Raw genomic sequence first — 57671 nt, 5'->3', positions numbered from 1 at the left:
AACGCGGCCAGCCCGCTGACCAGCGACGCCGCCCACCCCAGCCAGAGCAGCCGTCGTACGCCGCGTCGCACGGCACCGGCCGGCCAGGCGTACGTCACGAAGAAGGCGACACCGACCAGCAGTGCCAGGGCGGCGAAACCGGTCCACCGGAGGACGCCGTACGCCGGCCCGGCACGGGACCCGGAGGATCCGGCGCCCGGGGCCCGATCCGTCGCGGCGACCGGGCTGCCGGCGGCCCCGACGCTGAACGTGAAGGCGCCGCCGACCGGGTGGCTGTCCGCGGAGGTGACCCGCCAGGCCACCGTGTAGCCGCCGTCGGGCAGGGCGGCCGGAAGCGGCACCTCCACGGTGGTGGCGTCACCGGGCGGATGGCCCGGTACGCCCACCGACACCGGTTCACCACGGCTGTCGAAGAGTCGTACGCCCTCGACCGGGATCGTCACCGGCTCGGTGAACTGCAGTCGCAGGCGCTCGGGTGGGCGCTGGTACACCTGTCCCTGGGCGGGGACGGACCGGACCAGTTCGGCGTGTGCCCGGGCGGGGGCCGGTCCGGCCAGCGCCCCCAGGGCCGTACCGGCGAGCACGGCGAGCAGCACGGCGACGGCCGCGACACGGTGGAGCCGGAGGGCGGCCACGCCTCGGTGGAGCCGGCGGGTGGCGACCTGGAATGTCCTCGGCGTGACGGGTGGGCCGGTGGGAAGGGCGGGCGGCCGGCTCGGGTGACGGGGCATCGTGCGGGTCCTCTCGGGGCGGGCGGCGCGTACCGGCCCGGCGTCGCGGGGCCGGGCCGGTACGCGGGAAGGGAGTGTGACGGTTCAGCCGGCTACGCCGTCACGTCGAGGACCGTGACCAGCCCGATCATCCCGTCCGGTCCTTCCGAGTGGGAGAAGATGTGGCAGTGGAACAGCCACTTCCCCACCTCTCTGGGCTGGAAGATGATGTCGAAGGTCTGTCCCGGTGCCACGGTCAGCGTGTCCACCGTGTAGGGCGAGGCGAGTTTGATCCCGTCCTGGGCGACCACCTGGAACGACATCCCGTGCAGGTGCATCGGGTGGACCATCTCCGGCCCGGTGCCGATCAGCCGGATGTGCACCCGCTGCCCCAGCTTCGCGGCCAGCGGCGTGGTCGAGGGGTACGACCTGCCGTTGATCGTGAAGCCGTTGGATCCGTCCCCGATGGCGAGGGTGTAGTGCTTGTCGGCGGCGATGTCGCCCAGGGTCGGGGTGACCACCAGGGCGCCGTACAGACCCTTGCCGACCTGGCCGCCGCCCATGTGTGAGTGGTACCAGTGGGTGCCGGTGGTCTTGGCGGTCCACTCGTAGACGTAGGTCTCCCCCGGCATGATGTGCGGCTGGGTGAGATCGGGTACGCCGTCCTGAGCGTTCGGCAACTCCATCCCGTGCCAGTGCACCGCGGTGTGCTCCGGCAGGTTGTTCTGCACGATGAACCGCAGCTTGTCGCCCTCGTTCACCTTCAGGGTCGGTCCGGGGACGATGCCGTTGAAGGCGTACGCCGGTCTGACCACCCCGGCCGACACCTCCAGGTTCAACGGGGCCATGCAGAGTTTGAACACCTTGACCCCGCCGACCGTCTCGTACGTCGCCAGCCGGGTGCCGTCGCCCTGCTCGGCGCCGACGGTCGGGCTCTGGCAGGGCGGTGCTCCCGGCGGCGGCCCGGTCGGGGTCGGGGTCGGGGTCGGCCCTCCGGTGGGGGTGGGCGTCGGCGTGGCGGTCGGGGTCGGCGTCGGACCGGCGGTGGTGGGCCGGGGTGTGGTCGGGGTGGGCCCGGCGGTGGTCGGCGGCGTCGACCCGGCGTTGATGGTGCCGAGCATGTACGGGTGGTTGCCGCAGAAGTAGGAGTACGAGCGGGCCGCGGTGATGGTCACCGTGAAGCTGGCGCCCGGCGGCAGGTCGGGCGAGGTGAAGTCACCCCGGATCATGTGCAGGGTGCCGTCGGTCTCCTGGTTGACGAAGGTCACGGTGTCCCCAGGGGCGACGTTGAGCACCTCCGGGGAGAAGGTGAAGTTCCGGATCGTGACCGTGTGGTTGGCGGCCATCGCGGCCTGTGGGGCGAAGATGGCCGCGCCCGCCGCGATCACCGCGAGGGCGAGCAGGGCGGATACGACGAGCCGCCGGACCGGCGGCGAGGTGGTTCTCAGCACCTGCCGGAGGACGGCGAACCGCCGTCCCGGCAAGCTCAGGTCGGACATGGGGTCTCTCCTCGTCTACGCTTCCTGGGAGCGCGCGGCATCGCGGGCCGGCCGGCACCCGTCGAAGGCGGGTCGGCTGCCCGGCGCCACACGATGTGAGCCGCCCCTGAGCGAGGGAGGGACCGTCCGCTTCACGGTCCCTCCCTCCCACTGAACCTTCTGAGGAAGGTTCACTCGTCGGGGTCGGGAGTGTCAGGAGCAGATGCCGGTGTTGATCGGGTTCAGCTGGGCACAGGTGAGCTGGTCGGCCATGGCGGCCGGGGTGTTCTGGACCCAGCCGTTGTAGACGATCGGGAACGCGAAGACGCCCTGACCGCCCATGCCGTTGTAGCCGGTGACGGTGTCGTCGGTGGCCGTGCCGGCCGCCGCGTCGAGCACCATCCGGCCGACCACGGCCGCGTCGGCGGGGTTGCCGTCGCCGTTGGGATCGCCGTCCACCACGGCCATCGCGTTGGAGAACTTGCTCGACACGTAGGCGTAGTAACCGCCGCCCCGCTTGGCTCCGAAGTTGATGCCGTGGCAGCCGGAGTCACAGGGCAGGGTTTTCACCACCTTGTCGGTCTCGGTGTCGATCACCATGACGTTGCTGGTCAGCGTGTTGGCGACCAGGACGTACTGGCCGTCGGGACTGACCGGGATCTGGATCGGCAGGCCACCGAAGGGTCCAGTGGTGGCGCCGCTGACCGGGTCGTAGGTGTCCCACAGGTCGATCGCCTTGTAGCCGACGGTGCCGCCGCTGTCGGCGCGGCAGGCCGGCCCGGCCAGCGATATGCAGGAGACGCTCTGGCCGAGGAAGTTCGCCACGTAGTACTTGGAGCTGTCCGGCATCATGCCGGTGGCGATCGGCAGTTCCTCGGTCTGCATCTTGGTGATGGCCCCGGTCGGTACGTCGACCACGGTGGAGTCGTGGTGGTTGACGTTCGGGGTGACCATCGTCTGGCCGTCCGCGCTCATCCAGTGTGCGTGTGGGTGGGCCGGGGTCTCGCCCGGTCCCTGCACCAGGATCCGCCGGTCGACCGCGGTCGCCCCGGGACTCAGTTCGACCACCGCGTTACCGCCGTTGATGGCGACGTGCAGCTGGTCGGTGTCGGCCCGGGTCATCACGTGTGACGGATCCGGGCCGACCTGGATGGTCCGGACGAGTTGCCCGGTGGTGCGGTCGAAGACGGTGAGCCGGTCGGAGAACCACTCGGTCTGGTAGATGTACCGCCCGTCCCGGTCGCTCCACATGTTGTGCGGGTTGTTCATGTTGATCTGCGGCAGCGCGACCTTCCGAGCCACTGTCCAGTTGACCACGTCGACCTTGGTCGCCGCCCCGGACTTGGACTTGCCGGCGAACTGTTCCATCTGGGTGTCGACCCAGACCTCGCCGACGCCGGGGACCGCCGGTCGCTGGGTCAGCGCCGGCAGGGTGACCCCCTCGTTGAACTTGCTCTCGTAGAAGGCGTCCAGGAGCGGCACCAGCACCGGCTGGCCGGCGGCGTCGTACATCAGGATCGGGGCCGGCGGGTACGACGGGTTCCACGCCCGCTCCTCGGTGTTGCTGTACGTCTGCCAGTTGGTCGGCGAGGTGATCCGGAAGAACTTCTGCACCAGCTGCTGCACCACGTCGGACGAGCTGGGCACCACCATGCCGCCCTTGACCGCGACGTTGAGCTGGCGGCCGAAGTCGAGACCCGGGGTCAGCGGGTCGTCGACCACCACCGCGCCGAGCATGTACGGATGGATCTTGCAGGCCCAGGCGTACAGCCCCGGTTCGGCCAGCGACGTCTCGACGTCGCCGATGAACGCACTGCCCTGGTCGAACTCCGGTGCCCCGACCGGCCAGATGAGGCTGGTGACCGAGTGCGCCGAAGCGGCGTCCGGGGCCGCCACCTTGAACTTCGCCTTCGGGACCAGGCTCAGGTCCCGGGGGGCGATCTCCTGCAGGTCCGCCAGGGTGTCCATCAGGCTGAGCCCGACCGGCAGGCTGGACAGCGGCACCGCGTCGCTGGCGCTGCTGCCGGTCAGTTGCTGCCGCAGCTGGTTGACCTGGGTCTTGGCCCGCTGCACGGTGGGGTTCAGGAAGCCCAGCACCCCACCGGCGTCGTCGATCGCGTCGTTGAGCTCGTCGAGGTTGAGCAACGTGGTGAGGTCGACCCCGAGCTGGCCGAGCAGCGGTGCGTCACCGTCGATGATCGGCAGGTTGAGCAGCTCGCCGAGGTTGCCGTTGAGCAGCGGAATGCTGTCCAGCGGCAGGTCGAGCAGCCGGGTCCGGGGCGTCACCGCGACGCCGAGCGAGTTGGTGCCGAACAGGGTCGCGCCGGTGTCGAACCAGGCGCCCTGGTTGTCGGTGAGGTCGAACATGACGGGTACGCCGACACCGACCGGGTTGGCGCGGGCCGACACCGGCACACCGAGCCCGGCGACGATCAGGACCGGCACCATCAGCCGGGCCCACCGTCGCCGGGTGGCTCTGCGGCGTGCGGCACGCACACCATCGGGTGGGGGGTGCATATCTGCTCCTCCTGGACGGGATGGGGGGACGGGGGCGTCCGGCGCGGATGCGCGGGCCGCCACCGCGGGCGCCGGTCGAACCGGCGGTGGCCGGGTCGTCCGTTCGGCCCAGCCACACCCGACAGCAGGCCAGTCAGCGGTTACACGGATTCGCCAGGAGCGCGAAAGACTCGATTAACGAAAGTCTTCAATGCCCTGCTCGCGGATGTGCACGGGACGAAACACCGCTGATCGCGAGCGGCGCGGCACCGTCCGAAATGGCCGGTAGCCGGTGGACGGTCGGCCGAGGCGGCCTGACCGATCGGCCGATCGTGGGATGGCCGGTCGACCCAGGCATCGACAGGGGTCACCGCACGGCATCCAGCAGCAAGGGTAACCCGGGATACTCACAGCCGCCCACCCGGATCCCGGCCGCCGGAGAATCCGGCACATCGCGCGCGCCCCGGCCGGGCGCCGGCACCAATGGTATCGATCATCATAATTCGATACGATCCGCGATCAGTGATTCACCCGGCGCTGACGGGCCTCCGGACAGCCGCGCCCGCCCGGCATGCCGACCGCCGACCGCTGACAGGAGGACCGCGATGACGGACAGCCGGCAGGTGACCGCCCGACCGTACCCGTTCTCCGCCCCCGACCGGCTCACCGTCGATCCCCGGTACGCCGAGTTGCGGCGGACCGAGCCGGTGATCCGGGTCCGGCTCCCGTACGGCGAGGAGGGCTGGCTCGCCACCCGCTACCACGACGTACGAACCGTGCTGGGTGACGCCCGGTTCAGCCGGGCCGCCTCGCTGGACCACGACGAGCCGCGGATCAGCCCACGACCGCTGGGCAGCGGCCTGCTCTCGATGGATCCACCGGAGCACACCCGACTGCGACGGCTCGCCGCGAAGGCGTTCACCGCCCGCCGGGTGGAGCTGCTGCGGGCCCGTGCCCAGCAGATCGCCGACGAACTGGTCGACGACATGGTCAAGGCCGGCCCTCCGGTCGACCTGGTGGAACGGTTCGCCACCCCACTGCCGATCCAGGTCATCTGCGAACTGCTCGGGGTGCCGTTCGACGACCGGCACCTCTTCCACGTCTGGTCGGGGGCAATCGTCTCGACCACCTCGATGAGCCCGGAGAAGATCGAGGAGTACCTGCAGAACCTGTACGGCTACATCGGCGGGCTGCTCGCGAAGCGCCGGGACGCACCGACCGACGACCTGCTCAGTGCCATGGTGCAGGCCCGCGACGAGAACCAGGACCGGCTCACCGAGTTCGAGGTGGTGCAGTTCGCCGCCGGCCTGCTCGCGGCCGGACACGAGACGACGGTGACCCAGATCCCGAACTTCGTCTACGTGCTGCTGGAGAACCCGGCGGAACTGGACCGGCTGCGCGCCGACCCCGCGCTGATGCCGTCCGCGGTGGAGGAGCTGCTGCGCTACGTACCGCTCGGGGTCGCCTCGGCCTTCCCCCGGTACGCGCTCGAGGATGTCGAGCTCGGCGGGGTGCTGGTCCGGGCCGGGGAGCCGGTGCTCGCGTCGCTCACCTCGGCCAACCGCGACGGCGAGGTCTTCGCCGATCCGGACCGGCTCGACCTGGGCCGGGATCCGAACCCGCACGTCGGCTTCAGCCACGGCGTGCACCACTGCGTCGGCGCGCAACTCGCCCGGATGGAACTCCAGGTGGCGCTCCGTACGCTGGTCAGCCGACTGCCCGGGTTGCGGCTCGCGGTGCCGGAGCCGGAACTGGTCTGGAAGAGCGGGCTGATCGTGCGCGGCCTGATCTCCCTGCCGGTGACCTGGTGACCGGCGCCTGGCGGGTCAGCGTCGACCCGGCACGCTGCATCGGCTCGGGCATCTGCGCCGGCACCGCCGCCGACCATTTCCGGCTGGTCGACGGTTTCGCCACCCCGGTCTCCCCGACCACACCGCCGGCCGAACCGGTACGCGACGCGGCGGAGTCCTGCCCGGTCGAGGCGATCACGGTCCGGGACGCGGCCGACGACCGGCTGATCGCGCCGGAGCCCTGACCCGGGGCCGGGAACCAGTGCTCAGGCCAGCGCCTCGGCCGGGGTCCGGATGAAGTCGAGCAGCGCCTGGTTGACCTCGTCGGCGTGGGTCCACGGGATGCCGTGCGGCGCGCCCGGCAGGGTGAGCAGCCGGCTGCCCGGCACCGCGGCGTGCATCCGCTGCCCGGTGACCGGGTACGGCAGCACCCGGTCCGCGTCCCCCTGGATGATCAGGGACGGTACGTCGAGCCGGGCCAGGTCCTGCCGGAAGTCGGTCAGCCAGGTGGTGATGGAGGCGAGCGTCCCGATCGGCGAGGCGCCGACCGCGGTGTGCCAGTTGGCCCGGACCACCTCCTCGCTGACCCGCTGGCCGAGGTTCTCGTCGAGGTTGTAGAAGTCGTGCATGAAACTGGTCTGGTAGGCCGGTCGGTCGGCGATGACCGACTGCATGAAGCCCTCGAAGACGCTCTGGTCCACGCCCTCCGGGTTGTCGTCGGTCTTCAGCAGGTACGGCGGGATCGGGGAGATGAAGATCGCGCGGCTGACCCGGACCGAGCCGTAGTTGGCGAGGTACCGGGTCACCTCGCCGGTCCCCATCGAGTGGCCGACCAGGACGACGTCGGTCAGGTCCAGCTCGTTCATCACGATGTTCAGGTCGGCGGCGAAGGTGTCGTAGTCGTAGCCGATCGTCGGCTGACCGGAGGCACCGAAACCCCGGCGGTCGTAGGCGATGGTCCGGTAGCCGGCGCCGAGCAGCGGCCCGATCTGCTTCTCCCAGGCTGCGCTGCTGAGCGGGAAACCGTGGATCAGCACCACCGGTTGCCCGGCACCATGATCCTCGTAGTACAGGTCGATGGGCGCGGAGTTCTCCACGCCGACGGTCAGATAGGGCACCCGACTCTTTCCTCTCGCGTACTCGCCTCGCTGGCCCGGCCACCCGTTGCCCAGAGGTCGTGGTGGGCGGCAGTCCGCGCGCTGACGACCGGCACCAGCCAGTTGGGTAGCAATTGCGTGGATTGCCGGACTTGCCGCGCGGTCAGCGTACCGAGCCGCAGCCGACCGCAGCGGCGGAACAGCGCTATTACCCCACAAGGCGACCGACGGCCCGCCGTACCAGCCCCGGGTGGCGGCAGCGGTGCGCGCGGCGCTGACCGACGCCCCGCCCCGGCGCCTGGTGGTGCTGGTCGGCCACAGCGACGCCGGCGTCCGGCTCCCCACGGTCCGCGCCGCGCTCGGCCGCCCGGTCACCGCCTCGGCTTTGTCGACGCGGCGCTACCGGCCCCTCCCGGCCCCACCCCGGTGGCACCCGAGACACGGTTGGCGGCAATACGGGAGCCGGCCGGTCCGGACGGGTGGCTCCCCCGCTGGACCGACCGGTACGACGAGGTCGAGATCGTCGGCCTGTTCCCCGCCACCGCCATCCTGACCCTGGCCGACGGGACCAGGCGGTCCGCGGACGACCCGGTCGCCGGCCGTCCACATCAGACGGATCCCGGGTAGCGCCACCAGGACGGCGTAGGTGTCCGTCCGGATCGGTGCATGCACCGGTGGTCGCCACGGAGTAAACCGGACGGCGGGACACTCTGCGTCAACGGGCGGGTACTATCGCCGGGCGACCGGGCGGGTCAGCACGCGACCGGCAGTGCCGCGGAGGGCAGGGTGGCCCCGGCGCACTAGGATCCGCAGACGGGAACGGCGGAAGTGGGTGGGGATGCAGCCAGTGGGTCCGTACCGGTTCATCGAAGCGATCAGTGTCTGTCAGGTCGGCAGTGTCTGGTCCGCCATCGACGGGCAGGGCAATTCTTTCACCGCCGCCGTCCTCGACGCCGCGGTGGCGACCGATCAACGCTGGCGGGACGCGTTCGCCGGGACGGCACACGCGCTGGCACAGCCGGGCGGCGGCGGATCACGCTTCGCGCACGCCGACCTCACCGCGCCGGCGCCCTGGGTCGCGTACTCCGCCGCCGACAGCGCCGGCGCGGAACAACTCTTCCTGGCCCTCGGTATGGAGTGCCGACCGCTGGGGTCGGTCACGGCCGACGACGAGGCGGCCACCATGAAAAACCCGGTCGTGGCGGCCGGACCGGTGCCGTCGTCCCCGTCGGACGGGTCCAACGGGCTGGCGGCCGGATCCGACCCGACCGGATCCGACGAGGAACTGGCCAGCCCGACGACCAAGTTGGCGCCGACCGCGAGTCCACCGAACGGCCCCTGGCAGGCCGGTCCGCCGCAGCCCGGCGTGGCCCCGGACCCGGTCTCCGCCCCGCCGCACCCGGTCTCCGTACCCCCACACCAGACCTCGGGCCCGCCGCACCAGATCTCCGTACCCCCACACCAGATCTCCGTACCCCCACACCAGACCTCGGGCCCGCCGCACCAGATCTCGGTGCCGCCCGAGCAGACCTCCGGTCCGCCGATGCCGCTGCCGGAGATGCCGGGGACCTATCCCACCAGCGGGCCCCCGTCGCCGGACCCCTCCGGGTACGACCCGCTCTACTCGCCGGTGCGGCACATCGTGCCCTCGGAGCCCGCGCCGAGCCGTCGCCGGCTCTGGATCCTGGTCGGCGCCGCCGCGGTCGTCGTCGTGCTGGCCGTCAGCGCAACGGTGTTCGCGCTCAGTCAGGGCGGCGACGACCCGGTCACCCCGACCACCAGCCCGACGGCCGAGGCGCTGCCGCCGATGCCGTCGCCGACCAACCCGCCGCTGCAACCCGGGCTCGAGCCGCCGACCGCCGGGGCGTGGCCGACCAAGTGGCCGAGCTTCACCGAGCGGGACAACGTCCGAACCCTGTCCGACCTGGAAGGGCTGGGCTTCCAGCTCAAGGTGCCGGCCGGCTGGGAGTGCAGCCTCGCCGGACGGGCTCAGGGATTCGTCAGGTACAACTGCGGCGTACCCGACGGCGCGGGGCCGAAGTACGGCGGTGAACTGGTCGTCCGGGACTGCCCGCAACCGTGTGACGAGGCACAGCAGGTCGCCATGCGGCAGGCCGAGGAGGCCTGGGGGCAACGGTGGATCCGCAGCGGCCAGCACTCGACGTACGTCGAGACGAGCTCGCTGGAGGAGAACGGTGAGCCGCGGCACGGTCTCGTGGTGGTCGCCTTCTTCCGGGGCGGTGACGACGGGGTGGTCAACCGGCAACTGGTGCTGCGCCTGACCGCGCCCCGGGACGGCGCGTTGGAGCTGCGCCGGGTGGCGACCTACCTGCGGAACACCCTGATCTTCTGAGGCCACCGCCCGGGGGTGCCGGTCATCCCCGGGCGCCCGCCTCCAGCCAGGCGGTGATCCGGGCCGCGAACTCCCGGGTCGAGAACCGCTCGGCCGACGTCCTCGTCCGCTCCGCCGTCAGCTCCGGCAGCCGCCGGACGAGCGGCCCGTAGTCGCGCGGGTCCAGGGAGTCGACGAGGAAGCCGGTCTCCCCGTCCACCACCGTTTCCAGCAGGCCGCCCCGCCGCAGACCCAGTACCGGAGTGCCGCACGCCTGCGCCTCCACCGGGATGATGCCGAAGTCCTCGTGGACCGGGAAGAGCAGCGCCCGGGCACCCCAGTAGAGCCGGCGCAGCCGGGCCCGGTCCGGCCGGACCTCGAACGTGACCGGCACCGAGGCCCGCGCCGCGGCCCGACGCAACTGACGCTCCTGTGGCCCGGAACCCGCGATGACCAACGGCAGCCCGGCGGCGTCCGCGATCGCGATGATCAGGTCGAAGTTCTTGTACGGGATCCAGCGTCCCACCCCGAGCAGGTAGTCCCGGGACTGGTGCCGGTCCGCCTCGGGCGCGGCGGCGAAGAAGTCCACGTCCACCGGCGGGTTGATCACCTCCGCGTCGCGCCGCCAGTACCGGCGGATCCGGGCCTGGACCTCCCGCGAGTTCGCCGCGTAACCGTGCACGTGCCGGCTGAGCCGTACGTCGAGGGCCTGCAGGGCCCGGCGGGGCGGGACCAGCAGGGGATGCGCACCCCGCCCGTCGAAGGACGGACTCCAGACGTACCGCGCCGGCGAGTGGACGTAGCTCAGGTAGCGGGTCGGCCCGGGTGGACCGAGCCGGACGGTGTGCGCGAAGGCATGGCTGGAGGAGACCACCACGTCGAAGCGCTCCCGACTGAGCGTCCGCCAGACCAGGGGCATCAGGGGCAGCGCCGCCGCCTTCGTCCGCCGCAACGGGGTCTTCGCCAGCCACGACTCACGCAGCCCCGGCTCGTCGGCGTCACGGTCCTTCCAGAGCACGAACCGTTCGGCGTGCGGTACCTGTGCCGCGATCTGCCGGAAGACGTTCTCCGAACCGCCGGTGGCGCCGAACCACTCGTGCACCACGGCGACGGAACGCCCGGCGAGGCAACCGGCCGGCGTGTTCCGGATCTCGGGACCGTCCACGTGCGACTCCATCCTCGGTCCTCCTCTCGTCAGGGGGTCCGCCCGGCCCCGGTGAGCTGTCGCGCCCGGGCCCAGATGCCGACCAGGAAGGTACGACGCACCCCCGGCACCACCGCCGCGTAGCCGACCCAGACCAGCAGGATCCCGAGACCGGAGGCGAGCAGCCGGAGGATCCCGGGCCCGGCCAGCAGGTATCCCGTCAGCCCGGCGAGAACCGCACCGGGCAGCAGCACGGCGATCAGCCGCGCGCTGTACCCGAGCACCCCGAGCAGCCTGGCCGAGAGCAGGAACATCAGCAGCCCGCCGACCGAGGCCGCCGCCCCCAGGGTGAACGGCCCCCAGTGCCGGAACAGCAGCAGGTTGACCCCGGCGGCGGCGGCGAACGAGACCGCGTTCACCCACGCCACCCGGACGTTCGCGCCCCGGGCGTTGAGCACCTTGACCAGCGTGTATCCGATCACCTGGGCCCAGATGCCGAGGGCGAAGCCGAGCAGCAGCGTGGCGGAGACCTCCACCGCCCGCTGGTCGAACACGCCCCGCGCGTACAGCACGGTGACGATGCCGGTGCTGTTCAGGCTGAGGACCAGTGACAGCGGCACGGTCACGAAGAGCACCGGCGGCAGCAGGCGGCGCAACCCGCCGGCCACGTCCTCCGGGGCCATCCGGGCGAACGAGGCCAGCCCGGCCAGGCCCAGCGGTGCGGCGAGCAGGGCCATGCAGGAGTCAACGACAAACCGGGCGTACTCGGTGGCCGCCACCACCTCGACGCCGAGCAGCGAACCGACGGCCCGTTCGACCGCGATCGCCCCCTGCAGGATCACCGGCACCAGCAGCAGCGGTCGCAGGCGTCGCCAGAACTCGCCGAGCGCGATCCGGTAGGCGTCGCGGGGCACCGCCGGCTCGGCCGCCGCCTCCGTCGGTTCCCCGGGACCAGGGGGCCGCAGATAGCCCCGGCGCCGGATCCAGTACGCGCCCCAGGCGAGGAGCAGCAGGTACGGGACGGTGAAACCCCAGGCGAGCAGCGACACGTGCCCGGTCAGGTACGCCGCCACCGTGGCCCCGATCAGACCGAGACTCTGCACCGACGGGCGGAGGTTGATCAGTCGTACGTCGTCGTGCGCCAGCCCCACCAGGGTGTAGAGGTTGTACTGCACGTAGGCCGGTACCGAGAGCGCGGCGATGCCGAGCATCGTGGCGGCGAGGCGTGCGGTCCCCGGATCCAGGCCGGGCGCCAGCAGCGCCACCCAGTGCTGCCGACCGAACAGGAGTCCGGCCACCAGCAGCAGTGAGAACCCGGTGAGCAGGGTCCGTACGGCCCGGTAGAGCACCAGGGCCATCGCCGGCCGCTCCTGCCGGTACCGGACGTACTGCGGCAGGAACCCGGCCGAGAGCGCGTCGGCGGTGAAGAAGTTGATCGGGACCAGGGTGGCGGTCAGCGACACCCGGTTCGCCGCCACCACCCGACCCGCACCGAAGAGCGCCGCGAGCAGGACCTCACGGACCAGGCCGAGCGCCTTGCCGGTCAGGCCGCCGAGCACCAGCCGGAGGAAGATCCTGGTCACGGTGTCCCGGACCCGCCCCGGAGCTCCGCGAGCAGGGACAGGTAGCTGCGGGCGCAGTGGTCGAGGGTCAACTCCCCGGGCAGCAGACTGGGTCGGCCACCGTCCGGGCGGGGCACGGCGGCCAGCACCTCGGCGAGCCGACCGGCGTCGCCGGGGTCGACCTCGTGCAGCACCGGGCCGAGCGCGGTCTGCCCGGCCGTACCCGGCCCGGCCGCCCCGGTCGGCACCACACAGGGCAGCCCGCTGGCCAGCGCCTCCAGGATCGCCATCGGCAGCCCGACCTCGAGGCGCGCCGTCGTCAGCAGGGCGAGGTCGGCCGCCGCGTAGTAGCGGTGCACCCCGTCCGGCGGCACCCGCCCGACAAACGTCACCAGTTCCGCCAGCCGCAGGTCGCGGACCAGGCCACGCAGCCGCGACTCGTCCGGCCCGTCACCGACGAGCAGGAACCGGAACCGCTGACCCGCACCCTGGTCGCGGAGCACCGCCGCCGCACGCAACGCCCGGTCCAGCCGTTTCTGCACGTGCAGCCGGCCGACACAGCCGACCACGGTCACCCCGTCAGCGATGCCGAGCTCGGCCCGTACCGCCCGCCGCGCCGGCAGGTCGAATCCGTGATCGGCCGGACGTACCCCGTTCGGGATCAGCGCGACCCGGCCCGGCGGAACCGACCAGCGCTGTGGGGACGCGACAAGCGACTCCGCGACCCGGGCGCCGACCGCGACGATCCGGTCGAAGTCCCGGTACCGGACCAGGTCCCGGACCAGCCAGGCGGCGTTCTTGGGCGCGGTCGCCAGCGAACGGAGGTCCCGGGCCCGCAGTTTCGACCCGATCTCCATCATGGACGTTCCGTGTGCCTGCAGGACGAACGGCGTCCACGGCTGCCGGGCCCTGGCCCGGATCACGGCGTAGCCGCCGGCGCTCACCGACAGCACCGCGGACGGCGGCGCCGGCAGCGAGGTCCAGTAGTCGCGGGAGCGGCGCCACCAGGCCGGCGAGTACCGGCCGGGCCGGGTCGCCGGCAACGGCACGACCTCCACCCCGTCGGCGGAGAAGCTACCCGACCGGTTCGGGATGTGTGTGGTGACGACCCGGACCACCGGCACGGTCCGGGCCAGTTCGGTGGCGAGGCTCCAGGCGAGGGTCTCCATCCCGCCGGTGTGGTGGAACGGGGTGGCGCGGGAGAAGATCAGTATCGACTCGATCATGTCAACGTCCCGTACAACAGTTCCAGCTTGTCGGTCTGCCGTCGCAGGTTGAACCGCTCGACGACGGTCGCCCGCCCGGCCCGGCCGAGTCGCCCGGCGAGATCCGGGTCACGGAGCAGCGCGGTCAGCCGCTCCGCGAGCCCGGCGACGTCCCGCTCGCCGACCAGGTATCCGGTCGTCCCGTCGGTCACCGCCTCACCGATGCCGCCGTGGTCGGTGCCGACCACCGGGCGGGCCGCGGCGGCCGCCTCCAGCACCACCGTCGGCAGCCCCTCCTGGTCGCCGGTGGTCGCGGTCAGACTGGGTACGCAGACCAGCCGGGACTCGCCCAGCTGACGGAGCGTCTCGGCGTGCGGTTGGGCGCCGAGGAACTCCACCGCCGCCCCCAGGCCCAACTCGCGGACGAGTTCCTCCAACGGTTCCCGCAGTGGGCCGTCCCCGACGATCACCAGATGCGCGTCGGGCACCGCCCGTCGCACCACCGCGAGGGCCCGGAGCAGGTCGGCGGTCCCCTTCTTCTCCACCAGCCGGGCCACGTGCAGGATCCGGGGTGCCGCGACCGTCCCGGCCGGCTGGATCAGCTCGACATCGACCCCGGTGGGCAGCACCACCAGCCGGTCCGCCGGATAGCCCCACTCCACGGCCCGGGCCCGGATGTGCTCGGAGACGCAGACGAACGTCGCCCCGGCGTCGAACAGCTCCGCGCGCCAGGTGACGTAGTTCACCCACGACGGTTTGCCGGAGGCGAGCAGCCGGGGCTTGGTGACCGTCACGTCGAAACCGTGCAGCGTGGTGACCAACGGCACTCCCAGGGCCCGGGCCAGCGGTACGGCGTAGACACCCTCGACCCCGAAGTGGGCGTGCAGCAGCCTGGTACCCCGCTCCCGCAGCACCCCGGCCAGCGGCCCGGGACGGCGGGTCAACGTGTACGACAACAGCGCCGCCCGGCCGAACCCCGACACGCTAACCGAGTCCGTGCCCGGCCGGCTCGGCACCTCGTCCCGGCCCACGAACAGCGGACGGAAGGTCCGCATCGCCAGCGCCTGGTTCACGATGAACGTCTCCGAGGGACGGAACTGCTGGTGACGCAGGATCCCGACGGTCGGGGTGGTGGGCACGGTCCTTCGATTCCTCCGCGACGGGCCGGACGAGACACACGAGCAGCAGTGCGACGACCGGGATCAGGTGGATGTCACCGAAGATGTCGGTGTTCTCGCCCAGACCCTGCAGCAGGATCCAGCCGAGCGCGGCGCCGGCGTAACCGAGGAACCGCTCGTCGGTCGTGTGCCGCCGTCGCAGGACGAGCCGACCGACGGCCACGAAGTACGCGACGGTCAGCCCGAGCCCGACGAGCCCGGTCACCGCCCAGGCACCGAGCAGGATGTTGTGCGGGGGCAGGATCCGCCACATGTCGTGCCGGTCGGCGTAGCCGGCGAACCCGGCGTCCCAGCCGCCGTACCCGAGCCCGAGGATCGGATGCTCCCGCATCGCCTCGCCGCCGAACCGCCAGATCTCCGCCCGTCCCACGAACGCCTCGGCGAGAGCACCGAGGAAGGCGCGGTTCAGCACCAGCAGCAGCACCAGGGCGACGCCGGCCACGGCGGCACCGACCAGCAGGTACCGGCGTACCACCGGGGTCGAACGGCGCAGGTGGTGCAGACCGTAGGCGGCCGCCGGCAGCAGCAGGACCAGCACGATGGCGGACTTCGACCCGGTGAACGGCACCGTGGCCAGGGCGGCCAGGCCGGCCAGGCGTACCCAGCGCGTGCCGGTGAGCCGGGACAGGGCGAGGGCGGCGAGACCGTTGATCCCGAGGAACATCGCCGCCACGTTCGCGTTGATGAAAAAGCCGCCCGCCTTGGCCGGGTCCAGCACGTTGTTCGGGTGGTCACCGAAGAGCGCGGCAACGGTGTTCTGTCCGGCGAAGAATCCGCCGACAGACCGCAGATAGGCGTCCTCCAGCCCGGGTGCCAGCCGGAAGAGCAGCACCAGGGCGGCCTCGGTGAGCACCAGCGGCCAGTACCACCGTTCGAGTCGGCGCAGTGCCGTACGGCCCTGACCGGAGACCAGCCCCATCAACAGCAGCATGCCGGCGAACTGGCCCAACAGGGTGATGTACTGCAGGCCGGCGCGCGGGTCGGGCGACCAGGCGAGAGCGACGACCCGGACCACCAGCAGCGCCAGGACGAGCCGGAACACACCGGTCCGGAGCAGGTCGCGGACCGTGCCGCCCCGGACGCCGAGCAACACCACCGGGGCCAGCGCAACGGTCGTCAGGGTGGCGAGCGAGATGTCCACGCTGCCCCGCGGCAACAGGTAGAACTGGGGTACGGCGAGGGCCACCGTCACCACGGCGAGCAGCGGATAGCGGTCGGGGGCGGGGGTCAGCCGGGCCAGGAGCGGGGCGAGACGTGCCGACAGTGCGCGGTCAGCCACGGTGACCCTCCCGGTGTGCCGGCGGGACCGTGCCGTCGCCGCCGGTGACGATGTCCCGCAGCACCGCGCCCCGGGACCGCCAGCCGAAGTCGCGGGCGTACCCGACCCGGGCGGCGATCTCCGGATCGGACTTCGGGGTGAGGGCACCGCGTACCCGGTCGACGAAGTCGTCGATCGAGTCGGCCACCTCGATGAAGTCCGTCGCCCCCGCCGCCCGGCGGACGTCCGGCACCGGGGTGCTGACCACGTCCAGGCCGGCGGCGAGGTACTCGTAGCACTTCAACGGGCTGACCCCGGTCGTGTAGGGGTTGAGCGCGTACGGCACCAGCCCCACCGTGCACCGGCCGGCCACCTCGGCGAGTTCGTCGACCCGGAGCACGCCCAGGTACGTCGCCCCGAGTCGGCGCAGTTCCGCCAGCTCCCGGTCGAAGCCTCCGCCACCGGCGGCGACCGGGCCGGCCAACAGCAGTTCACCCTCGCCGCGCAGGGCGACCGCCAGGGCGCGCAGCAGTGCGAAGTCCAGCTTGTGGGGTGACAGGTTGCCGGCGAACAGCGCCGCAGGCCGGCGGGCCCCGGTCGGCTGGCTGGCCGCGGCGAAGACGTCCACGTCGGCGACGTTCGGCAGCAGACGTACCTCGGGGAACCCGACCGTGGTCAGGTGGTCGACCACCGCCTGACTGGTCCCGATCGCCGGACGGGCGGTACCGGTGAGGTGCCGTTCGCCGGCTGCCACCGCGGCCCCGTCGATCCCGGGGAAGGCCGCCAACAGGTCGACGCAGTGGTAGACGGTCCGGTCGGCGTACCGCTCCAGCCCGTAGGTGACCGGGGTGAACGTCCAGAGCACCCGGGGGCGAGGGCTGTCCCGCCAGCGCGCCACCGCCCGTTCCAGCAGCACCCGGTTGACCAGTCGGGTCGGGCGGCGGTGCACCGGTACGACCAGGGGTGAGATGACGGTGGCCCGCTCCGGTACGGGTCGCTGGTCGCTGGCGACCGGTCGGTGTACCGAGTTGCGCAACCGGTGGGCCATCCTGGTCACGTCCCGACGGTCGAGTCTGATCCGACGTAGGCCGAGCGACTCGACGAAGTGGGTCTGGAAGGCGCGGGCGAACTCCCGCACCACGTAGTGCTGGTTGGTGGCGATGTGCGCGTTCCACTCGGCGGTGCCCAGCACCAGGATGGTCGGATCGGCGGACCCGGTGGGGTCGCCCGGCGCTCGTGTTGTCGTCACCCTGTCTCTTCCGGCCTTGTCAAGCGGCGTCACCGCGCCCGTCGAGGAGGACCAGGTCGACCGCGGCGCGGGCGGGGACCATGGCGACGCGGACCGCCGGCGATGCCGGTGGCTGCGACGTGGGTAATCCTGTCAGGGTGACGAGAGGTTCCACTGAGGCACCTTAGGGCAGGTGTCAAAGTCGTCGCAGCCCCCGTCGGCCCCCACCCGCCGGGTCAGGTCCGCCCTCCCCTTTCCGCGGTCCCGACCATCGGCGGACGGGCGGATGTTTGCCGCTCGGCCTGGACGTCGCCTATGTTTTCTGTCATGACGGACGACGTCGCGCTGCTGCTGCGTCGCGCCGGTTTTGGACCCACCGCCGCCGAACTGAGCGCGGCGCGACAGTCGGGATACGCCGCCACCCTCGAGCGGTTGGTCACGCCACCGGGCCCGGACGTCGGGGCGAGCAGCGCCCCGCTCCCGGACATCGGCCCGGATCCGCACGCCAACCTGCCGAATCCGACCCGCGCCCAGCACGAGCGGGCAGACCGGATGCGCAAGGCACAGGCGGAACGGATCGAGCGGTGGTGGCTGGACCGGATGGCGGTCGCGGACCACCAGGCACGGGAGAAGCTCGTCTTCTTCTGGCACGGCCACTGGGCCACGTCGGTGGACAAGGTGTGCAGCGCGCAGTTCATGCTCACCCAGCACCGCACCTTCCGGACCGCCCGCGACGTCGTCGACCTGGCCCACCGGATGGTCGAGGACCAGGCGCTCATCTACTGGTTGGACGGACAGCACAACAAGAAGGACGCGCCCAACGAGAACCTCGCCCGGGAGCTGTTCGAGTTGTTCCTGCTCGGTATCGGCAGGTACACCGAGCGCGACGTGAAGGAGGCGGGCCGGGCGCTCACCGGCTGGCGGGTGATCCTGGAACAGGAGACCCCGGTCTTCGACCGGCAACGCCACGACCCGGGCACCAAGACGATTCTCGGGGTGACCTCCCGGTTCACCGCGCACAGTCTGGTCGACCTGCTGCTGAACCATCCGGAATGCCCCCGGTTCGTCGCCTCCCGGCTCTGGTTCCGCTACGCCTCCTCGACCGAACCGGTCCCGGAGCGCACCCGGGACCGGATGGTGGAGGCGTTTCCCGATCCGATGCGGATGCTCCGCGCCCTCTTCACCGACGAAGCCTTTCCGGCCACCGCGAACGGCCTGGTCAAGCAGCCGGTGGAGTGGCTGGTCGGCGCCATGCGCCAGCTGGGACTGCGGATGAGCGGTCTGTCGGTGGAGGTGGCCACGGACCTGCTGTGGAAGATGCGGGTGCTCGGCCAGCTCCCGTTCGCACCGCCCAGTGTCGGGGGCTGGCCGGCCGGCACCGCCTGGCTGACCTCGGCCGCCGCGCAGTCCCGGATCACCCTCGCCGGCAGGCTCGCCGACCTCGTCCGGCCCACCCGGCTGACCCCGGAGGGACTGGCCCAACTGCTCTGCCTGCCCGGCTGGACGAACCGGACCTACGAGGTGCTCCGGACCGTGCAGGACCCACGCCAACTGCTGGTCCTCGGCCTGAACAGCCCGGAATACCTGGTGACCTGATGGACGCGTTGACCCGACGACGGTTCCTCCTGGCCTCCGGGGTGACCGGGGCCGCGGCCCTGGCCGCCGGCGGCGCCACCCTCGGTCTCGCCGAACTGCTCCGCAAAGGCCCCGACCCCACCGCGACCGGGCCCGACCAGAAACTCGTGCTGGTCACCCTGTACGGCGGCAACGACGGGTTGAACACCGTGATCCCGTACGCCGACAGCCGGTACCACTCGGCCCGCCCCGAGCTGGCGTACGACCCCGAGCAGGTGCTGCCGCTCGACGACCGGCTCGGACTCAATCCGAAGCTCACCGGTCTCAAGCGGCTGTGGGACGACAAGCGCCTCGCGGTCGTCCTCGGCGTCGGCTACCCCCGACCGGACCGCAGCCATTTCCGGTCGATGGACATCTGGCAGACCGCCTCACCAGCGGAACCCATCTACAGCGGCTGGGTCGGACGATGGCTGGACGGGACGAAGGCGAGCCCGGAGGCGGCGGTCAGTTTCGAGCCGGCGTTGCCGCCGCTGCTCGCCGGCGAGACCCGGGCCGGCGCGTGCGTCAGCCTCAACGGGCTCAAACTGCCGTCCGGACTGGCCCCGGAGCGGCTGGCCGCACTCGGCCGGGCGGAGCCGGGCGAGCCGGCGATGCAGGCGCGGGCCGCCGCCGCGTACACCGATCTGCTCCGGATCGACCAGCTGATGCGCGAGCCGTCCCCGGCGGGCGATCCGACCGGACCAGGCGACATCCCGCCGATGCCGGCCACCGGCACCGGCGGCTCCAGCGCGCTCGCCGCCCAGCTCACCGCGGTCGCCCGGTGCGTCGAGGCCGGCGTACCGACCCGCGTCTACTCGGTGAGCCTCGGTGGCTTCGACACCCACGCCGAGGAGCGGGCCGGTCACGAGATGCTGCTCGGCCAACTGGACCAGGCGCTGACCGGGTTCGTCGACCGGATGGCCCGGACCGGGGCGGGCCGCCAGGTGACCGTGCTGGTCTACAGCGAGTTCGGCCGACGGGTACGCGCCAACGCCTCGGACGGCACCGACCACGGCACCGCCGGACCGGTCCTGGTGCTGGGCGCCCAGGTCGCCGCCGGGCTCTACGGCGAGCAGCCGAGCCTGGCCGATCTGGACGACGGTGACCTGAAGGCCAACGTCGACTTCCGGCAGGTGTTCGGCACGGTCATCGGCTCGGTGCTGCGGGCCGACCCGGGACGCTACCTGCCCGACTTCCAGGTCACGCCGCTTCCGCTCTTCCTACCGGCGGGTTGACGGCGGCGCGCCGTGTGCGCGGGCGGGACACCGGCCGGCCCCGGCCGCGGCACCCGACGCCGGGAACGGTCAACGCCCCCGGCCGCCGAGCACCTCCCCGACGGTCCGCAGCAGCACCTTGACGTCCAGCCAGAGCGACCAGTTCTCGATGTAGTAGTTGTCGAACCGGGCCCGGTCGGAGATCGGGGTGTCGCCCCGCAGGCCGCTCACCTGGGCCAGCCCGGTCAGCCCGACCGGCACCCGGTGTCGCATCGCGTAGTCGGGGTGCTCGGCGCTGAACTTCGCCACGAAGTACGGACGTTCGGGGCGGGGGCCGACCACCGTCATGTCACCTCGCAGGATGTTCCAGAGCTGTGGCAACTCGTCCAGCGAGGTACGGCGCATGAAACGGCCGATCGGGCCGACCCGGTGGTCCTCCGCGATGGACCAGGTCGTCGCCGCCTCCTCGTCGTCCCGGGGGCGCATGGTCCGGAACTTGATGACGTGGAAGGGGCGGCCGTACTGGCCGATCCGTACCTGCCGGAACAGGATGCCGCGTCCCCCCTCCAGGAGGGTCAGCAGGGCGCAGAGCAGCACGACCGGGCTGAGCACGATCAGCGCGACCGCGGCGAGGACGATGTCGAACGCCCGCTTGAGCAGCCAACGCGGACCGGACAGGGTGGTGTGCCGGACCCGGACCACCGGAATCGCCCCGATGTGGTCGGGCAGCCCGCCCGGGGAGTGGGAGCCCCACAGCCGCTGGACGGCCCAGAGGTCACACCGCGCGCTGGCCGGACGTCGCAGCAGCTCCATCAGCGCGGACTCGGCGCAGTCGGGCTCGGCGATGATCAGCACGTCCGACTCGGTGGTCAGGATCCGTTCCTCGAGGTCGTCGAGGGTGCCGATGAGTGGGATGGCGCCGGGCCCCGATCGGGGGGTGGCGTCGACACAGCCGACGAACCGCAGCCCGTAGCGGGGGTTACGGCGCAGCAGCCGGGCCAGTTCGGCGGCGACCGGACCACCGCCGATGATGATGGCGTTGTGTTCCACCCAGCGGCGTCGGCGGGCCGTGACGACCAGGGTGCGGGTGACCGCACGGCCGACGATCACCAGGCCGGCGGAGAGCGCGACCCCGCGCATGAAACCGGCCATGTACTCCACCGAGTTGTGCCGCAGCGCGGCGATGATCGCCACGATGGCGGCCGACGCGAGCAGCCGTCCACAGAGGTTCGGCAGTTCGTCGAGGATGCTCATGTGCCGGCGGCCGCGATAGAGCCCACCGGTGGCGAAGATGGTGACGGTGAACACCGCGGTGAACAGGGTCCCCCGCCAGTAGCGGTCGGAGAGTACGAGCGGTGCCAGCAGGGCGGCGAAATCCACCGGTGCGGTCAGCATCCAGGCACGCAGCCGGCGGGTCCGGGTGGAGGCGACGGAACCGGCGTACGGCAGCACCGCCGTGGTGTCGAGGCCCGGACGGGGTGGGGGATCCGGGACTCGACCGTCGCCGTCCTGGCGGGGGCGTGGGATCTCCGGCGTGGGGCCGGGCGGTGTCCTCGTCTCCGGCGGGCCGTCCGCGCCGGTCGGGACGCCAGGGTCGGCGACGGGCCACTCCCCTGGCGCGCCCTGCTGCGTCGTCGCCCTGCTCACCATTGCAAGGACCTCCCCCATGGCATCGGCACGACCCGTGGCGCGGCGGGTGACCGTCAGCAGGATACGACCACGCGCGCCGCGCTGTCAGAGTCGTATCCCACGGTCCTCTACCACTCGGCGCGATGGCGGGACCGACGTTTTCCGCCATCGCGCCGAATGTCCATACGTCGATGGATGTACGGGTCGAGGCTAACCACCGCCCGCCACCACGCCGGGTGACGACCTTCGACCGGTGGCTGGCCGGACGGCCCGACGGCTACTTGGCGGCGCCGAGGATCTCCGGCACCGCGTCGCGACGGACCGCGTCGTAGAACTTCTCGGCCTTGTTGTCGTCCGCGAACACCACACTCTCGGTGCCGACCCGACCGGTGCCCCGGGACGGGCTGGTGACGAAGGTGAGGTTGCCGCTGCGCAGGTGGCGCAGCTCCATGCCCAGGTCGAGCAGGGAGAGGGTCTTGTCGACCGAGACCGAGTCCGCGGACGCCTTGACAAAGGCGTTGAGTTTGGCGGGGTTGGCCAGGGTGCCGCCGGAGACGGCCTTGTCCAGGATGGCCCGGATCACCTGCTGCTGGTGACGGATCCGGGCGAAGTCGCCGTCCGCGAAGGCGTACCTCTCCCGCGCGTAGTCGAGCGCTTCGGCACCGTCCATCACCTGCTTGCCCTGTGGGAACTCGCGACGGCCGCCGGGCAGCAGGGAGTGGGTGGAGGTGAACCCCTTCTCCACGTTGATCTCCACGCCGCCCAGCGCGTCGACGATCTCCTTGAAGCCGGCGAAGTCGACGAGCGCCACGTGGTCGATGCGGACCTTGGTGAACTTCTCCACCGTCTGCACCATCATCGGGATGCCGCCCCAGGCGTACGCCGCGTTGATTTTGGCGTCCCGGCCACCCCGTTGCCCGTCCTTGCTCTTCGGCACGTTGACCCAGGTGTCCCGGGGGATCGAGATGAGCTGCGCGCTGGACCGGTCCTTGGGCAGGTGGGCGAGGATGATGGTGTCGCTGCGGGAGCCGCCGGTGTTCTCCGGATCCCGGGTGTCACTGCCCAGGATCAGGATGTTCTTGGCGTCCTGCGCCACCTTGACCGGCCGTGACTCCTCGGGCACCTGGTCGAACGCCTCGACGCGTTCGATGCCCGACTCCACCGAGCGGACGTAGAGTCCCGCCGCGACCGCGCCGCCACCGCCGAGCAGGGCCAGCACCAGGAGTGTGATGAGGACGATCCGACGGGCCCGTCGACGCCGTGGCTTCGGCTCGGGGGTCGGTTCGGCGGTGGGGTCCGCCGCGGTGTCGAGCTCGGTTTCTTCCGGGGAACCGGACTTCTCGACGTGTGTGTGGCCAGGCATGGCTCGATGCTACTGAGGACGGCAAATCCTCCACTGCCCCGTACCCGGCCCGTGATCGCATTCGCAAGCACCTGTCGTCGGACGCGCCCGGCTCCGGCGGGTCGGCCGCCTCGGGGTGGGTCGGCCGCCCCCACCGACTGACCGTTGCGCCGAAGCCCGATCCCCCGCCGGCCGGACGTGGTCCCGACCCCTGGTCGGGCCACGTCCGGGTCCGCCGCCCGCACCCGGTCCATACTTTCCGGCCCGGGAATCGCCATTCCCCCGGCACGGACGGGCCGGATCGGTGACAGTGCGAGACGGGACGGGAGGAGGAGCGGGGCATGGCGGGCCGGCAGCGGGCGGGGCGGGACCGGGACGGTACGCCGCCGCCGGAGGGCCCGAGCAACGTCTTCAGCCCGTCCGCCGAGTTCCCGCCGCTGAACGAGGCCGAGCTGACGGCGCTACGGGAGGTCGGCCGGGCGTGGGGGGCCGCGCTGCGGGGTCGCCCGAAGGGTGACACCGAACTGCCGCTGGATCCGAATCTCGAGCAGCACGACCACCAGCCCACGCCCAGCCGGTTCGGCCGGTTCGCCCGGGTCGAGATGTTCCGGACCGGGCGTCAGGGGGAGTTGACCGCGACCGGCACGGAGAACGTCTCCCGCAGCCGTCTCGGCCGGGTCGCGGGCCGGGTCCGTCGCCGGCTGTTGGGCCCACCGCTGGCCAGCGCCGCCGTGCTGCAGGAACGCATGCGGAAACTGGTCGCCCTGCCGGTGCTCTCCTCCGACCTGCTCTCCTCGGTCGCGTACGGGCCGGAGGCGATGCTCGCGGTGCTGGTGCTGGCCGGCAGCGACGCGCTCCGGCTCTCGCTGCCGATCGCCGCCGCCCTCGTCGTGTTGATGATCGCGGTCGGTACGTCGTACCGGCAGACCGTCTACGCCTACCCGCACGGCGCCGGCTCCTACCTGGTGGCCAGCGACAGTCTCGGACCCCGGCTCGGCCTCACCGCGGCCGCCGGCCTGATCCTCGACTACGTGCTGACCGTCTCGGTCTCGGTCGCGGCCGGGGTCGGCGCGATCACCTCGGCGCTGCCCGGGCTGACCCCGTACACCGTGCCGATCGGGCTGCTGGTGATCGCCGCGCTGCTCGCCGGCAACCTGCGCGGGGTGCGGGCCGCCGGCAAGCTCTTCGCCGCGCCGACGTACCTCTTCATCGCCGCCATCGGGCTGCTCTTCGCGGTCGGGCTGGCCCGGGCGGCCGGCCGGGGCTTCGAGGCCGTCCCGCCGCCACCGGTGGGCGCGGTGGAGGGCCTCGGGCTGCTCGTCGTGCTTCGGGCCTTCGCCTCCGGCGCGGCGTCGATGACCGGCATCGAGGCGGTCGCGGACGCGGTGCCGGCCTTCCGACCGGTCGAGTGGCGACAGGCCCGGACGACGCTGACCTGGATGGTCGGCATCCTGGTGGTGCTCTTCGCCGGACTCACCCTGTTGATCGACGTCAACGGCCTGGTGCCCCGGGACGACGAGACGCTGTTGTCCCAGCTCGCCCGGCACACCTTTCCCAGCGGTCCGTGGTACGCGGTCATCCAGGCGGCCACCACGCTGGTCCTGCTGCTCGCCGCGAACACCGCCTTCAACGACTTTCCCCGGCTGCTGTTCTTCATGGCCCGGGACGGCTACGCGCCCCGCCGCTTCCTGCACATGGGCGACCGGCTGGCGTTCAGCAACGGCATCGTCGCGCTGGCGGTCGCGGCAGCGTTGATCTTCGTCGCCTTCGGTGGCTACACCCAGTCGCTGATCCCGCTCTACGCGGTCGGGGTCTTCCTCGCCTTCACCCTCTCGCAGAGCGGCATGGTGATGCACTGGCGCAGAGGCCGGGCCCGCCACTGGCGGCGCCGGGCGACGGTGAACGCGGTCGGTGCGGCGCTCTGCGCGATCGTCCTGGTCACCGCGGCGATCACCAAGTTCGCCGACGGTGCCTGGGTGGTGGTGGTCGCGGTGCCGCTGCTGGTCCTGCTCAGCCTGCACATCCGGTCGCACTACGACGCGATGCGCCAGGCGCTGACCGTCTCCACCACGCCGGACGCCACGTTGTCGGCCCGGCCGGACCGGCACACCGGCCCGGCCGGGCTGCCGGAACAGGCCGGCGAGTCCCCCGGCGGCGGTGACCTCGGGGTCGACCTCACCCCGGCCGAGGTACGTCACCTGGTGGTGGTGCCGGTGGCCCGGATGAACCTGGCCGCGCTGCGCGCGCTGGCGTACGCGACCTCGCTCGGGCAACCGGTCTTCGCCGTCCACCTGAGCCCCGAACGGGAGGAGGCGGACCGGTTCCGCCGGCAGTGGGAGGTCTGGGGCAACCACCTGCGGCTGGAGACGATCATCTCGCCGTACCGGGCGGTGATCGGCCCGCTGGCCCAGTACGTCGGCGCGCTGCACGCGGCCCGTCCGGAGGTGACCCTCACCGTGGTGGTGCCGGAGCTGGTGGTCCGACACCTGTGGCACCAACTGCTGCACACCCGTACCGAACTGCGGCTGCGCCGCGCCCTGCGGGACCTGCCCGGGGTCGTGATCACCAGTGTTCCGGTCCACGTGCCGGAATAGCCGTCCCACCTCGTCGGACCTGTGTACGGGGGGCAACAAGCCGGTCACACCCCCGGCGTGTGGGCCGGCTGGGCCGATGCCGATTCGCCAGACTGTCGGGGTGGAAGCGCAGCAGGTGCTCGGCGGCCGTTACCGGCTGGAGGAGCAGCTCGGCCAGGGTGGCATGGCGGTGGTGTGGCGGGCCCGGGACGAGGTGCTGGGGCGGTCGGTGGCGGTGAAACTGCTCGCCGGCCCGCACGCCCGTGACCCGGTGTCCCGGCGGCGGATCCGGCACGAGGCGCGGGCCGCCGCCGCGCTCTCCCACCCGAACATCGCCCAGGTGTACGACTACGGCGAGTCGGTCACCGGTCTGACCTGCCTGCCGTACGTGGTGATGGAACTGGTGCCGGGCCCGACCCTCGAGCAGCGGATCGCCGCCGAGCCGGTGCCACCGAAGCTCGCCTTCCGGATCTGTGCCGAGGTGGCGGCGGCGCTGACCGCGGCGCACACCCAGGGCCTGGTGCACCGCGACATCAAACCCGGCAACGTCCTGCTGCCGCCATCCGGCGCCAAGGTCGTCGACTTCGGCATCGCCGCCGCGGTGAGCCCGGACAGCGAGGCGGCCGAGTGGGGTGACGAACTGCTCGGCACCCCGGGCTACCTGGCCCCGGAGCGGATCACCGGCGACGCGGTCGAGCCGGCCTCGGACGTCTACGGCGTCGGCCTGCTGCTCTACCGGCTGCTGACCGGAAAGCTGCCGTGGAGCACCGAGACCGCGACCGAGATGCTCCGGGCCCACGTGTACGTCGCCCCACCACCGCTGCCCGGGCTGCCCGGGGTGCCGGCCCGGGTGGTCGAGCTGTGCCACCGCTGCCTGGCGAAGGAGCCGGCGCAGCGGCCGACGGCACGTGAGGTCGCCGCCGTCCTCGCCCGGGCGGCCGGGGTCCGGGTCGTCCAGGACGAACCGGCGTACGCGGCCGCGTCGACGACCGCCGAGGGCGAACCGTCCACCGTGCTGGTGCCCCGCGCGGGGGGCGGCTCCGCCGGGGCCGGTCAGCCCCGGCGCCCACGCCCGATCGCCCTGGCCGGTACGGCGGCCGGGATGGCCGGGGTGCTCGTCGCCGGCCTGCTGCTCTGGCTCGCCGAACCCCTCGGTTTCCACCAGGGGCCCCGGGGTGGTCCGGTCCCGCCGGCGCCGCCCGGCCAGTCGACCAACCCCAGACTGCCGGAGACGACACCCCGGGTCGGTACGTCCCTGACCCCGCCGCCGGGCAGCGGACCGATGATCGCCGGCGGGTCCGAGGCCCGGTCCGGCCCGCCACTGCCGTCGTCGGGTGCGATGGGGCAACCCCCGGCCAGTCCGATCGACCTGGCCACCACCGCGCCGGAGACCGGGATTCCGGCGACTCCGGCGGAACCGTCGTCGCCAGAACCGTCACCGACGGTGGAACGGACGTTGGACTCCGCCGGTGGTTCGGTCCGGGCGTCCTGCACCGCCGACGGCGAGGCCCGGCTGCTGTCCTGGACAGCGACGTCGCCGTACCGGGTGGAGCAGGTCGAGCCAGGACCGGCCCGGTCGACGACGGTCACGTTCCGGCACGGCAACCGGACCGTCCGGATGACCGTCACCTGCCGCGACGGGGTGCCGACGGCGGCGGTGTCCAGCGCGTCGGACTGACCGGTGCGCCGACCCCGGGTACGGAGCCGGCACCTCCGTCAGAGCCGGCCGGCGACCGTCCGGGCGAGTTCCTCGAGCGGTTCGCGGTTCTCCTTCGGGTCGTTGAGCAGGGTCAACCGGAGCGCCACCCAGACGCCGCCCTTGTTGAGGAAGACCGCCCCGTCCTCGGCCCAGGCCTCGTCACCGATGCCGGTGAGCGGCCAGATCTCGTGGTCGAGTTCCCGTTCGATGTCGAGGAACTTCTTCGCCCCGTCTCCGACGAAGACCTCGACCTGGGCGGTCGGCCCGGTCACCGGGCCGGTCCAGGTGCAGGTCTCCCGGACCGGCACCGGGTCGTCCAGCGGGGTGCCGGCGAGCTTCTCCGCCTCCTCGTCGGTGACGAGTGCGCAGGGATCCACCTCGGCCGCGGGCGGCTGCGCCGGGGTCGGCTCCCCCGCCGGCTCGGCGGCGGCGGTCGCGGGCGGGCTGTCGTCGGCGACCGCCGGTGGGTCGTCGCCGGTCAGCCGGCCACAGCCGAGCGGCCCGACAACCACGAGTACGGCCACCGCCGCCAGCGCCAGGCGACCACGGACCCCGGTTCGAATGACCATCAACCTTCCTTTCACCCTGAGCCGATGCGACGCGACACGGCTCACGCTGAGCCGCACGGCTCATCCGAAGCCGACGCAGAGCGGCACGGCCGGCAACGTCTGGGCGGCCCGGTGGATGGGCCAGAGCCGTTCGCTCTCCAGCTCGAACTTGACCGTCTTGGGCAGCAACTTCCGCAGCGCCGCCGAGGCCGTGGAGGAGAGGTTCACGCCGGCACCGCCGCCCACCTTGGCGTTCAGGCTCGCCTGGACACACCGGGTCAACGGGGCGCCGAGCGCCGACCCGTTGGTGACGCCGATGTCGACCACGAGCTTGGCGTACAGGCCGGCGAAGGCGGCCGGGATGCCCAGCCCGAGCCCCATCTTCACCTCGACCGCGAAGGCGAGGCCGCTGGGCCCGATCGAGATCCCGGTGACCGAGTCCATGATGCTCTTCACCACCGAGAGCGTCGGTTTCCGCGGCGTGCCGTCGACCACGCCGAGGGTGCCGTTGACGGCCCACTCGCCGGCCGCCTGCACCGTGGTGTTCTTGCCGCTGAGGCCGGTGGCGACGATGAACTTCCAGGTGTTGCTGTAGACCAGCGGTTCGCCCGGGATCTGGAAGTTCATCTCGACCGGCACCTCGATCCGGACCTTCCGGTTGTCGTCGGCGCCGTTCGCGGCACCGGCGGAGATGTCGACCGAGATGCTCCTCACCCCGTCGACCGCGAACGTCGAGCTGCCCAGCGCCCCGTTCACGATCGACATGGCGCTGCGGATCCGGAGCTGGTCGACGTTCATCGCGAAGTCGATGTAGACCTTGAGGTTCTCGTTGGCGGCGTACCCGATCTTGAGGCCGAGCTTGCCCGGAACCCGGTACGGCTGTGCCTCCCACTCGCCGACGCTGACCGTGAAGTTCCGCTCCCGGGCCGGCGGCAACCGCCCGCCGGCCGCCGGGGCGAGCCGGACCGGATCCAGGGCGAGCACGGTCTCCGCCTCGTTGCCGCCGGACAACGCACGGGCCGGTCCGGCCTGCCCACGCTGCCGCCCGTCGGCGAAGCCCCCGACCGCCGGCGACATACCCGCGACCGTCGGCGCCACCGCTGCGACCCTCGAGCCACGGCCGGCGCTGGAGAGGCCAACCGGGGTGGTGGCGTCGGCCGGCGGCCGCTCCCCCGTCGGCGTGCTCACCGCACCCGGCAGCTCCGGGACCTCCTGGTAGACCAGGGCCGCGTCGTCGAGTACCCGGTCGGACCGGAAGTCCGCGTCCCGGAAGACCTCGGTGAGGGTCACCGGGGCGAGCGTCACCGCCAGGTCGTCGCCGGCCGGGCGGACCTGCACCACCCGGCCGATCGCGCGGCTGGTGGCGTACATGATCCGGCCCGGTCCGAGATCGTCGGCGCCCGGGGCGTTCCGGTCGATGGTCCAGGTCAGTCCATCGGCGCTGGCGGCCCGGATCGCGTCCGGTCCGCCTTCGACGAGGACCACGTCCGGCTGGTACGTCACCGAACCGTCGCGTACCGGTCCGTACCCGTAGGTGCGGGCGGACGCGCCCCCGGTGACCCCGGTACCGCGGTCGGACCGGATCCCGCACGATCCGACGCCGACCGTCACCAGCGCCACCGCGAGGAGCGCCGCGGACCGTCGCCAACCGGACATGAACCTTCCCTCCGTACTCACCGTCGGGCAGGGCTACCGTCCCGGCGCGCGGCCTGCCGTCGCGCCATCATCGTCGGTGATGTTCGGGGGTGTTTCAGGAATCGTTCAGGTCGCCGATCAGCGTGGACAGTCCGTCCGGGAACGCCGCCGGCTCGACCTCGATCTCCCGCATCCGCCCGAGGTACTCGCGGTACCGGCGGGCCGCCTCGCCGTGTCGGCCGGCCGCGGACAGGGCGCTGACCAGCCCGAGGTGGGCCGACTCGTCGTAGCCGTCCTCGGTGGTCAGCCGCAGGTACCAGCCGACGGCGGACTCCGGCCGCCCCACCCGCAGGCAGCGCCGGGCGAGTCGGCGGATCGCCTCGCGGTGCAGTTCGGCGAGCGCGGCGCGGGGCCGCTCGACCCAGTCTCCGGTCACCTCACCGTCGTCGCAGAAGTCCCCGGTGTAGAGCGCGACCACCGCCTCCAGCCGGGCCAGGATCTCGACCCCGCCCGGCGGTTCCCGGTCGCCCGACCGGTCGGCGCCACCGACCGCCGTCCGGGCCCCCGGCAGGGTGGTGCTGTCCGCCGCGATGACGGCCCGGGCGGCGTCGTGGAACCGGACGGTGTCCAGGGCCACGTGTTGGGAATTGATCCTTACCGTCGCCGGATCGGTGCCCAGGTAACGGTCGGCCGGATGTCGACGGTCCGGGTCGAGTACCCCGCGTACCGTCGAGACCAGCACCGACAGTCGGCGCAGCGCCACCTCCGTCGGCACCTCCGGCCAGAGCACCCCGGCGAGCGCGTCCCGGGCCAGCGGCCGGCCGAGCTGGCCGGCCAGCACCTTGACCAGTTCGCGGGCCTTCCGGGACTGCCACGCCGTGGTCGGCACCGGCACGCCGGCCAGCCGGACCGCGAAGTGTCCCAGGGTCTGCACCGCGACCTCGGGGACGGGCGCCGGCCCGATCGCCGCGAGCGGCCCGGCGACATGCCAGGCCCCCTCCCGTACACCGAGCCGGTGCAACCGGTCCGCGGCGACGTCCTCGGCCAGCCGGTCGCCGGTCAGCCGGGCCCGCAGCAGTGCGTTCGTGGCGAGTCCGACCTCGTTGCCGACGTCCGCCCAGATCGCCGCCGCCTCGACGAGCCCGGCCGGGGTACGACCCCGACCCGACCCGGGTCCGGCGTTGCCGTCCACCCCGGACCGGCCCGCCGCGAGCGCCACCAGCTCGATCGCCTCGGCCAGCCCGGCGGAGTCCCGGCGTCGTCCCGCCTCGGCGCGGGCCCGTTCGCCGTGCGCCAGCGCGGTCGTCGGATCGCCGGAGCAGAGCGCGACCCAGCCGGCGGCGAGTTCGGCGGCGGTCGGTCCACCGGCGCTGGGCAGGGTCAACGCCTGCCGGGCGTAGTCGGCCGCGACAGCCGGATCGTCGGCGTACCGGCTCCGGGCCAGTCCCGCGCACGCCTCCACCAGTGCCTGGGCGTTGCCGTCCGGTTCGGCCATCGACCATGCCGCCTGGTAGGCGGCCACCGCCCGGCTGGTCGAGCCGCAGACCAGGTGCACCCGCGCGGTCAGCAGCAGCCCGAAGGCCGCCAGCGGTGAGCCGTCCCGCTGCCACAGGCTGAGTGCCCGGTCGGAGTCGGCCCGGGCCGGGCCGAGTTCGCCCAGACCCAGCCACGCCTCGGCCCGGTTGTGCAGGGCCAGGGCGAGCAGCAGGCGTTCCCCGGTTCGCTCGGCGAGCATGATCGCGGAGCCGAGTTCCTCGGTCGCCGCGCGGTACCGTCCCTCCTCGACGAGTCGGGACCCGATGTTGGCCCTGATCCGCAGCTGCTGGACGACGTCGCCGGCCCGTTCCGCCGCGGCCAGCGCCCGGGCGTACGCGTGTTCGTTGCCGGCCCGGTCCCCCTCGCTGAACGCGACCAGCGCCCGGGCCACGTACGCCGCGGCGAGCGCGGCGTCGTCCCGGCTCTGCTCGGCGACCCGGACGGCCTCGTCGGCGAGTTGCCGGGTCCGCTCCCGGTCGCCCCGGGCCCACCGGGCGGCTGCCCAGCCGGCGAGGACCTGGGCCCGGTCGGACCGGGCGGGCGGCGGGGTGCCGTCGGTCGGATCGGATTCCAGCACGGTCCGTTCGAACAGCGCCTCGGCGGCGTCGAAGTCGCCCCGGCGGTGTAGTACCCCGCCGAGTCGCCAGGTCAGGGCGGCCGGCAGCCGGGTCCCGTCCGGTACCGCCGCCAGGTAGCGCAACGCCTCGTCGGGTCTGTCGTCCCGGATCGCCGAGTCGGCCAGGGTCACGTCGACCTCCGGGATTCCACTCGGTCCCGCGGACAGGATCCGGGTCGCCCGGAGCGCGGACCGGCCGTCCTCGGGCCGGACCGGATCGGTGGACCGGTCGGCGGCAGCGGACGGGGCCGGGTCGGCGAGGCTCCGCAGCGCCCATTCTCGGACCGGGCCGAGCCGCCCGTCCGGATCGGGACCGCCGGCGCGTACCGCCGCCAGTGTCCAGAGCGCCAGCAGGTCACGCTCGGTCAGCGCGGCGAGGTCGGCGGGATCCAGCCCGGGCAGCGACCCGCCGAGCTGGTGCCGATCCAGCATCGGGGCCGGCGCCCCGGGCCGGGCGCCGGTCACCAGCCGGGCGGCGGACGTGACGACCGCCGGCCACCCGCCGGACTCAATGGCGATCCGTTCGACGACCGGGTCGGTGCCGGCCCGCATGGCGGCCAGCGTCCGACGGGCCTCGGCCGGGGTCAGCGCGAGGTCGGCGGCGCCTATCTCGCCTAGTCGGCCGGCGGACCGTAGCGGCCCGACCGGAAACGGGGCCGGTTCCCGGCCGGCGAGGACCAGCACGAATCCTTCCGGCAGCCAGGTCGTGAGCACCCCGAGCAGTTCTGCGGCCGGTCCGGCGCCCAGCACCTGCAGGTCGTCCAGGACCAGCCGGACCGGACCGGTGGCGGCGGGCGCCGGCAGCGCGTCGAGCAGCCGGTCGGCGAGTTCGGCCGGGGTGGCCGGCCCGGTCGGGCCGCTGGGCACCGAGGGTGCCGCTCCCCCGGCGGTCACGGCCACCGGTCGCAGCGCCGCGACCAGCGCGGTGAGCAGCACCTGCGGGTCGCGGTCGGCCGGGACGAGGGTGTGCCAACCGGCCCGGCCCCGGGTCGCCCACTCCCGCAGCAGCGTGGTCTTGCCCGCGCCGGCGGGGGCGATGACGGTCACCAGCCGGCGACGGGCGAGTTGGTCGAGCCGCCGGAGCAGTCTCGGCCTGCCGGAGACGACCGGGCCGGGTCCCGCCCCGACATCCGGTGTCCACCCCCCACCGGTGGTCACGGGGACCAGGGTATCGCCGCCCGCCACCACTGATCATCGGGCGCCCGGCGCTTGAGGAACAGCACGGTGGTGATGGGTTTCGGCGTCACGGAGGGCCTGGGTGGTGACCCGGGAGGCGAGCAGGAACGCGGCGAGCACGAGTCCGAGGGCTGCGGCGATGAAGGGGGCGCGGATCCCGAGGCTGCGTCCGAGCAGGCCGCCGGCGAGGGCGCCGAGGGGGACGACACCCAGGACGACCAGGCGGTAGGCGGCGGTGACGCGGCCGAGGAGTTCGTCGGGTACTGCTGCTTGGCGCAGGGTGCTGACGACGATCTGGTTCAGCGAGGTGGCGATGGCAGCGCAGAACATGCCGGCAAGGGCGAGGGGTGTGTTGTGCCCCAGGCCGAGGATGGCGTAGCTGGCGGCGGGGGCGAGGGCGGCGAGCCAGGTGATGGGGCCGCCGCCGATGCGGGGCACGGCGTGTTCGGCGAGCAGGGAGCCGGCGATCGCGCCGGCGGCGGGAACGGCGATGAACAGGCCGTAATGCGCCACGGGCATTTGGTATGGGCCGGTGATCAGCAGGACGAGCAAACCGCCGGTGGCCGCGCCGAAAAAGTTGATTGCCGCCGAGATGAACGCGACTCGGCGCAGCAGATCGTGGCGCCAGAAGTGCGCCCATCCGGAGCGGATGTCCTGAGTGATGGTGGTCGGGGTCGAGCGGCGGCGCTCCTGTTCCTCGCTGGTCGGGCGCAGCGCGGGCAGCAGCAGAGCTGCAAGGCCGGCGAGGGCGAACGCGGCCGCGCCGGTGTAGAAGGCCGCTGATGCTGCCAGCGCGAACAACGCCGCGCCGGCAGGCGGACCGATGAAAGTGTTGATGACGGACTGGGTCGCGAACAACCGGCCGTTGGCGCGCTCGAGTTGCTTACGGGGTAGGAGACGGGGCGGGATGGTCAGGGCCGCGTTGTCGACCAGCGTCTCGGCGCAACCGGCCAGGAACACTGCGGCGTAGAGCAGTGCGACGTGGCGCCATTCGTTTGTCAGGGTCACGGCGAGCAGTGCGAACCCGGCCGCGCGCAGCCAGTTGCCAGCGGTGAGTATCCGACGTCTGTCCGTCCGGTCGGCTATCGCGCCGGCCGGGAGGGTGGCGACCAGCCAGGGCAGGAACTGCACCACCGTCATGCCCGCCACCACGAGCGGATCACGGGTCAGCGTGGCGACGAGCAGCGGCGCCGCGGCCTGCAGCAGCCCGTCGGCGAGGTTTGAGGACGCTTGGGACGCCCACAGGGCAGTGAACGATCTGCGTGGGGCGGCGGGAGGCACGATCAGTCTCCTGGCGGTGTTCTCATGAGTGATTGAACGATTGGGCATGAGCATGCCAGGAGTGGTGCCTCACATGCAATAATGCTTTTGACCATGAGAGGAGATGATGGTGAGGTTCGGCCACGTCGCGGGCGACCGCATGCTCGACCTGGTGAACACTGTTGACTGGCGCCTCGGCGGGTACGAACGCATTGAGCGGCTGAGGACCTTCTCCGATGTCGTCGACTGGTGCATCGAGTCCGACCTGATCACCGGAGACGAGGCCGTGGCTCTGCGCGATCTCGCTGGCGGGGACGACGCCCGGGCCGAACGGGAACGGCAACAAGTCATCAAGGCGCGCGAAAGGGTCTACGCAGCTCTCTTCGAGGACGACCGCGAGGCCGCCGCAGACCTCGCGGACATGTACCGGGCGGCGATCGCCGCAGCCGACCTGGTCCGTGCGGGCGACCGCTGGCAATGGCGGGACCGGGAAACCGACCTCCGCCTGCCCCGCAATCGCATCGTCCGCGGGCTCGTGGCCCTCACCCAGCGCGACGACCTCGACCGCCTCCACCAGTGCGAAGACGTCAAGTGCGGCTGGGTTTATCTCGACACATCACCGCGGCGGAACCGCCGCTGGTGCAACACGAAGGACTGCGGAGACCGCAACCGCGCCCGCGCCTACTACGCCCGACAGAAGGCGAAAAGCCACCAGCCCCGATCCGACCACCGCCTGTGATCGTGGACTCGCGACGCCCCAGACTCAATCAACGTCCCCGGTCAGTACAACCAAGGACGCACTGCGTCATAGCGTCCGCAAGGGTGAGGGGACACTCCACTGGCCTGGTCGCGGCACTCGTTCACTGAATTCGTTGTGAACCGACATTCACAGTGGGAACGGTTCGGCGCAGACGAGCTGCTGTGCCCGGGCGACGCTGGCCCGGTGCGGATAACTCGCTCGCTCGTCGGTGTCGCCGCTGGCCGCCGGGATCGGCGGCACCGCGTCCCGGCGGGCGACCCCGACGCAGAAGACGGCCCGGTCGGCCCGCTCCGGCGGCCGGGCCGCGCTGTCGTACGGCTGTCGGGCGGTCAGTGGCAGCGGGATCCGGAGCGCCTCGCCGAGGCTCGCCCCGGGCGCCAGGACCGCGCCCCGGACGACGAAGTCGACGGCCATCCCGACCCCCTCCGGCGGGGCGAAGACCCGTTTGGCCAGCTCGACGGTGGTGTCGTCCCGGGCGGTCGCGTAGACGGCGTTCGGGTCGACGACCGGACTGTCGTGGGTCTCCTCGGCCGGGACGCCGGAGAAGACGACGAGCTCGCCGCCGCTCCGGTTGACCAGCGTGTAGTCGATCCGGAGCAGGTCGGGCTCGCGCGCGGTGGTGACGGTCAGGCCGACGTCGAGCGTCGGGGCGGTCGGTTCGGTGCCCCGGTCGCAGCCGGCGGCGCCCAGCAGGGCCGCGACGGCGCCGAGCGCGGCGGCGAGCCGCCGCCGTGGTACGGGAAGGTTCACCTCAGTACCTCGGTCGGGCCGGCGCGCCCATCTCGTCCCGGAGCCCGTTCTCGGTGTATTCGAACGGCTGGTTCGGGTCGATGATGTTCGGCGTGTTCGGGTTGTTGTCGTGGTCGATCGGCAACCCGGCCGCGGCCCGCTCACCGTTCGGTACGCCGGGGTTGTCCGGCCCCTGGTACTCGGTACGGTCGAGCCCGCTGTACTCGTAGTCGTAGACGTGCGACATCTCGTGGTAGAGCACCACCACCGGCGGTCCGTCGTAGAGCGTGTCGAACCGGGGGTTGTAGTCGATCGTCGGGTGCTGCGACCAGGTCTTGCCGAACGTGGTGTCGTTGCGGTTGGCGTACCCGTTCTCGTCGGTGGTCTCCCGGATGGTGAAGGTGTCGCCCTGGTAGGCGATGCCGCCGAGCAGCGGCCAGTCGGCGGCCGGCGCCTTGGTGTTCTCGTGCGCCTGGTCGAGGGCCTCCAGCATCATCTGTCCCCGGGGCGAGGCGCGGAGCATGTCCAGGTCGGCCTGGACCCGTTCCTTGAACTCGTCGGAGCCCTCGATGGTGATGTGCTTGCCGATGTCCTTCAGCTCGACGGTGACCACCTTCTCGGTGCCCTCGGTGCGGTCGTCGCGCTGGCCGTAGACGGTGTCGCCGGCGGAGCCGCCGTCGACCCGGTCGGTGCCGTGGCCGGTGTAGACCCGGTCGGCGCCGCCGCCTCCCCGGATCACGTCGGCGTCCCGACCGCCGGAGATCATGTCGTCGCCGGCGCCGCCGTCGATGTTGTCGTTCCCGGTGCCACCCTCCAGGTAGTCACGTCCCTCGCCGCCGGAGATCCGGTCGGTGCCGGAGAGCCCGTAGACGGTGTCGTCGCCGTGCCCGCCGGAGAGGACGTCGTCGCCCCGGTAGCCGTCGAGGTAGTCCCGGGCGGCGCCGCCGCTGACCCGGTCGTCGCCGGCCCCGGACTCGATGCGGTCCTGCCCGTCGTTGCCGAGGATGACGTCCCGGCCGTCGCCGGCGTGGATCCGGTCGTTGCCCTCGCCGCCGATCAGGGCCAGGTCGACCCGGGTGCCGCTGGGTACGGTGATCTCGTCGTTGCCCTCACCGGTCCGCATCACGATGTGCGCGTCGGCCGGGTAGCGCATGGTGGTGCCGTTGATGGTGACGATCTGTTCACCGGTCTTCGGGTCGACGGTGATGCTGACCTTGTCGTCCCCGGTACCGGTGTTGATCACCACGTCGTCGCCGACCCGGATGACCGTGGTGCCGGCGCTCGCCTCCGGCGGCAGCGTCCAGCCGTCGCTGTAGCCCTCGACCACCGTGGTCCAGGACCGACTGACCGAGGTGAGCCCGGCCCGGGCCTTCTCCAGTGCGCCGATGCAACGGGACAGTTCGCCGTTGTAGTGCCGGTGGGCCTCCTGGGCCTCACCGATCGCCGCCCGTACGGCCTTCTCGTCGTCGGCGTCGCGCGGCTGGAAGGTGACGGTGTCACCGCCGACCGTGGTCGGGACCTTGCCGCTGATCTCCGTCAACAGCTGGCTGAGCATCGACTGGCCCCGGGTGAGCCACCCGGCCACGTCGTCCAGCACCCCGGCGACGGCCTTGGCCGCGTCGGCGGTCTCCTCCACGTCGTCGCCGAGCTTGACCCGGTGCGCGTGGTAGGTGTCGGAGGTGTCGCCCTTCCAGGCGTCGCCGCGCAGCTTGGCGGCCTGGTCGTCGACGCTCTCCCGGGCGGCCAGCGCCTTGCCGGCGTATCCCCGCCAGGCGTTCGCCGCCGCGGTGACCGCGCCGGGGTCGGCGCGCAGGTCCCAGAGGTTGCCGACGCTGATCGCGGGGCGGGGTGCCGCGCCGCCCGGTTCCGGTGGTAGGGCCATCTCAGATCACCGCCTGGCCGGGCCGACCGCCGGCGCGCCGGGCCCGCGCCGCGGCCGCCTGGTCCGCCTGCTGGTACGCGAAGGCGACCCGGTAGAGCCGGTCGACGTCCCCCTCGTAGACCGCGACCAGGCGGTTGACCGCGGTGTCACCGTCCTCGGCGGCGGCGACGTGCGACCGGTGCACGCCCTGCCCGGCGGACAGGACGCCGAACGCCGCCTCCGGCACCGAGAGTGCCGGTTGCGCCGCCCGCCACCCGTCGCCGAGCGCGATCGACGCGTCGAGGGTGGTGCCGGCGAGTTTCACCAATTCGGACGGTTCCGCACGCACCTCATCAGCCACGCGCAAGATCCTAACGCCGTCGGACAAGCCGGCCGCACTGTCGACTCAGCGCGGCCGGATGCTCACTCCGCCGCGACGGTCTCCGCGGCCGGATGCTCACTCCGCCGCGACGGTCTCGGCGGCCGGCAGGGTGTCCATGAAGGAGCTGACCGAGAAGACCGCGTTGCCGGCTCCGGGCGGCCCGTAGCCGGGCGGGCTGCTCAGCCCGTTCGCCTCCATCGTCGCCCGGTACGCCTCCAGCAGCCGGATGTGGTACTCCAGCGGGGCGCCCTGCGGGTTGGTCCGGCCGAGCGGCGTGGTCGGCTCCGGGCACCAGGTGGTGAACCGGGGCGTGATCCCCCGGGACATGAAGAACTGCAGTCCCTCGGTGGTCGACTCGATCGCCTCGTCCACCGTCCGGAACCCGAACGGCTCGGCCATCTCGACCCCGGCGACGAAGTTCGGGATCACGTTGCGGGGCCCGAAGATCTCGGCGGAGTCGAGGATCCGGCGGTGCCACTCCTCGCGGCCGACGTACCGCTCCTTGCCGGGGCAGTAGAGCTCGAAGAGGCGCTTGTCCCACACCTCGTAGTTCGGGTGGTAGATCCGGATGCCGTAGTCGTGGAACCGCTGCACGTCCTCCCGGGGCAGGGCCTGGGCGACGACCTTGCCGATCCACCGGCCCGGGAACCGCTCCTCGATCGCCTTGGCGTACCGGCCGTAGAAGTCGGCCTCGCCGAGCCCGTCGACCTTGGAGGTGACACTGCCGCCGGTGAGGGTGTACGCCTTCGACGCGCCGGTGGTGTCGTACCGGTCGATGATCTCCATCGCCTCGAGCACCTCGTCCACCGGCTTCACCCCGGTGTACGGCCGGCCGGCCGCCTTGTGCTGGCGCCAGTTGTGGTTGATGTCGCAGTACTGGCACTCATCCTTGGCGCCGAAGTACTGGCAGACCCGGAAAACGGTCAGGTAGATCAGGTAGCCCCACTGGATGGTCGGGGCGACCTCCATCACCGACTTGCCGTTGGTCAGGGTGTGCCGGTAGTACTCCGGCATCGGCGGCAGCCCGACGTCGGCGATCGGCCGGCCGTCCAGGTGCAGCCGGAGCACCCCGTCGCCGGTGTCGGCGACCCGGTACGGCGAGTCCGGGTTGACCCGGACCGAGACGACGGTGCGTCGCAGCTCGTACGGGCCGCCGGTGAGGACGATCTCCTCTGGGGGCCGCCGCAGCGCCGCCGTACCCAGCTCGGGCAGGGTCCGGTGGTCGAACGAGAAGATGAAGTACGACTTCGGCTTGACCTCGCCGCCCTCGTTGTCGGTGAGTGCCGAGTCGTCGAACGCCACCCCGCCCCGGAGCAGGTCCTCCTTGATGACCGCTTCACGGGGAATGTGCGGGAAGCGCCCCATGAGGTCCTCGACGAGATCAGTGCGGGTCTGCACGCGCTTCCTCCGGTCCGCTGTGACGCTGTCTGGCTCCGACGGTTCCGCCGCCACCATGGCACCACCGTGCGGTGGGCCGGCGGGCACCGGTCACCGGTGTGCCGCCGACCACGCTACCCGGGCAGCCGACCGACCCGTCGAGTGGATCACCCCGCCGGGCCGGGTGTCGGCCGGCCCGGTCACCGGCCGGCGGCCTCACGGCCGGCCTGGTCGCCGACCCGGCGGTCGGCGGCCGACCGCTCAGGACAACAGGGTGTGCTTCTGCACCTTGCCCATCGGGTTGCGGGGCAGCGCGTCGACCAGGTGCACCCGCCGGGGCCGCTTGTGCCGGGAGAGTCCGGTGGCGACGAAGTCGATCAGTGCCTGCGGGGTGACGCCGTCGGCGACGACGTACGCGACGATCTCCTGGCCGAGGTCGGGGTGCGGGGCGCCGACCACCGCCGCCTCCCGGACCCCCGGGTGGCTCAGCAGCATGTTCTCCACCTCGCCGGCGCCGATCCGGTAGCCGCCGCTCTTGATCAGGTCGGTGCTGGCCCGGCCGACGATCCGGTGCTGCCCGTCCGGTCCGATGGTCGCCACGTCGCCGGTGCGGAACCAGCCGTCCGGGGTGTGCGAGGCGGCGGTCGCCTCCGGCCGGCCCAGATAGCCGCTGAACAGGGTCGGGCCGGTCACCTGCAGCTCACCGACGCTCTCCCCGTCGGCGGGCAGCGGGGCCCCGGTGTCGTCTACCAGCCGGGTGGCGATCCCGCGTAGCGGGAGTCCGACGTGTCCAGGCCGACGCTCACCGTCGACCCGGGTGCTGACCGTGATCAGGGTCTCGGTCATGCCGTACCGCTCGACCGGCCGCTGCCCGGTCAGCTCACGCAGCCGGTCGAAGACCGGGACCGGCAGCGGCGCGCTACCGGAGACCAGCAGGCGCGCCGGGCTCAGTGCCCGCGCGGACGCCGGGTCGGCCGCGATCCGCGACCAGACCGTCGGTACGCCGAACAGCAGCGTCCCGCCGGCCGCGGCGTACCGGTCCGGCTGCGGCCGTACGGTGTGCACCAGCCGGCAGCCGACCCGCAGCGCCCCGAGGACCCCGAGCACCAGCCCGTGCACGTGGTAGAGGGGCAGTCCGTGCACCAGTACGTCGTCCGGGGACCAGGCCCACGCCTCGGCGAGCGCGTCCAGGTCGTGTCCGATCGCGTCCCGGCTGAGCAGCACGCCCTTGGGCGCCCCGGTGGTGCCGCTGGTGTAGAGCAGCAGCGCGGGTGCCGTACCGGGAGGTTCGGTGAACCGGCCGGCCGACGGTGGCCGCCCCCGGCCGACCGGCTCGACCGGTACCGGGAGCGGAACCGTCGGCGGGTCGTCGGCGAGCAGCAGCGCCGCGCGGGAGTCGGTCAGGATGTGGTGCAGTTCGACCGGACCGGCGTCGGCCGGTACCGGCACCACCGGCACCCCGGCGAGCAGCCCGCCGACCACCCCGGCCACGGTCGCCAGGGTGGGGGTGGCGTGCACGGCGACCGCCGGCGCGCCGGTGATCCGGGTCGCGACCGCTTCGGCGGCGTCCCGCAGCCGCGCCCAGGAGGCGGTCTCGTCCCCGATCCGGACCGCGTCGGCCCGGTCCGGATGTCTCCCGTCGAGTGCCGGCAGCAGCATCGCGCCTCCAGCGCAGTGTCGGGCGTCCGGGTCTTCCGGCGCCGGGCCGGTCCGATCCCGCCGGGACCGGCGGGGCTTGACCGCCGATCGTACGGTGATGGACGCCCTTCCACGACGTGTCGGCGGCCGGCAGTCCTGATCGACGGTGCCCCGATCGACGACGCCTCGTCCCGAGGAGGTGTCCGATGGTGGTCGGCGAACTGAACCACCGGGAACTCGACCGGCTGCGGGAACGCCGCCCGTACTGGTGGGCGGTGTGGTTGGTGCTCGCCAGCTGGCTGGGCTGGACGCTGCTGATCGTCGCCGTGCCGCTGCTGCTGGTGTTTCCGGGCTCAACGTTGGCACAGGTGGCGCTGGGTGTGCTGGGGGTGGCCGTGGCTGCCACGGTGGGCCGGGCGGCGGCGGTGGAGGCGCTGCTCAGCCGCTGGCTGGACCGGTCCCGCAAGCACCGGACCCGGTCGGACATCCGGGAGCTGAACCGCCGCCAGGTCTACCGGGCGAGTCGCCGCGACGCGTTCGCGGTCGCCGGGGCGTTGGTGGAGCACCTCTTCTGCGACTGGTTGCGATGATCTCGGACGGTGCTCGAGTTCCCGGTCCCGGCCCGGCGCACCGGTCGGGGTCAGGCTTCGCCCTGCTCGGCCAGGATTCCGGTGCCCTGGCCGAGTTCGATCAGGTAGCCGTCCGGGTCGCGCAGGTAGCAGCGGATCTCCAGCCCGTGGTCCTTCGGTTCGGTGAGGAACTCGCCGCCGCTGGCCCGCCACTGTTCGTACACCGCCCGGACGTCGGTGACCCGGATGTTCATCGCGCAGCTCAGTACGTCGGAGCTGGTCGGGGCCTGGGCCCGGACGGTCGGTTTGTCGTCGGTCGGTCCGCCCTCGGTGTTGAGCACCAGGTAGCTGTTGTGGAAGCGCAGCACACAGGGGTCGCGGAGGCGGACACATTCGGCACCGAGCACCCGTTCGTAGTACTCGCGGGACCGGTCGACGTCCCGGACGATCAGCAGGGTGGTGAGTACGAAGCCGCCCTCGGGCCGGAAGTAGTCCGGCGTGCCGTCGGCCATGCTCCGCTCCCTTCGTGCCCGGCCCGCCGGATACCCACCTGTCGGGGGCTAAACGTCCGGGTGCGGAGGACGCCGACCGGTGTCACAGCGGCGGGTTCGGCTCGATCAGCAGATGACCCCGGTCCCGTACCGCGTCGGCGACCACCACCCCGGCCAGTACGGCGGTGGCGAGCAGCGGCACCGCCAGCAGCGGTACGACCACCGCGACCGGGGTGAGCAGCGCGTAGCCGAGCAGACCGAACCAGCGGCTGCGGGCGACCCGGCCGAACACCTCACGTTCGTACCAGATCCGGCCGAGCAGGAAGAGGACCGGACCGCCGAGGATGAGCCCGAGCCAGCTGAAGTCCCGGGGCTGGAACGGGTCGGCGATGACCAGCGCGTATCCGACCACGGTGGTGAGGATCCCGCACAACATCATCAGGTGTGTGTAGCCGGCGGCCCGGCTGAACCGCAGCGGGTCGGTGGCCTGGGCCAGCGCGTCGGCCAACGGCCGTCCCGCCTGGTAGAAGTAGATCCGCCAGAAGAGCACGGTGACCACGAAGGCCGCCACGAACGTGGTGGTCCGTTCGATGGCGAAGCCGACGTTGCTGAGCACGAACCCGATCAGCAGGATCGCCTCGCCGACCGCGATCAGCAGGATCTGCTGGTACCGCTCGGCCAGGTGGGTGCTGCCGACGCCCCAGCTGCGGGCGTCGGAGCGGCCGAGTCCGGGGGTCGGCCAGCGCAGCGCGGCGCCGACGAAGTCCAGGACGACTCCGGCGGTCCAGCACAGGCCCCGGCCCAGTCCGCCGGTCAGCGCCCCGGCGATCCAGAACGCCGAGGAGAGCGCCACCCAGAACAGGATCCGGACGGTCGACGGCTGCCGGTGGTGTCCGCGCAGCGCCAGCGCCAGGAACGCCGACCGGCCGAACTGGAGCGCGACGAAGGTGACCGCGAAGATCTCGCCACGGTCCCCGAAGGCCTGCGGCAGCGACACCGCCATGATCATGGCGCCGAACATGGTGGCCACGGTGAGCAGTTGGATCTCGATCCGTCGGGGGTCGAACCGGCTGGTGGCCCAGGCGTGGAACAGCCACACCTGCCAGAGGGCGAGCAGGACCAGACTGGTCTGACCCAGTTCGGAGAGCATGGTCCGACGGCTGACGGTGAAGTCGTCGGTCAGGCGCTGGGAGAGCCGGGTGAGCGCGAAGACGTACACCAGGTCGAGGAAGAGCTCCAGGAAGGTCGCCCGGCCAACGCTGCGGGAGTCACCGAGGTGGCCCCGCTGCTCAGCCGCCACCACAGACGGTCCGTCTTATCCTGATATGCACCGTCACCCAGCGTTCATATCACGAACCGGGTGCCGCCGGCCGGGCATCCGTTCCGATACCCGGCCGGCAGCACCCGCCGTCCCCACGAAAACGGCGTCAGCCCAAACCGGCCCGCGCCGTGCTCAACGCAGCCCGGCCCGGGCCGCCACCGCGGTGTCCGGGTGGTCGCTGAACACCCCGTCCAAACCGAGCCCGTAGAAGAGTTCGTACTCGGCGATGATGTCGCCCCGGGCGTTCGGGTCGGCACCGGTCCGGAAGTCCACCGGCAGGAACTGGTTCTCCGCCCGGAAGGTCCAGGCGTGCACGACCAGGCCCGCTCGGTGGGCGTCCCGGACCACGGAGGTCGGGGTGAGCAGCCGGCCGGCCGCGTCCCGGGGCACGAGCAGATTCTTGTTCGTACCGATGCCGTCGGCGTAGCCGGCGATCCACCGCAAATTCTCCGGCCTGACCAGGTCGACGTAACTGCGCGGGTCGCCGGCGACGGTGAAGTCGTACGGCCGGCCGGTGGCGTCCAGCAACTGGACCAACCGGACGTCGGTCATCCGGGCCAGCCGACGCAGGTTCGCCGTCTCGAAGGACTGGATGACCACCCCGTCCTTCTTGCCGGTCAGCCTGTTCTGCTCGAGCACCCGGACCAGTGGTTCCTCCAGTGGCAGGCCGATCGACCGGAAGTAGCTCGGGTGCTTGGTCTCCGGGTAGATCCCGATGGTCCGGCCCAACCGCCGGCTCTCGCTCCGGGCCAGGTCGATGACCTCCTGAAGGGTCGGCACCGGCAGCGTGCCGTCGAACGCGGTGTTGGTCACCCGGACCTCGGGTAGCCGTTCCTTCGCCCGCAGGGTCCGCAGCTCCGCCAGGGTGAAGTCCTCGGTGAACCAGCCGGTCACCGCCGTCCCGTCGATGCTCTTCGTGGTGCGCCGGGCGGCGAACTCCGGGTGGTCGGCGACGTCCGTCGTACCGGAGATCTCGTTCTCGTGCCGGGCCACCAGCACTCCGTCCCGGGTGGGGACCAGGTCCGGCTCGATGAAGTCGGCCCCCATCCGGATCGCCAGCCGGTAGGCCTCCAGGGTGTGCTCCGGCCGGTAGCCGCTGGCGCCGCGGTGCGCGATCACCAGCGGCCGGTCACCGGCCACCGGACGGGTCCGCTCGTCGTCGTCCCGGGCCTCGGCCTGACTGACCGGTACGGCCACGGCCGCGGCCAGCAGCACACCGGCCAGTCCGAGTGTGGGCAGGATACGGGGCACGATCGCCTCCTGACGTGGGGGTGGAGCAGGTCTCTGATCGACCTGGAATCCAACCCGGCGCAGACGACCGGCAGTCGGGCGGCGGCTTTCCGTACGGTGAACCTCCGGCGTCCCGGCTCCCGGGAGCCACCGCGTCCCCGGACCGCCCGACCTCCACGGACCGCACCCTACCGGTGGCGGCCGGCCCCTGGTCGTGGCCCCCGGGGCCGTACGGGAGCGGTCGTCACCCCGAAAGCCGACGGCGGCAGCCGGCTCGGCACTCCGGGCACCAGCGGCGGACCTTCCGGAACTCCTCCGGTACAAGACACCACGGTGCCGCCGGCTCGCACCGGCAAACCGTGCTGCTCGGGCCACCCCCACCTCGCTGGTACCGGCCCTGGAAGTTTCCGAAACGTGTCTTGAGTTTTTCGGTTCCCTCTGCGAGTCTTTGCCCGTCGATAGACAGATGATGTGACGTCCGGCGGGCACGAAGGCGACTGCGAGTGGCTGCGAGCCCCTCCGCCGGACGGCGCCTGTCGACGGGGGGACGGCGGCCCTCGCGTCCACCCTGGACAGCCGGGACCGACGTCTCCGTTCGCCCAGAAGGCTCAGCTGGGCACATTCGGCAGAGAGGACAGGTTGATGAGGGCAGGAAAGCTACTGACTCTGTCGGTAGTCCTGGCGACGGGCGTCCTGGGAACGGCCGCCTGTGGTTCCGGGGATTCGGAGGGTGACGGCGGTAGTGGCGGCAAGGTCACGATGAGCTTCTGGCACAACGCCTCGACGGGTCCGGGCAAGGCGTTCTGGGAGAAGACCGTCGCCGACTTCCAGGCTGCCAACCCGAACGTGACGATCGAGATCCAGTCGATCCAGAACGAGGACCTGGACGGCAAGCTGCAGACCGCGCTGAACTCCGGGGACGCCCCGGACGTGTTCCTGCAGCGCGGCGGCGGCAAGATGGCCGCGATGGTCAAGGCCGGCCAGTTGATGGACATCACCGGCGGGATCACCGACGCGACCAAGAAGGTGGTCTCGGAGGGGTCGTTCAAGGCGCAGACGATCGACGACAAGGTCTACGCGATGCCGGTGGCGGTCCTGCCCGGCGGCTTCTTCTACAGCAAGGACCTGTTCGCCAAGGCCGGCATCACCCAGACGCCGACCACGCTCGCCGAGCTCCAGACCGCCGTCGACAAGCTGAAGGCCTCGGGCACCCAGCCGATCGCCATCGGCGCCAAGGACGCCTGGCCGGCCGCCTTCTACTACTACTTCTTCGCGCTGCGCGAGTGCAGCACGGCCACGCTCACCGAGACGGCCAAGACCATGAACTTCGACGACCCCTGCTGGTTGAAGGCCGGGCAGGACGTCCAGCAGTTCGCCGCGACGCAGCCGTTCAACAACGGCTTCCTGACGACCTCGGCCCAGCAGGGCGCGAACAGTTCGGCCGGTCTGCTCGCCAACCACAAGGCGGCGATGGAGCTCATGGGCGCCTGGAACCCGGGCGTCATCGGCTCGTTGACGCCGGACCAGAAGCCGCTGCCCGACCTGGACTGGTTCCCGTTCCCCAGCATCGAGGGCGGCGCGGGTGAGCCCGGGGCGATCCTCGGCGGCGTCGACGGGTACTCCTGCTCCGCGAAGGCCCCGAAGGCGGAGTGCACCGCCTTCCTCAACTTCATGGTGCAGACGCCCGTGCAGCAGGCGTACTACACGGCGTTCCAGGCGCCGCCGGTGAACAGCGAGGCGCAGGCCGCGGTGACCGAGCCGCACCTGAAGTCCGTACTCGCGGCCTACAGCAAGGCCCCGTACGTCTCGCAGTGGCTCGACACGGTCTACGGGCAGAACGTCGGCAACGCCCTCAACACCGCCGTGGTGAACCTGCTGGCCGGTAAGGGCACCCCCGAGGACATCGTCAGCGCGGTCAAGACCGCCGCCCAGCGGTCGGTGAGATAACCACCTCATGTTCGACACAGACCGCGAGAGCGTGCAGCTCGCGCAGGACCGGTCGGCGGAGATGACGACGGTCGGGGGTGGCACGCCTGTCGTGCCGCCCCCGACCCGGCGCCGTCGCCGCAAGGGCATCGGCTGGCCCGCCCGGCTGGAAATCGCGCTGATGACGGGGCCGACACTGCTCGTCTTCCTGTCCTTCGTCATCCTTCCCGTCGCCATGGCCGCCTACTACGGCTTCTTCAGCTGGCAGGGGTACGGCCCACCCACCGAGTTCGTCGGCCTGCGCAACTACGTGCTGATCTTCCAGGACGGCACGTTCGTCGACGCCCTGCAGCACAACGCGGCGATCGTCGTGCTGTCGCTGGTACTGCAGGGGCCGGCCGCGCTCCTGCTCGCCCTGCTGCTGAACCGGAAGATGCGGGGCCAGACCCTCATCCGGGTCCTCGTCTTCGTCCCGTACGTGATCTCCGAGGTGGTCGTCGGTACCGGCTGGAGCCTGCTGCTCCAGGGCAACGGCGCCGTCAACGCGCTGCTCGAGGATCTGGGGATGGGTTGGCTGAGCAGCGACTGGCTCTCCGACCCGGACAAGGCCATCTGGACGCTGATGGGCATCCTCACCTGGAAGTACATCGGCTTCGCCGTGATCCTCTTCCTCGCCGGCCTGCAGGGCATCCCGGAGGAGCTGACCGAGGCGGCGGCGATCGACGGGGCGTCCTACTGGCAGATCCAGCGCCGGATCACCCTGCCCCTGCTCGGGCCGACGATCCGGATCTGGGCCTTCCTGTCGATGATCGGCGCCCTGCAACTGTTCGACCTCGTCTACATCATCTGGGGCCAGTACATCGCCTCGACGGCGGGCACGTCGACGATGGCCACGTACATGGTGGCCAACGGCCGGATGGCCGGCGAGTACGGGTACGGCAACGCGGTGGCCGTGGTGCTGTTCGCCGTCTCGCTCGTCGTGGCGCTGGTCTACCAGCGGTTCGTCCTGCGCCGTGACACCGAGGGCGCGATCACCGGAGGGAGGAACTGATGGCCGCGACCGCCGTAGCCGCGCGCGGGCCGATCCGGGCGCGCCGGAAGACGGGCCGGGGCGACCCGGCCGTGTATCTGGTCGCGGTGCTGCTGATCGGGGCGATGCTGGCCCCGGTCGTCTACATCATCCTCGGCGGCTTCCGGACGAACTCGCAGATCACCAACGACCCGGCGGGCTGGCCGAGTCCGTGGCAGACCGGCAACTACCTCGACGTGCTGACCGGTGAGGTGTTCTGGCGTCAGGTGCTCAACTCCACCATCGTCGCCGTGGTCACCACCGCGGGTGTGATCACGCTCGGCCTCATGACGAGTTACATCCTCGCCCGCTACCGGTTCCGGGGCCGGGGAGCGATGTACTCGCTCTTCGCCGCCGGCCTGATGTTCCCGCTCACCGTGGCGATCACCCCGCTCTACATCCTGGTCAGGACGCTCGGGCTGATGAACACGCTGCCCGGGGTGATCCTGCCGCAGATCGGGTTCGCCATCCCGATGACGATCATCATCCTGGTGCCGTTCGTCCGGGCCATCCCGGACGAGATCCAGGAGGCGGCGTCGATCGACGGCTGCGGCCGGCTCGGCTTCTTCTGGCGGATGGTGCTGCCGCTGTCCCTGCCGGGGGTGGTCACCGTGGCCATCCTGACCTTCATCAACAGTTGGAACAGCTACCTGTTGCCGCTGTTCATCCTCAACCGGGAGGAGACCTTCACGCTGCCCCTCGGCGTGCAGGCCTTCGCGTCGCAGTACTCGGTCGACACGGCCAAGGTGCTGGCGTTCACCTCCCTGTCGATGCTTCCGGCACTGCTGTTCTTCAGCCTGTTCCAGCGTCGGATCGTCGGCGGGCTGACCGGAGCAGTGAAGGGCTGAGTCCGCCCGGCACGACAACCGCGCGGTGGGCGTCCGGAACCGGTCGCCCGCCGCGCGGCATCCGGGTCAGAAGTCGTCGTCGAACCGAACCGTCCCGGTCACCCCGACCTGGTACGCCGACACCCGCCGCTCGAAGAAGTTCGACAGTTCCTGGACGTCCTGCAACTCCATGAAGGCGAACGGGTTGCCCGATCCGTACAGCGGCGCGATGTCCAGCTGGGCCAGCCGGCGGTCCGCGACGTGCTGCAGGTACTCCCGCATGTCCGGCAGGGAGAGCCCGGGCACCCCCTGGCCGAGCAGGTCCTCGGCGAACTGCACCTCGCACTCGACCGCCTCGGCGAGCATCTGCCGTACCTGCTCCGCCAGCTCGGCGTCGAAGAGTTCCGGCTCCTCCTGGCGGACCGTGTCGACCACGTCGAAGGCGAACGCCATGTGCATCGACTCGTCGCGGAACACCCAGTTGGTGCCGGAGGCGAGCCCGTGCAGCAGCCCCCGGGACCGCAGGAAGTAGACGTACGCGAAGGCGCCGTAGAAGAACAGCCCTTCGATGCAGGCGGCGAAGCAGATCAGGTTGAGCAGGAACGCCCGCCGGTCCTCCCGGGTCTCCAGCTTGCGCAGCTCGAAGATCGAGTCGATCCAGCGAAAGCAGAACTCGGCCTTGCGCCGGATCGACGGGATGTTGTCGATCGCCGCGAACGCCGCGAACCGTTCCGTCTCGTCCGGCACGTACGTGTCGAGCAGGTTGAGGTAGAACTGGACGTGCACCGCCTCCTCGAAGAGCTGGCGGGACAGGTAGAGCCGGCCCTCCGGCGAGTTGACGTGCTGGTAGAGGTTGAGCACCAGGTTGTTCGCGACGATCGTGTCCCCGGTGGCGAAGAACGCGACCAGCCGGCTGACCAGGTGCCGTTCGGCCGGGGTGAGCCGCTCCAGGTCGGCGAGGTCGCTGTGCAGGTCGACCTCCTCGACGGTCCAGGTGTTCTTGATCGCGTCGCGGTACCGGTCGAAGAAGTGCGGGTAGCGCATCGGGCGCAGGGTCAGGTCCAGACCCGGGTCGAGCAGCATGGTCTCAGTTCTCGCTTTCGGCGGTCGTGGTCGGGTACGTCGTCGGGTGGCCGCTCACTGGCAGGCCTCGCAGGCCTCCGGGTTCTCCAGTGAGCAGGCCAGGGCCGCGTCGACGGCGTCGCCCGTACCCGCGCCCCCGGTTGGCAGGGTGACCAGCGGTCCCCGGAGGACTCCGGCCCGGACCGGGGAGACGGTCGCCTGCTGGATCCGGGTCGCCGGCCGGGACCGCAGGTAGTAGGTGGTCTTCAGACCGGACTTCCAGGCGTACAGGTACATCGAGCTGAGCCGGCCGATCTCCGGGGAGGCCATGAAGAGGTTCAGCGACTGCGACTGGTCCACGTACGGGGCCCGGGCCGCCGCCAGGTCGATCAGCGAACGCTGCGGCAGCTCCCAGGCAGTCCGGTACAGCTCCCGCAGTTCCGCCGGAAGCGCCTCGATCCCCTGCACCGAGCCGTCCGCCCGCTTGATCGCGGTACGGATCTCCTCGGTCCAGAGCCCGCGCGCCTTCAGCTCCCGGACCAGCGCGGTGTTGATCTGCAGGAACTCGCCGCTGAGGGTTTCCCGCTTGAACAGGTTGGAGACCTGCGGCTCGATGCACTCGTAGCAGCCGGCGATCGAGGCGATGGTCGCGGTCGGGGCGATCGCCACCAGCAGCGAGTTGCGCAGCCCGTGTGCGGCGACCCGGTCCCGCAGCGCCGCCCAACGCTCGGCCTGGACGCCGGTGACCCCCCACAGGTCGGGCTGGAGCTGCCCGGCCGCGGCCCGGGTCTCGGCGTACGCCGGGTGTGCGCCGAACTCCTCGGCGAGCCCGGCCGAGGTCTCCAGCGCGGTCAGGTAGACCTCCTCGGCGATCCGGGTCGACAGTTCCCGGGCCTCGGCCGAGTCGAACGGCATCCGGAGCGCGAAGAAGACGTCCTGCAGCCCCATCATGCCGAGCCCGACCGGTCGCCAGCGGGGGTTGCTCGCCGCCGCCTGCGGGCTCGGGTAGTAGTTGATGTCGATCACCCGGTCGAGGAACGTCACGGCGGTCCGGACCGTCTCCCGCAGCCGCGCCCAGTCGATCCCGTCGCCATCGGTGGCGTTCCCGGCCAGGTGCGCGGCCAGGTTGATCGAGCCGAGGTTGCAGACCGCGGTCTCGGAATCGTTCGAGACCTCGATGATCTCGGTGCAGAGGTTCGACAGGTGCACCACGTTGCCGGGCCGCCCGGTCTGGTTGCAGAGCCGGTTCGAGGTGTCCTTGAAGGTCATCCAGCCGTTGCCGGTCTGGGCCAGGGTCCGCATCATCCGGCCGTACAGTTCCCGGGCCGGGAGCTGGCGGACGTACCGGCCCTGTTCCTCGGCCGCCCGGTAGGCCGCGTCGAACTCGTCACCCCACAGGTCGGGCAGCTCCGGGACCTCGTCCGGGTCGAACAGCGACCACACCCCGTCGGCCTCGACCCGGCGCATGAACTCGTCCGGGATCCAGTTGGCCAGGTTGAGGTTGTGGGTACGCCGGGCGTCCTCGCCGGTGTTGTCCCGCAGCTGGAGGAAGTCCTCGATGTCCGGGTGCCACGGCTCCAGGTAGACACAGGCCGCGCCCTTGCGCCGACCGCCCTGGTTGACCGCGGCCACCGACGCGTCGAGGGTACGCAGGAACGGCACGATCCCGTTCGACTGCCCGTTGGTGCCCCGGATCAACGCACCTCGGGACCGGACCCGCGACCAGGCGATGCCGATCCCGCCGGCGAACTTCGACAGGTGCGCGACCTGCGCGTACCTGTCGTAGATCGAGCCGAGCTCGTCGCGCGGCGAGTCGACCAGGTAGCAGGAGGACATCTGGGTGTGCCGGGTGCCGGAGTTGAACAGCGTCGGCGAGCTGGGCAGGTACGCCAGCGACGACATCAGCCGGTAGAAGCCGATCGCCTCACCGGGGGTACGGGACAGGCCGCAGGCGACCCGGAGCAGCCAGTACTGCGGGGTCTCCACCACGAGCCGGCTGGTCGGGTGGCGCAGCAGGTAGCGGTCGTAGACCGTGCGCAGTCCGAAGTACTCGAAGCGCCGGTCGGCGTCCGGGTCGACGGCGTCGTCGAGCTTGCGGGCGTTGATCCGGACGAACTCGGCGGTCTCGTCACCGACCAGGCCCTGCTCGTGCCCGAGTCGGATCGCCTGGCTGAACGAGGCGATCCCCTGGCCCCGGACCTCCTTGTCGACGTAGCCGGCGAGCAGCCGGGCGGCAAGCCGGGAGTACTGCGGTTCCTCGCCGATCATCTCGGCGGCGGTCTGGATGGAGAGCCGGTCGAGTTCGGCGGTGGTCGCGCCGTCGTACAGGCCGCTGATGGTCCGGGTCGCCACCCGCAGCGGGTCGACGTCGGTCAGGTCGTCCGCCCACCGCTCCACCGCCCGGACGATCTTGTTGACGTCCACCGGCTCGGTGTCGCCGTTACGCTTACGGACCCGCATCTGCGGACGTCGGGACGCGGACGCCTCGCTGTCTCCCGTCTCCGGGCCGGTCGTCGGGACCTCGGTGACCGTCACAATCTTCTCCTCGCGCGCTCGCCTCCGGATGGTCCGGCAGGCGCGCGGGGACACGGCGACACCGCGACGGGTACGCACGATCGCGTACGTCGAGTGGCGTCGGCCGTCCCGCGCGGCCTCGGACCGCCGCGTACCGACGGGTACGCGGCGCGCTGGCAGGTCTTCGGACTCGCGGGCCGGCACGGGGGTCGCCCGTGTTCGCCTACTGGCCGTCGCTTCCCAGGCACATCCGGCGGTTGCCGGACGTCGTCCCAGTGCGTGATGACGGCGGTCGTTCCCACTCACCGCTGCGGGGCAGTCCCGGATTCGCGCCGGGTTCCCTCTTGCCTCGGCCGCCGTGGAGCGGCGGCCGAACCAGCTGCGTGAGACACCATATATAGGGCCACCCCAAAAGTCACACCCAAGATGTCGTGTCGGCGTGTCGCCATGATCACCGTCGAGGGAGAGTTTGGGGCGGGTGCCGGTCACACCCACGGTCGGCGTCCCGTCCACCGGGCATGGCAACAACCACCATCCGAAGGACAGGTCCACGAAACCGCCCCGCCGTACCGGCCGGGCGGGTCACCCTCGACGGAGCGGCGCGCACAATCCGGGGAGGGCGGCGATGACGGTCCTGGTCACCGGCGCGACCGGACGCCTCGGCCGGGTCCTCACCCCGACACTGGCCGGCTACGGCCACCCGACCCGGGCGATGAGCCGTACCCCGAAGGGTGGCGACGGCGTCGACCGGATCCGGGCCGACCTCGCCACCGGCGAGGGCCTGGCCGCCGCGCTGGACGGGGTCGAGACCGTGGTCCACCTCGCGTCGGCGCCGTACCAGCGCGGCTACACCCGGCAGGTCGACGTCGACGGCACCCGCCGGCTGGTCGACACCGCCGGCCCCGCCGGGGTACGCCACCTGGTGTACGTCTCGATCGTCGGCATCGACCGGGTACCGTGGTCGTACTACCGGCTGAAACTCGACGCCGAGGCGATCGTGGCGGCCGGTCCGGTGCCGTGGACGATCCTGCGGGTCACCCAGTTCCACGACCTGATCGACGAGGCGCTGACCAGACTCGCCCGGTTCCCGGTGCTGCCGGTCGACCCGAAGATCGTCGGACAACCGGTCGACGTCCACGACGTCGCGGCCCACCTGGTACGCCGGATCTCCGCCCCGGCAACCCGGACCATCGAGGAGTACGGCGGCCCGGAGGTGCTGGGTCTGGCGGACGTCGCCCGGGCCTGGCTGGCCGCCCGGGGTGTCCGGCGGCCGCTGCTCCGGCTGCCCGTGCCGGGCCGGTTCGGTCGGGAGCTGCGCGCCGGGGCGCTGACCACCGACCGTGGAGACCGGGGCCGCATCACCTGGTCCGACTACCTGGCCGGACGGTCCGCCGGACCTGGGTGACCCGCTGCACCGTGTCGACGCGGGGTCGCTGATCCCAGTCGGACGACTGCGGCGTTTCGGTCAGCCCGGGCAGCACCGGGAACGGATTGCGCCTCGGGCATTCCGGGAACAGAGGAGTTCTGAACTGGACCCTCCTCATCGCGCCGGAACCGTCGAGGAGTACGCCGGTCCCGAGGTACCGGGTATCGCGGACCTGGCCCGAGCGTGGCTGACCGCCCGAGGCGTCCGGCGACCGCTGCTCCGGCTGCCCGTGCCGGGTCGGCTGGGCCGGGCGTTCCGCTCCGGGGCGTTGACCACCGACACCGGAGACCGGGGCCTGATCACCTGGTCCGACTACCGGGTCGGACGGCGTACCAGTCCGGGGTGACCTGCTGTACGGGTTGGTGATCCTGGTCTGGTCGTGGCTATCGTCGCCGGGCGGGTCCGCCATGCTGCTGGATCACGCGGCTTTGAACACCGTCTCGGCGTGCCACTCCAGGAACTCGCGGCTCGGTCGGTCAGCCCGCCGCTCCGGAAGCGCGATCTCGGTGCCCACCTTGGCGTAAAACTGGTCGCCGTTGCCGAACTCGCTGCGAAGTCGCGGGCTGACCAGCAGCCGGTGTTTCGGGTCGACGCTCAGATAGCCCTGGTCGAACATGATGTGCACGTCCGACCGGAGCAGCAGACCATTGTCGAGCCGGTGCTCACCACCCTTGCTGAGCGGCCGAATGTGGGCGGCCTGCAACACCGGCCGGACCCGGTTGCCGGTGATGGCACAGCGGCGGTCGTACGCCCCCAACACCACCGCCTTGAACGACTGCTGACCGAGCCGCTGGGGCGCGAGGCGGGGGTCGCCGTACACCGGGCCGGGCCGATGCCACGGCTCGGCCATGTCGATCTCGACCGGCCGGTCGACGAGCCGCTCGACGAGCAGGTGGAAGTAGTCGACCGCAGGATGTGTGGCCAGGTCGTAGCCCTTGCCCTGCACGATGTTCGAGGCGAAGTCCGGTGGCGGGCCGGCCAACGCGTCGGCCGGAAAGAACCGGGTGTCCCGGACGAAGATGCAACCGATGACCGGGTCCTCATCCAAGGCGATCGGCGCTCTGCGATACCGCCCGACACTCCGGCGCATCTCATCGAGACTCGACACGCCGTTCGCCTCGCCGAACAAATTCCACGCCTCCGAGATCGGCAACTGGACGAACCCGCTGAAGAAGCCGCCGCCGACCACCCGGTTGTGTGGGTAGTGCGTCTTGAAGAAGAACGGCTCCCCCGGGGTCAGGGCCCGGAATGTGCCGCCCGACGGTCGCCAGAAGTTGACCTCGTTCAGGGCAGGCCGCGCGGCGAGGAAGCGGTACCAGTCCGGGTCGGTCACCCCCACGAACGCCTTCACGTCGAGCAGTGTGCACACCTGTCGATCAATCTGACACCGCCCGAACGGGCACTTGCCCCCGACGCCAACGGACTGCAACTCGTCGTCGCGGTGGTGACGGCCCTCGGTCTGGTGGTCGCGGCGTTCGCGGTACCCGATCGGAGGCCCGCAAATCCGCAGCTTGACGTCGTACAGCTTCTGGGCCGTTTCGAACTCGGCCATCAGCTTCTCGGTGAACGGCTGGCGCCAGCTCGCCGCGCAGCAGTGCGTGCAGCAACGTCAGGAAGTGCGACCTCCCGGACCCGAACGGCCCGTGCAGGTACGCAACCCTCGACGTGCAGCCGGCGCCCGGCGACGCTGGCGGCAAGCTTGAGCAAAAATCGCCGGTGCTGCTCCGCTCGGGAAGCTTTGCCAGTCCGAGGCTCACGCCGTCACTATCTTTTGCGGCTCAGGATCTGGCCGAGCACCATGAACGCCGCAGCGACACAGATCCCTCGGCCGGCCCAAATGACGATGGAAATCGGCGTCTGTAGGTCGCCGCCTATCGGCCAGCGCACGGCAAGCAGGAGGAACCCGACCAGCGCCCCGACGAGGGAGAGCGCCAGCAGCGCTTCACCGATCATTCGAAGGGCCAAACCACTACGCGAACGAACCCTGCCGCTCTGCGGCCCGGTCGTCCCCAACGGCGCCCCTCCCCGATGGCTCGGGTACGTCACGAGTCAGTCTGTGGTCGATGGTCGGTCTCTCGTCACGGAACCTCGCACGTCCGAGGTGTCAGCTTCCGTCCTCGTCGGTCAGGCAACCTCGAAATGGATCGCGGAGAGGCCACAGGTGAGTCCGAGTCCCGCGACCACCACGCCGATACGCGGCCAGGGCACGTCGCTGGCCGGCCGGACTCCGACGGAGACAGCGACGGCAAGCGTGGCCGTGGCGACGAGGAGCATCGCGATCCGTAACACGCGCCCGGCGAGGCTCTCCAGATGCCAGAAGGTCATACCAAGGACTGCCGCCGCGAACACGATGACGCATATTGAGATCAACGGGAGCGCAATCTGCCAGCGGTGCCGTGGGTTCATCGGGCCTCGTTCTCGGGCCCCGAACGAGTCTCGTCCACATCAACGACGTCGTCCGGTTCCACTGTCAGGTCGTCACCGGCCGCACGCAGCTGGCCAGCCTGCTGCTCGACGTCGGCGAGTTGGTCAGTAGAAAGCCACTGACGGTCGGCGGCGTATTGGGCGAACGCCTCACCCAGGCCCTGTCCGTGCCAGGACTGGCTGCCAGCCTCTCTGAGGCCGAGCTCCCCGCTCAGGACGGATTTTGCGAGTCCGCCAAGGGGGTGGTCCTCATCTCTCATCTGGGCCAGCTTGGCCAGGAGAGCACGAGCCAACGGCTGCTGCGAGATGTCGTCGGGCAAGACCACTCCTAGTCCAGAGCAGGATGGTGATAGGGCTTGACTTGGGGAAGGGAGCCCAGGCCCAGTCGGGCATCGACCGCGCTGATCAACGCTCCGAGGCTCTTGAAGGTCACCTCGGCGTTGCCGTAGACCGTCGAGATCTCCTTGTAGAGATCATATGCCTGCCACGCGTAATAGGCCGCCGCTCCATAGCCCGCGACCGCGCCGATGCCAGTCTTGATCGTGGCCGTACCGACGGCACCCGCGACGCAGACCATAATGAGTGCGTCGAGCAACTTGCCCAGCAGATTCGTCAACGCGGCGAAAAGGTTCTTCGCGGCTTCCGACACCTGTGCGTAGAGATCCGCATACCTGTCCAACACGCCGTGGGCCGTCATCGCCGCACCACCAAGAACAAGCTGGAACTCCTGCTCGGCCTCTGCCGCGTTGCCCCGCCACACCTCCGACACGTCGGCCGCACCTGTGGTCAGGTTCCGGCTGACGTCCAACATCGCGTCGCCGACCGCGCGCCAGGCCGCGCCGCAGTACGTGTACGACTCCCAGTCTCCGGCCACGAGCTTGCCCCACCCCTCGAAGGGATCGACGCCGAACAGCCAGGTGCTGACCTGCCGCGCCCATGCGGACGGGCTGACCAGATCGGACAAGAGATTGATCTGGAACTCCTCTATGCCGGAGGCATAGTTCGGGGCCCCGAGCTGCTGGCCAGGCTCGGCAACGTCGGAGAAGAGCGAACGCGGCGCGCTGGGCCAGAGATCAGGCCGCCGCTCGGCGAGCGCTCCGCCGAGGCCGCCCGGGTCCTTGGCGCCCGGATAGGTCTGGTCAAGGCGGGCAGTCGCCGCCGCGTCAGACGTCGCGTACATCCGCTGGGCCAGGTTGACCTGGGTGGCGGCGCCCTGGGTGAGGTTGACGAACTCCTGAAGGCCGTTCGTCACCTGCTGGTACGCCTGCCGGTGCGGCCCGACCATGTTCATGAGCAAGCCGACCTCAACCAGGTTCAGGTCGCAGTTCCGCCTGGTGTAGTCCAAGGCGTCACGCGCGTCTCCGGAGGCCCGCCAAAGCAGGTTGTACAGACCATTCAGGCCGGTCGGATCGACATAGAACCCGGTCATTGCCCCCCCCCAAGGCCACCCGGCGACCGACGCTAGCAGATGCTGACCAATTCCGATGCTCGGTCTTCGACCGATCCCGATGTCTACCGGGACGTGCCGGAGCACCGTCGGCATCGCTGCCCGAGTCGATCCCTTGCCGGGCGAACCACTAGATGATTGAGTCCTAAATCTGGCCTGGTGGGGGACTTAGCGTATCGACACAGGGAAGGGTGTCGTTGTCTGCTCGTGACTGCCGACATCGACACCCTTCTGACTGCACTGTACGTGTTCGTAGACGATCACCTGGTACCGCATCGCCGCCGTCCCGGCCGTCCCC

45 protein-coding genes and 1 riboswitch (1 of these 46 running past the window's edge) are annotated in these 57671 nt (G+C 71.4%); of the genes, 14 read left to right on the top strand and 31 right to left on the bottom strand.

Going from position 1 to position 57671, the window contains the following annotated elements:
* The 3 genes from ABGB21_RS24110 to ABGB21_RS24100 all read right to left on the bottom strand — a co-directional run.
* A protein-coding gene (locus ABGB21_RS24110; RefSeq protein ID WP_347679689.1) for a copper resistance protein CopC crosses the window boundary here: on the bottom strand, window positions 1–731 show its 5' end (the start). 1510 nt of this gene lie to the left of the window's left edge; only the first 731 of its 2241 coding nucleotides appear in the window; its start codon is at window positions 729–731; its stop codon lies beyond the left edge, outside the window.
* A 92-nt stretch (window positions 732–823) separates the two neighbouring features.
* On the bottom strand, window positions 824–2209 hold the full coding sequence (locus ABGB21_RS24105) for a multicopper oxidase domain-containing protein (RefSeq protein WP_347657735.1): 1386 nt from the start codon (window positions 2207–2209) through the stop codon (window positions 824–826).
* 192 nt (window positions 2210–2401) lie between these two features.
* On the bottom strand, window positions 2402–4636 hold the full coding sequence (locus ABGB21_RS24100; RefSeq protein WP_347657736.1) for a copper oxidase: 2235 nt from the start codon (window positions 4634–4636) through the stop codon (window positions 2402–2404).
* 653 nt (window positions 4637–5289) lie between these two features.
* Here ABGB21_RS24100 and ABGB21_RS24095 point away from each other — a divergent pair.
* Together ABGB21_RS24095 and ABGB21_RS24090 are read left to right on the top strand one after the other, a co-directional pair.
* Window positions 5290–6495, top strand: coding sequence for a cytochrome P450 (locus ABGB21_RS24095; RefSeq protein WP_347657737.1), 1206 nt, complete (start codon window positions 5290–5292; stop codon window positions 6493–6495).
* A complete protein-coding gene (locus ABGB21_RS24090) occupies window positions 6492–6719 on the top strand; it encodes a ferredoxin (protein WP_347657738.1) in 228 nt (75 codons plus the stop codon). The genes ABGB21_RS24095 and ABGB21_RS24090 overlap by 4 nt, the downstream gene beginning before the upstream one ends.
* A gap of 21 nt (window positions 6720–6740) precedes the next feature.
* On the opposite strand, the gene ABGB21_RS24085 is transcribed toward ABGB21_RS24090, so the two are convergent.
* A complete protein-coding gene (locus ABGB21_RS24085; RefSeq protein WP_347657739.1) occupies window positions 6741–7592 on the bottom strand; it encodes an alpha/beta hydrolase in 852 nt (283 codons plus the stop codon).
* Between the two features lie 405 nt (window positions 7593–7997).
* Between ABGB21_RS24085 and ABGB21_RS24080 the strand changes: the two genes are divergently transcribed.
* Both ABGB21_RS24080 and ABGB21_RS24075 read left to right on the top strand, forming a co-directional pair.
* Window positions 7998–8198 carry a hypothetical protein gene (locus ABGB21_RS24080; RefSeq protein WP_347679687.1) on the top strand — a complete coding sequence of 67 codons (201 nt, stop codon included), beginning with the start codon at window positions 7998–8000 and terminating at the stop codon, window positions 8196–8198.
* Between the two features lie 211 nt (window positions 8199–8409).
* A complete protein-coding gene (locus tag ABGB21_RS24075) occupies window positions 8410–9924 on the top strand; it encodes a hypothetical protein (protein WP_347679685.1) in 1515 nt (504 codons plus the stop codon).
* Window positions 9925–9946: 22 nt separating this feature from the next.
* Here the strand turns inward: ABGB21_RS24075 and ABGB21_RS24070 are convergent, their stop codons facing one another.
* The 6 genes from ABGB21_RS24070 to ABGB21_RS24045 are packed head-to-tail and all read right to left on the bottom strand — an operon-like array spanning window position 9947 to window position 17499.
* Window positions 9947–11080: a glycosyltransferase gene (locus tag ABGB21_RS24070; protein ID WP_347679683.1), complete on the bottom strand. Its 1134-nt coding sequence runs from the start codon at window positions 11078–11080 to the stop codon at window positions 9947–9949.
* Between the two features lie 17 nt (window positions 11081–11097).
* A complete protein-coding gene (locus ABGB21_RS24065; RefSeq protein ID WP_347657743.1) occupies window positions 11098–12630 on the bottom strand; it encodes a lipid II flippase MurJ in 1533 nt (510 codons plus the stop codon).
* Window positions 12627–13835 (bottom strand): glycosyltransferase family 4 protein, encoded by a 1209-nt coding sequence (locus ABGB21_RS24060; protein ID WP_347657744.1) that lies wholly within the window; start codon window positions 13833–13835, stop codon window positions 12627–12629. The genes ABGB21_RS24065 and ABGB21_RS24060 overlap by 4 nt, the downstream gene beginning before the upstream one ends.
* A complete protein-coding gene (locus ABGB21_RS24055; RefSeq protein WP_347679681.1) occupies window positions 13832–14797 on the bottom strand; it encodes a glycosyltransferase in 966 nt (321 codons plus the stop codon). The genes ABGB21_RS24060 and ABGB21_RS24055 overlap by 4 nt, the downstream gene beginning before the upstream one ends.
* A gap of 1 nt (window position 14798) precedes the next feature.
* Window positions 14799–16271 carry an O-antigen ligase family protein gene (locus tag ABGB21_RS24050; RefSeq protein ID WP_347679679.1) on the bottom strand — a complete coding sequence of 491 codons (1473 nt, stop codon included), beginning with the start codon at window positions 16269–16271 and terminating at the stop codon, window positions 14799–14801.
* Window positions 16264–17499 carry a glycosyltransferase gene (locus tag ABGB21_RS24045; RefSeq protein ID WP_347657746.1) on the bottom strand — a complete coding sequence of 412 codons (1236 nt, stop codon included), beginning with the start codon at window positions 17497–17499 and terminating at the stop codon, window positions 16264–16266. Before ABGB21_RS24045 ends, ABGB21_RS24050 begins: the two co-directional genes overlap by 8 nt.
* Before the next feature lie 306 nt (window positions 17500–17805).
* Here ABGB21_RS24045 and ABGB21_RS24040 point away from each other — a divergent pair, with 306 nt between their 5' ends.
* Both ABGB21_RS24040 and ABGB21_RS24035 read left to right on the top strand, forming a co-directional pair.
* Complete coding sequence (locus ABGB21_RS24040; RefSeq protein ID WP_347657747.1) at window positions 17806–19074, top strand: DUF1800 domain-containing protein; 1269 nt, start codon at window positions 17806–17808, stop codon at window positions 19072–19074.
* A complete protein-coding gene (locus tag ABGB21_RS24035; protein ID WP_347657748.1) occupies window positions 19074–20327 on the top strand; it encodes a DUF1501 domain-containing protein in 1254 nt (417 codons plus the stop codon). The genes ABGB21_RS24040 and ABGB21_RS24035 overlap by 1 nt, the downstream gene beginning before the upstream one ends.
* A gap of 69 nt (window positions 20328–20396) precedes the next feature.
* On the opposite strand, the gene ABGB21_RS24030 is transcribed toward ABGB21_RS24035, so the two are convergent.
* Together ABGB21_RS24030 and ABGB21_RS24025 are read right to left on the bottom strand one after the other, a co-directional pair.
* Window positions 20397–21956, bottom strand: a complete 1560-nt coding sequence (locus ABGB21_RS24030) for an exopolysaccharide biosynthesis polyprenyl glycosylphosphotransferase (protein WP_347657749.1) — start codon at window positions 21954–21956, stop codon at window positions 20397–20399.
* A 256-nt stretch (window positions 21957–22212) separates the two neighbouring features.
* Window positions 22213–23298: an LCP family protein gene (locus ABGB21_RS24025; RefSeq protein WP_347657750.1), complete on the bottom strand. Its 1086-nt coding sequence runs from the start codon at window positions 23296–23298 to the stop codon at window positions 22213–22215.
* 320 nt (window positions 23299–23618) lie between these two features.
* Here ABGB21_RS24025 and ABGB21_RS24020 point away from each other — a divergent pair, with 320 nt between their 5' ends.
* Together ABGB21_RS24020 and ABGB21_RS24015 are read left to right on the top strand one after the other, a co-directional pair.
* On the top strand, window positions 23619–25871 hold the full coding sequence (locus tag ABGB21_RS24020; protein WP_347657751.1) for an APC family permease: 2253 nt from the start codon (window positions 23619–23621) through the stop codon (window positions 25869–25871).
* Window positions 25872–25971: 100 nt separating this feature from the next.
* A complete protein-coding gene (locus ABGB21_RS24015) occupies window positions 25972–27528 on the top strand; it encodes a protein kinase (RefSeq protein WP_347679677.1) in 1557 nt (518 codons plus the stop codon).
* Window positions 27529–27566: 38 nt separating this feature from the next.
* Here ABGB21_RS24015 and ABGB21_RS24010 read toward each other — a convergent pair whose 3' ends face one another.
* The 4 genes from ABGB21_RS24010 to ABGB21_RS23995 all read right to left on the bottom strand — a co-directional run bounded on the left by ABGB21_RS24010 (window position 27567) and on the right by ABGB21_RS23995 (window position 34395).
* A complete protein-coding gene (locus ABGB21_RS24010) occupies window positions 27567–28118 on the bottom strand; it encodes a DUF3558 family protein (RefSeq protein ID WP_347657753.1) in 552 nt (183 codons plus the stop codon).
* A 60-nt stretch (window positions 28119–28178) separates the two neighbouring features.
* Complete coding sequence (locus ABGB21_RS24005; RefSeq protein WP_347679675.1) at window positions 28179–29753, bottom strand: hypothetical protein; 1575 nt, start codon at window positions 29751–29753, stop codon at window positions 28179–28181.
* 94 nt (window positions 29754–29847) lie between these two features.
* Window positions 29848–33042, bottom strand: coding sequence for a BTAD domain-containing putative transcriptional regulator (locus tag ABGB21_RS24000; protein WP_347679673.1), 3195 nt, complete (start codon window positions 33040–33042; stop codon window positions 29848–29850).
* Window positions 33043–33075: 33 nt separating this feature from the next.
* Entirely contained in the window at window positions 33076–34395 is a 1320-nt protein-coding gene (locus ABGB21_RS23995) for an MFS transporter (RefSeq protein ID WP_347657756.1), read from the bottom strand.
* 49 nt (window positions 34396–34444) lie between these two features.
* Between ABGB21_RS23995 and ABGB21_RS23990 the strand changes: the two genes are divergently transcribed.
* The gene (locus ABGB21_RS23990; protein ID WP_347657757.1) at window positions 34445–35059 is read left to right on the top strand and encodes a CGNR zinc finger domain-containing protein; all 615 of its coding nucleotides are present in this window, start codon (window positions 34445–34447) and stop codon (window positions 35057–35059) included.
* A 147-nt stretch (window positions 35060–35206) separates the two neighbouring features.
* Here the strand turns inward: ABGB21_RS23990 and ABGB21_RS23985 are convergent, their stop codons facing one another.
* From ABGB21_RS23985 to ABGB21_RS23965, 5 genes are all read right to left on the bottom strand, one after another.
* A complete protein-coding gene (locus ABGB21_RS23985; protein ID WP_347679671.1) occupies window positions 35207–35830 on the bottom strand; it encodes a hypothetical protein in 624 nt (207 codons plus the stop codon).
* A gap of 1 nt (window position 35831) precedes the next feature.
* Entirely contained in the window at window positions 35832–37691 is a 1860-nt protein-coding gene (locus ABGB21_RS23980) for a M91 family zinc metallopeptidase (protein WP_347679669.1), read from the bottom strand.
* A 1-nt stretch (window position 37692) separates the two neighbouring features.
* Window positions 37693–38031 (bottom strand): hypothetical protein, encoded by a 339-nt coding sequence (locus ABGB21_RS23975; RefSeq protein ID WP_347657760.1) that lies wholly within the window; start codon window positions 38029–38031, stop codon window positions 37693–37695.
* A gap of 96 nt (window positions 38032–38127) precedes the next feature.
* Window positions 38128–39450: a radical SAM protein gene (locus ABGB21_RS23970; protein WP_347679667.1), complete on the bottom strand. Its 1323-nt coding sequence runs from the start codon at window positions 39448–39450 to the stop codon at window positions 38128–38130.
* A gap of 240 nt (window positions 39451–39690) precedes the next feature.
* Window positions 39691–41088 (bottom strand): acyl-CoA synthetase, encoded by a 1398-nt coding sequence (locus tag ABGB21_RS23965; RefSeq protein ID WP_347657762.1) that lies wholly within the window; start codon window positions 41086–41088, stop codon window positions 39691–39693.
* Between the two features lie 185 nt (window positions 41089–41273).
* Here ABGB21_RS23965 and ABGB21_RS23960 point away from each other — a divergent pair, with 185 nt between their 5' ends.
* Window positions 41274–41657 carry a hypothetical protein gene (locus tag ABGB21_RS23960; protein ID WP_347657763.1) on the top strand — a complete coding sequence of 128 codons (384 nt, stop codon included), beginning with the start codon at window positions 41274–41276 and terminating at the stop codon, window positions 41655–41657.
* Between the two features lie 50 nt (window positions 41658–41707).
* Here ABGB21_RS23960 and ABGB21_RS23955 read toward each other — a convergent pair whose 3' ends face one another.
* The 3 genes from ABGB21_RS23955 to ABGB21_RS23945 all read right to left on the bottom strand — a co-directional run bounded on the left by ABGB21_RS23955 (window position 41708) and on the right by ABGB21_RS23945 (window position 44699).
* Window positions 41708–42148 (bottom strand): VOC family protein, encoded by a 441-nt coding sequence (locus tag ABGB21_RS23955; RefSeq protein WP_347657764.1) that lies wholly within the window; start codon window positions 42146–42148, stop codon window positions 41708–41710.
* Window positions 42149–42230: 82 nt separating this feature from the next.
* Complete coding sequence (locus ABGB21_RS23950) at window positions 42231–43427, bottom strand: low temperature requirement protein A (protein ID WP_347657765.1); 1197 nt, start codon at window positions 43425–43427, stop codon at window positions 42231–42233.
* 153 nt (window positions 43428–43580) lie between these two features.
* Entirely contained in the window at window positions 43581–44699 is a 1119-nt protein-coding gene (locus ABGB21_RS23945) for a glycerophosphodiester phosphodiesterase (RefSeq protein WP_347679665.1), read from the bottom strand.
* 738 nt (window positions 44700–45437) lie between these two features.
* On the opposite strand from ABGB21_RS23945, the gene ABGB21_RS23940 reads away from it, so the two are divergent.
* From ABGB21_RS23940 to ABGB21_RS23930, 3 genes are read left to right on the top strand one after another with little or no spacing between them, the layout of a single operon-like run.
* Entirely contained in the window at window positions 45438–46625 is a 1188-nt protein-coding gene (locus ABGB21_RS23940) for an extracellular solute-binding protein (protein WP_347657767.1), read from the top strand.
* A gap of 7 nt (window positions 46626–46632) precedes the next feature.
* Entirely contained in the window at window positions 46633–47655 is a 1023-nt protein-coding gene (locus tag ABGB21_RS23935; protein ID WP_347657768.1) for a sugar ABC transporter permease, read from the top strand.
* Entirely contained in the window at window positions 47655–48521 is an 867-nt protein-coding gene (locus tag ABGB21_RS23930) for a carbohydrate ABC transporter permease (RefSeq protein WP_347657769.1), read from the top strand. Before ABGB21_RS23935 ends, ABGB21_RS23930 begins: the two co-directional genes overlap by 1 nt.
* A 66-nt stretch (window positions 48522–48587) precedes the next feature.
* Here ABGB21_RS23930 and ABGB21_RS23925 read toward each other — a convergent pair whose 3' ends face one another.
* A complete protein-coding gene (locus tag ABGB21_RS23925; RefSeq protein WP_347658632.1) occupies window positions 48588–49583 on the bottom strand; it encodes a ribonucleotide-diphosphate reductase subunit beta in 996 nt (331 codons plus the stop codon).
* Window positions 49584–49637: 54 nt separating this feature from the next.
* The gene (locus tag ABGB21_RS23920; RefSeq protein ID WP_347658633.1) at window positions 49638–52022 is read right to left on the bottom strand and encodes a ribonucleoside-diphosphate reductase subunit alpha; all 2385 of its coding nucleotides are present in this window, start codon (window positions 52020–52022) and stop codon (window positions 49638–49640) included.
* Window positions 52023–52233: 211 nt separating this feature from the next.
* Window positions 52234–52471: riboswitch (cobalamin riboswitch) on the bottom strand.
* Window positions 52472–52701: 230 nt separating this feature from the next.
* Here ABGB21_RS23920 and ABGB21_RS23915 point away from each other — a divergent pair.
* A complete protein-coding gene (locus ABGB21_RS23915; protein WP_347679663.1) occupies window positions 52702–53481 on the top strand; it encodes an NAD(P)H-binding protein in 780 nt (259 codons plus the stop codon).
* Window positions 53482–53920: 439 nt separating this feature from the next.
* Here ABGB21_RS23915 and ABGB21_RS23910 read toward each other — a convergent pair whose 3' ends face one another.
* From ABGB21_RS23910 to ABGB21_RS23890, 5 genes are all read right to left on the bottom strand, one after another.
* Complete coding sequence (locus ABGB21_RS23910; protein ID WP_347658630.1) at window positions 53921–55054, bottom strand: HNH endonuclease; 1134 nt, start codon at window positions 55052–55054, stop codon at window positions 53921–53923.
* 212 nt (window positions 55055–55266) lie between these two features.
* Window positions 55267–55455 carry a hypothetical protein gene (locus ABGB21_RS23905; protein ID WP_347658629.1) on the bottom strand — a complete coding sequence of 63 codons (189 nt, stop codon included), beginning with the start codon at window positions 55453–55455 and terminating at the stop codon, window positions 55267–55269.
* Between the two features lie 171 nt (window positions 55456–55626).
* Window positions 55627–55908 (bottom strand): hypothetical protein, encoded by a 282-nt coding sequence (locus ABGB21_RS23900; RefSeq protein ID WP_347658628.1) that lies wholly within the window; start codon window positions 55906–55908, stop codon window positions 55627–55629.
* Window positions 55905–56246 carry a hypothetical protein gene (locus ABGB21_RS23895; protein ID WP_347658627.1) on the bottom strand — a complete coding sequence of 114 codons (342 nt, stop codon included), beginning with the start codon at window positions 56244–56246 and terminating at the stop codon, window positions 55905–55907. The genes ABGB21_RS23900 and ABGB21_RS23895 overlap by 4 nt, the downstream gene beginning before the upstream one ends.
* An 8-nt stretch (window positions 56247–56254) precedes the next feature.
* Window positions 56255–57355, bottom strand: coding sequence for a hypothetical protein (locus tag ABGB21_RS23890; RefSeq protein WP_347658626.1), 1101 nt, complete (start codon window positions 57353–57355; stop codon window positions 56255–56257).
* Window positions 57356–57671: the final 316 nt, after the last annotated feature.

It is taken from the genome of Plantactinospora sp. B24E8, from assembly GCF_039871735.1.
Classification (GTDB): domain Bacteria; phylum Actinomycetota; class Actinomycetes; order Mycobacteriales; family Micromonosporaceae; genus Plantactinospora.
Note: the sequence above shows the minus strand (reverse complement) of the source record. Positions and strands in the feature narration are given on the sequence as shown.

Bases quoted from the DNA above. Each gene is read 5' to 3' on its own strand.
- ABGB21_RS23960 (WP_347657763.1), top strand. From the start codon at position 41,274: ATGGTGGTCGGCGAACTGAACCACCGGGAACTCGACCGGCTGCGGGAA.
- ABGB21_RS23955 (WP_347657764.1), bottom strand. From the start codon at position 42,148: ATGGCCGACGGCACGCCGGACTACTTCCGGCCCGAGGGCGGCTTCGTA.
- ABGB21_RS24005 (WP_347679675.1), bottom strand. From the start codon at position 29,753: ATGTCCGGTTGGCGACGGTCCGCGGCGCTCCTCGCGGTGGCGCTGGTG.
- ABGB21_RS24030 (WP_347657749.1), bottom strand. From the start codon at position 21,956: ATGGTGAGCAGGGCGACGACGCAGCAGGGCGCGCCAGGGGAGTGGCCC.
- ABGB21_RS23900 (WP_347658628.1), bottom strand. From the start codon at position 55,908: ATGAACCCACGGCACCGCTGGCAGATTGCGCTCCCGTTGATCTCAATA.
- ABGB21_RS24035 (WP_347657748.1), top strand. From the start codon at position 19,074: ATGGACGCGTTGACCCGACGACGGTTCCTCCTGGCCTCCGGGGTGACC.
- ABGB21_RS23980 (WP_347679669.1), bottom strand. From the start codon at position 37,691: ATGGCCCTACCACCGGAACCGGGCGGCGCGGCACCCCGCCCCGCGATC.
- ABGB21_RS24075 (WP_347679685.1), top strand. From the start codon at position 8,410: ATGCAGCCAGTGGGTCCGTACCGGTTCATCGAAGCGATCAGTGTCTGT.
- ABGB21_RS24010 (WP_347657753.1), bottom strand. From the start codon at position 28,118: ATGGTCATTCGAACCGGGGTCCGTGGTCGCCTGGCGCTGGCGGCGGTG.
- ABGB21_RS23990 (WP_347657757.1), top strand. From the start codon at position 34,445: ATGATGGTGAGGTTCGGCCACGTCGCGGGCGACCGCATGCTCGACCTG.
- ABGB21_RS24105 (WP_347657735.1), bottom strand. From the start codon at position 2,209: ATGTCCGACCTGAGCTTGCCGGGACGGCGGTTCGCCGTCCTCCGGCAG.
- ABGB21_RS24025 (WP_347657750.1), bottom strand. From the start codon at position 23,298: ATGCCTGGCCACACACACGTCGAGAAGTCCGGTTCCCCGGAAGAAACC.
- ABGB21_RS23905 (WP_347658629.1), bottom strand. From the start codon at position 55,455: ATGATCGGTGAAGCGCTGCTGGCGCTCTCCCTCGTCGGGGCGCTGGTC.
- ABGB21_RS23925 (WP_347658632.1), bottom strand. From the start codon at position 49,583: ATGCTGCTCGACCCGGGTCTGGACCTGACCCTGCGCCCGATGCGCTAC.
- ABGB21_RS24095 (WP_347657737.1), top strand. From the start codon at position 5,290: ATGACGGACAGCCGGCAGGTGACCGCCCGACCGTACCCGTTCTCCGCC.
- ABGB21_RS23935 (WP_347657768.1), top strand. From the start codon at position 46,633: ATGTTCGACACAGACCGCGAGAGCGTGCAGCTCGCGCAGGACCGGTCG.
- ABGB21_RS24040 (WP_347657747.1), top strand. From the start codon at position 17,806: ATGACGGACGACGTCGCGCTGCTGCTGCGTCGCGCCGGTTTTGGACCC.
- ABGB21_RS24060 (WP_347657744.1), bottom strand. From the start codon at position 13,835: ATGATCGAGTCGATACTGATCTTCTCCCGCGCCACCCCGTTCCACCAC.
- ABGB21_RS23940 (WP_347657767.1), top strand. From the start codon at position 45,438: ATGAGCTTCTGGCACAACGCCTCGACGGGTCCGGGCAAGGCGTTCTGG.
- ABGB21_RS24070 (WP_347679683.1), bottom strand. From the start codon at position 11,080: ATGGAGTCGCACGTGGACGGTCCCGAGATCCGGAACACGCCGGCCGGT.
- ABGB21_RS23915 (WP_347679663.1), top strand. From the start codon at position 52,702: ATGACGGTCCTGGTCACCGGCGCGACCGGACGCCTCGGCCGGGTCCTC.
- ABGB21_RS24100 (WP_347657736.1), bottom strand. From the start codon at position 4,636: ATGGTGCCGGTCCTGATCGTCGCCGGGCTCGGTGTGCCGGTGTCGGCC.
- ABGB21_RS23890 (WP_347658626.1), bottom strand. From the start codon at position 57,355: ATGACCGGGTTCTATGTCGATCCGACCGGCCTGAATGGTCTGTACAAC.
- ABGB21_RS23965 (WP_347657762.1), bottom strand. From the start codon at position 41,088: ATGCTGCTGCCGGCACTCGACGGGAGACATCCGGACCGGGCCGACGCG.
- ABGB21_RS23995 (WP_347657756.1), bottom strand. From the start codon at position 34,395: ATGCTCATGCCCAATCGTTCAATCACTCATGAGAACACCGCCAGGAGA.
- ABGB21_RS23910 (WP_347658630.1), bottom strand. From the start codon at position 55,054: ATGGCCGAGTTCGAAACGGCCCAGAAGCTGTACGACGTCAAGCTGCGG.
- ABGB21_RS23930 (WP_347657769.1), top strand. From the start codon at position 47,655: ATGGCCGCGACCGCCGTAGCCGCGCGCGGGCCGATCCGGGCGCGCCGG.
- ABGB21_RS23920 (WP_347658633.1), bottom strand. From the start codon at position 52,022: ATGCGGGTCCGTAAGCGTAACGGCGACACCGAGCCGGTGGACGTCAAC.
- ABGB21_RS24020 (WP_347657751.1), top strand. From the start codon at position 23,619: ATGGCGGGCCGGCAGCGGGCGGGGCGGGACCGGGACGGTACGCCGCCG.